Raw genomic sequence first — 57,671 nt, 5'->3', positions numbered from 1 at the left:
CATCAAGATAATCAAATTTACCGTTGCCATTAGTATCTACACCAACTGCGCTACCAGTGCCAGAGGCTTCAATGGCTTCGCGCTGCAACTGACTAATTTGGTAGGGTTGGGTGTTGCCTAAATTGTATGCGCGATCTAGAGCCACAGATAAATCGTTGTAGCTACGTATAATTGCCTTGCTAACTATATAAGCCCCATTAACTTTGAGAAATTCCTTTATTTCCTCTGATTTAAATGTCACTTCTGGATTAGCACCGCCAGTAGTTAGATCGAATAGTTTGTGAGCGGTGATTGATTCGCCATTACTAGCTGTAAGCGTCACTTGCACATCATACTTACCAGCTTCTAACACTTGAATATTTGGAGAAATACCTATCTCATTAAACAACCCATCTCCTTCAGGATCGATACCGCGATTAGTAAAGGAACCGACAAAATGCGCTATATCTGGATTGACTTTAAAGGTAGTATAAGCGTTGCGCCCAAAAGAAGAACCCCTTGATGTTGTTCCAGTGATATCTGCAAAAGCTTGAAACTCGCCTGGAACCGCAGATTTGAATGAGGCTGTAAATAGACCGTCGCCTGCGGTTGCATCGCCGTTAGCGCCGTCATCGTGAAAGTTCACAGTGGCTTCTGGAAAGCTAGAGTCGCCAACTTTTGCTACTGTGGCTTTGATAGATGGATTTTTGAGGATATTTTGACCATCTGCAACAGTTAGAGACAGAAACACATCACTGTTCGCTCGATTGTTGAAGTTTGTACTCATCATTCCAGCACGAACAGGGCTGCTAGAAAACATATCCATCAGTACGCCGCGATTTTTGATTAGAGGTACTGTTTCTGTAATTACATACGTCCACTTTCCAGCTTGAGGTCGAGTCAGCACAAATAGATAATTTGCGCCTTTGGTATTTGGATCTGCGGGGTCCGGAAAAATGCTACTTTTAACTCCTGCACTGTTTATGTTGCCACTAGAAAAGCGTTGACCACTAGGAGAAATTAGTTCTATTTTTAAGGTTTTGGACGGGCTACCAAAACCAAGAGTTACTTCATTGGTATCATCAATATCTATAGTTTGTGTGAGTGTTGGAACTGTAGGTGTCAGTAGATGAAAACGATTGACTTGAGCTATTAAATTAAAATTAACCACCTCTTGTTGTGAGCTTGAAGATGGGCTAGTAGATTGTGCCACTACTGGGACTGCTGCTAGTACAGATAAAGCTAACAGTAATCCTAAACGCTTGAAGTTGTGCATGAATTATTCCTATTTATTTTTGCTCTATTGATTGTGGTTGAATGTTTGGTGAAGTCTCAAAGGGACCGAGGACAAATATGCGGCGGTCTGTGAATAAGTCTGATGCAACGGTGGTTATATCTGGTGCATATACGAAAAACTTTCTTTCCATCACCCATCCACTTGTGCCATCGCCATAATAAGGTGATGAATTCAAAATTAGCCGATCGATTTGTGCCACTGAGCCAGATTTAGGGTCGCGCACTAATACACGGTCCCAACCAAAGTAAGTTTTTTCCCATTGCCAGCCCAGAGGTTGACCATAGGGCCAAGAGAATTGGTAAGTTAAAAATGGCAGGTTAAAGCCAACAAAACTAAAGTCAGCTATCGGCTCCAAATTAGGTGATTCCTTAAAGTTAGGTTTCACAGATTTTGTTTGCTCTAAATCTATTTCAGCTTTTGGTTGCCAATGACTTTTGCGTGCTTCTAAATCAACAACCAAAACATGGTCATTTTCCACGCTATAGGGAAGAGTAGTTACTCGCTCATCAGGGACTAAGAGCAATCGCCCAGAAGCTTCCATCCACCTTACAGAGCCGTAAGTAGGATGACTCAACTTAAATTCTTGTACTAGGTCGCTACCTCTAGCTACATACCAAGGGCTTATCCAGTGAACTTGACGGTATGCCACTACTAATAAAATCAGCCAGCCGATAATTTGATAAATACCAGCCTGTCTCCAAACTAAGTAAATGCCTAACATTAAAGGCAAGATAATCAAAAATAACCACACTAATATTGCCAGTAGCGCTAATCCCATAAGAACTCATCCCTAAAACGAAGACTATACATTTATTGCTAGTGAATATTTATCAAAAAATGCTAGTTCACGGGAAAATCTGTACTGATTGTCTCTAGTATGCTATTCATTACTCCTGGATGCTTAACATCTCTATGGTTTCTATGTAACCATTCATTTTCTAGGGTGGGACCGAAATGTTGGCGCTGGCTGGGGTATTGCGAACTAGTGTCCGTCACCAATAGGTCATTTAGCTGAGGGGAGGTGGTAGGAACTCTTTGCAACTCGTTCTCGAATACCACTCCAGGGAAAGGAATATTTATAGGGCTAGGTAGTGGAATTTCAATAACCCTAATAGTAGAGACATCACGTAAGAGGTGATAAGCTCTAGTACCTTGCTCGCCTGCATCTACAAAAGGAGGAATATGGGGAAGCAAAGGCGCAGCCTCTTCTCTAGTAATATTGCCATCGCGGTTCAAGTCTGCATCAGCACCATAAGTGTACAATCTTACGTTAGTGGGAAAAGGATTATCTCTGTTAAAATCTGCCATGAATTCGGTTTGCAAGTTGGCAAGTCCAGGAAGTTGAGGACCTCTATTAAAAGCTCCCCCAATGCGTTCTAGCCAAAAGTCACTTTCTATATAATCTCGCATTTCACCATCTCCATCCTGTGCCACTGGTCGGGGGTTGAGGGTACGTGCTGCTGTAGAAATATCCGCTAAGACTGAGCCATGATGTGGTGAGGATATAGTGTGAAGAGATAATACCTGAATTTCTTCTGGATGATAAAACTCGTTGAGATAGCCGCGACTGTCTAGTCCGCCCTTGCTGTGTCCCACCAGATGGACTTTTTGGACCCCAAAGCTTTGGGCTACACGGCGGACTTCGCCTTCTATTGCTTGAGCATTACCCGCTTCAACAATCTCGCCTTGTCTATTTCTCAAAGGAAGTATCCTATCATTGGGACCAATGCGAATTCTGTGTTCAAATGGAACTCCTAAGCTGGTCAAGTAATCAGTAACACCAGGTTCTACTTCCCAAGCATCTTGTGGATTTGCCCCGATACCATGAACCAAAATTAGGGGAGCCATAGCCTTGAAATTAAGTTCCGCCCAATCAATCGAAGTACACCAACCTTGACTTCTTGTATCTATATCAACCCGAATTTCATTTTCCGCAGCAACAGGTTTTTCTCCATTTACGCTTCTAGCAGTAGGAAATTTAACCCATTCAATCGGTACTGTAAATGAATTTTCATTCCAAGTACCATTTGAACCTTGCAATGGGGTGTCTAACTTGTGACCGTTAAAATAAACTTCATCTACTTCTCCGTCACTCAAATCAATGTCATAAGCTGGCATCTTTAATTGGGCTGACTTAGAAACCAATCTAAGAGTAATCAGCTTTTGTGGTTCTTTAAGAGTGCCATCGCTGTTAGTCTCTCCTACATATCGGTCGATTTTGACTTTGAATACTAAAGGACCTTCTTCACGAAAAGTGCAACCAGTATCTAGCCCAGAATCAGTATCAATTATAAAATTTTCGTCATCAGGTTTCGATGGGTCAGTTGGTGCTGAACCAGAATGAGCAGCAAGCACTGGCTTAGGTAACAACATCAGTAGCGTTACCAAAGGTAGCCAATATTTAATTGACATGAATATTACTCCATAAAGTACGTATTAAAGCGATCGCAATTTGCCTAAAAACAAAATGAATATTTAGCAAAAATTACAAGTTTGCACAGCAAAGATACGTGCAAAAGAATATATAAATATCAAGTATTTCCAGGCGAAATAGCAGTCCAAATAGATAGCAGATTAAATATAAGAAAGCGATAATTTTTGCTACTACTCAAAAATTTTGACTGCTAACTTCAATTGCAGACATGACACTAATCTACCCCCCCCCTTAGCTATTATTCCAAGGGTAGTTATACGGAGAAACATAAAATAGTAAATATGCGGTTATTTTAGTAGAACTTTATAAATTTCTCTCTTTTCCACTGACAAACCAATGTTGAAGTTATATTAAGAAGTATAGACAAGTAGAATTTGTGGATACATAACCACTCATCCGCGATTAGACGAATTAAAAATAGTTGTTGCGATCGCAAATACCAACTTTTTTGCACTTTCAGCTTCCTACCCCGCGCTTATTAACTAAGATTTGGTGCTTCCTGCCGACATAACAACATGGTCTGTGTGGCAAAATGAAAAGCGGTATCCTGACACATATTTCTTAGGTAAGCGCTTGTGAGTCCATCCCCAACAGCCCGTCGCGTAGTGTTTCCGTTTACGGCGATCGTCGGTCAAGAAGAAATGAAACTGGCTTTAATCCTCAACACGATTGACCCCAAAATTGGCGGTGTCATGATTATGGGCGATCGCATACTGCTAAATTAACAAATACCCATGTATCGGCGATTTTCTGCGATAAATTAGCATTTTAGACGCATATTCAAATTAGGCGATCAAGCGATCGTACAGTCCGCAATCTAGGCAAAATGCTACCTAATTTTTGGCTGCCTTAGAAAAGGCGATGCAGTGCCATTGGCGCTAACAGACACAAAATATCCGAGCGTATCTAACCAAGTGTATCGTCCTCTGACCATTTTTCTAGCCAGTCGCCATCTACATCTTCAACGAACTGACTAATTCCATCTACCCCAAAAACTTTACGACTTTCTCTTAAAGCTCTTGCCCGTTGGAGAGCTTCTTTAGCTTTAGCAATTTTTTGCTTACGAAGTTCTTTCGTTTGAGCGGTCATAACGACCTCACAAATTATCAACACTAGCTTTAAGATAGCATTGCTCAGGCAATAGGTCGCTATTAAGCTGAATAATCAACGTAACTTTAGCATTTACTTGTACTTGACTAGGATTAAAACTTATAAACAATCCGCGCACAATCCCCCAATGTTCTAGAGTTTCCTGCCACTGAACTTGCTTGTCAGTAGATAAATTATCTCTAACACTTGTTACTTGAACGCAAAGTGGACTTTTTTGGGTTCCAGAAGCGATTAAGTCAGTTGCCATCGATAGATCGGCAATAAATGGGTTTAGAGTTTCACAACCACCGTTTTCTAATCCTAAACAGATTTTGTTAATGAAAGCAGCATCATTACCCTGAAAATTTCCTGCCATCAAATTCTTCTTCCAAATGTGGAGCTTAGGATCTTTTTCATTAAACCAAGCTGGAAATAAATCTCTATACCAATACCTCTCTGGTGTTGATAACCCAGCAAGTTCAGTGTTTTTATCTTCTTGAGAAAGTTGTTGAAGACTAAGCCAAACGGATGCGTCTGCTATTAATTCTTCAAGTAATTGCATAACATATCTTTTACGCATCAAAAGACCAGACTTTTTTTGAGCTATCCAACGCCTCATTTCATCTAGTCTATTAGCTAACTGGGGCGATACAGCTTGTGATTCCCGAATTAGTTGAATTAGGTCAGACTTGACATCTTCTGGACTTCGCACGCTACTCCTACAAGCCAGACAATATACTTATAATTAACCAGTTTTAACTATATAGTTAAACCGCCAAAGCATGAGTAAAAATCAGATATATTAATCCGGCTCGCTCAGGTCTAACTTTAGCAAGAGTCAATTTAAGCCAATCATAAAACTGATGCCAGAGCGATCGCCCACCTAGCATTCCCACATATCCACGACATAACAACCTAGTCTGTGTGGCAAAATGAAAAGCGGTATCCTGACACAAATTTCTAGGTAAGCGCTTGTGAGTCCATCCCCAACAGCCCGTCGCGTCGTGTTTCCGTTTACGGCGATCGTCGGTCAAGAAGAAATGAAACTGGCTTTAATCCTCAACACGATCGATCCCAAAATTGGCGGCGTAATGATTATGGGCGATCGCGGTACAGGTAAATCTACTACTATTCGGGCGCTTGCCGACCTACTCCCAGAAATTACTGTTGTTGCTGACGATCCTTTCAATAGCGACCCCAACGACCCCGATTTGATGAGCGATGCTGTGCGTCAGCAGCTAGAACAACAAGTAGAACTTCCTGTAGCCCAAAAAAAAGTAACAATGGTGGATCTGCCTCTTGGTGCTACTGAAGACCGAGTTTGCGGCACTATAGATATTGAAAAAGCTCTCTCTGAAGGTGTTAAAGCCTTTGAACCAGGACTACTCGCTAAAGCTAATCGCGGTATCCTCTACGTTGATGAAGTCAACCTGCTAGACGATCACTTAGTAGATGTCCTCCTAGATTCTGCTGCAAGCGGCTGGAATACTGTCGAACGCGAAGGCATTTCTATTCGCCACCCTGCAAGATTCGTACTCGTTGGTTCTGGCAACCCCGAAGAAGGCGAACTGCGTCCCCAATTGCTAGACCGCTTTGGGATGCACGCGGAGATTCGTACTGTCAAGGAGCCTGCTTTGAGAGTGCAAATTGTGGAACAAAGAACAGAATTTGACCAAAATCCGCCAGAATTTGTCGAACATCACCAATCAGAGCAAGCAGCTTTACAACAGCAGATTGTTAACGCCCAAAATCTCTTACCATCAGTAACAATTGACTACGATTTGAGGGTAAAAATCTCTCAAGTATGTTCGGAACTAGATGTAGATGGTTTGCGGGGCGATATTGTTACCAACCGCGCTGCTAAAGCCTTAACAGCTTTTGAAGGGCGCACAGAAGTTACAGTTGACGACATTCGCCGCGTAATGACTTTGTGCTTGCGCCATCGTTTGCGTAAAGACCCTTTAGAGTCGATTGATTCAGGCTATAAAGTAGAGAAATCCTTTAACCGCGTGTTTGGGATGGAAGCATCAGAAGGCGATGCAGCTACGCAAGCGAACGGTATTGGTCAACGCGCTATCTAATTGAAGCAGGTTTCCTCTAAAATTCACACGTCAATATAAAATAACCGCTCGTTAAACTTCGATTTTCATGAGAATTTGGCATTTTTGGCTAAATGCTTTGATTTGGTCTAGTCAGTATAACCCTCCTGCATTTATAGAGTTAATCATGCTCTTTTTGGCAATGGGTTTGCTGATAATTTGGGCATTTGTCCCTCATTGGTCTTATTTGGTATTGAGCCTTAGCTACGGTATTGGCGCATCGCTTTCTATTTCAGTGCGGGAAACCCTTGCCCGTTCTCCCCAAGCCCATATTGCTCAAGTAACAACAGCCTTATTGATCCTAACTAGCATTTATATTCTGTTTACTTGAACCAATTATTTAGAAAGTTAGATCGCTACTCTTACCTAAAGGTGAATGAACTTTTTGACAAAATAACTGCATAATTGCGATCGCTTACAAATAAAACGAGGCTTTTTGTTGGCTCCAAATTCAGGAGTTATATAAGTTATGAAATTTGTCTCCGATCCGCCAATCGCCGTCAAAATTAGCAAAATGCAAGAACGAGTGCGCTGGCAAGATCCGCTCATTACCCAGCGCGATATCGACCAAACTCGTCTAGTATTAGGAGGCGATCGCACTACTGACGACTCTGAGTTCTCATTTTTGGTCATTGGTGACAGTGGCGCAGGACCTCAAGGCGGACACAATCCCCAAAGGCGAGTAGCCAAACAAATGCTCGACCACGTAGATAGCAGCCGCTTTGTCCTACATACAGGCGATGTCATGTATCTAGTAGGGTCGAGCGAATACTATCACAAAAACTTTATCGATCCCTATCGCGAGTTGATATTAGGCGGCGACTATCCCAAGCGCATCGACTATGACAAAATGGTATTCAACTTGCCATTTCTCCCCGTACCAGGCAATCACGATTATTACGACTTACCATTTATCTACGGTTTAGTCGCCCAAACTACTCTTCCTCTGCGCCGCTTGCTCCAATCTAAACTAGATATAGATATTGGCTGGCATGGCTCAGATAAGGGCAAGGCATACGCTAAAGCATTTTTGGACTATCTTAAAGGTTTTGACGATGAAGGCGACTTGCAGCGCCACCTAGACCGCCACTACAACGCCAAAACTAATAAAGGTCGCGCCCTGTACTACGAACCAGGAAAATTTACTCGTTTACCCAATCGTTATTACACCTTTCGCAGTGGGGGAATTGACTTTTTTGCCCTCGATTCCAATACTTTTAACGCGCCTGTACCTTTGCCCAAAACCAAAGAAGGACAGGATTACCGCCGCCAACTAGAAGAACGGCGAGAACGGCTAGATAATGAAAAATTGTCCTACGTCGAGCAGTGCGCTAGCCTTAACCCTAATAACCCAGAAGAATCCGAACTATTAGACGATCTGCGTACCAAAATCGAACAGCTTGATGAATTAAGAAATGATATTGATAAACAACTATCAGCCGACGAGACAACGGTAACGGATACAGAACAACTTAATTGGTTCAAAGATAAATTAATTGAGTCTTGGCATTCTAACGAAGTACGCGGACGAGTAGTTTATTTTCACCATCCGCCTTACGTTACCGAAGCAACTAAATGGCATCAGGCACAAACCCTAGCAATTCGCTCTCGTTTTCGCGCAGTGCTAAATGCTGTTTCTCAGCAAATCGGCTCCCTAAAAGCAGATCGTCCGGTCGTCGATTTAGTATTAAACGGTCACGCCCACTGTTTAGAATACCTCCGTACAACCAATACTGGACACGCTGATGCTCATACTAATTGGATTGTTTGCGGTGGTAGTGGTTTTAGTTTGCGTCGTCAGCGCACAGAAGGACAGGAATTGAAGGAGACAGAGGGCGGTAAAGTAATTGCTAGAAGTCTTCTATACGTTGGGCGCAACGGAGAGGGGTCGCAAAAACGTCGCCCTTACTCATTTTTACGGATTGATGTTCGGGATGGAACGCCACCCAAGTTTCTGATTCGACCATTTATTAGCGAGCGGTTTCAAGGCAAATGGAGCAATATTGAGCTTGAGCCATTTGAGATTTAGTTTTTGTTATTAAATTGTTTTTAATGGATGAAATAATCATTGTTGAATCCGATCCGCATTGGCAAACTCAATTTGTTGAGGAAGCCACAAACGTGCGAAAAGCTCTAGGCAACGCTCTAACCGTTGCTATAGAACACATCGGTAGTACAGCCATTCCTGGACTTGCAGCAAAACCAATTATTGATTTGCTAGTTGGCGTGCATTCTCTAGAATTGGCACAAAACGCTATTTCGGCATTAGAAGCAATTGAATATGTTTATTGGGCAGAAGATCCTCGCCCAGGAAGAATGTTTTTTGTCAAAGGAATGCCGCCTTTTGGTCGCCAACGTACTCATCACTTGCACATGGTTGAATTAACAAGTGAATTTTGGGAGGAGCGGTTGTTGTTTCGCAACTACTTAAGATCGCATCCTGACCAAGTGCAGCGCTACGAAGTCCTCAAACGCTGTTTAGCAAATCATTTCAAAAGCGATCGCGAGGCTTATACGCAAGGTAAAACCGAGTATGTTCAGTCAATTGTGGCAAAAGCGCGTCAAAGTATAGATTCTTATAAGTTTCTTTAAGCGCGATCGCTTGTCTCTTCGGGCTTGATACCCTAGTAAACAGGCAAAATGCCCATTTCCTCAAATATCTCTTCTCCTCAAGGAGTGGGCGATCCTCCCTGCCCCCTTACTATTCTCGCCAAGTTGGTCTTTAGCGCTATATTTGCCACAATATCAAGAATTGCAGATGGCGCAATATGAATAAGTAGGTAGAGTAGAGATCGCAATGCTTTTGTCCGAGGCACAATAGAAAAATGTTAGTGGAGTTTGGTGTAGATGAACGATCTAGACCGATGCTACAGAATCCTGGGAATTGAGCCAGGAGCATCAAACGAAGAGGTCAATCAAGCTTATAAGGACTTGGCTTTTATATGGCATCCCGATCGCATTCCTCAAGATAACCTGCGACTACTCCAAAAAGCTCAGGAAAAGCTCAAAGAAATCAACTACGCCCGCGAACAACTGCGGTTGATGCGATCGCGCGTTGCTGCTTCTAGTAGGGCTAGGCAAGCGGCTCAGAATGCCTCACCTAGTTACTCGTCATCTTCCTATCAAAAGTCAAGAGATAATTATACTCATGCGTATCAGGAGCAGGCAAGAAAACCGCCCTCCGACTACTATCAGGAGCCAGCACGAAAACCTCCCTCCGATTACTATCAGCAAACGAAAAAACCTGCTTCTGACTACTATCAAACGCAAACAAAGAAACCTGCTTCTGACTACTATCAAACTCAGACAAAGAAACCATCCTCGTCTCCCGACTACTACCAAACTCAGACAAAGAAACCTTCAACCGATCTAAGTGGAGCAGATTTTAGAGGCGCAAACCTGTCAGAAAAAGATTTTTCTTATCGGAATTTGAGCAAGGCTAATTTGAGTAACGCTAATTTGAGCGATGCTTTTTTACATAGAGTCAATCTTGATAGCGCAGATTTACAAGGAGCAAATTTGTTTCGAGCAAATTTACTCCACGCTAGACTCAGCAATGCTAACTTACGCGAAACTAACTTAATTGGTGCAGATTTAAGCGGCTCAGACCTAAGCGGAGCAGATTTGCGCGGCGCAAAAATGGGGGTAAACGATAAAATTATGGTCAGATTGACTGGGGCAAAATTGACCGGAACAATTATGCCTGATGGAAGCATTCACAGCTAAAAAATTAGAGCGATCGCATCTTAACTACTATTATCAATCCTGAGAAGGATGACTGGGTTACGCAGTCATCCTTCATACTTAGAAATAAATTATTTTCTAAGTTCAATTTACTCTACACGTTAATAATTCCAAAGTAGAAACCTGCAAATATGAGCAGACTTACTACAGCTACTAATACTAGAGTAATTCCCCAAGACCAAGGGGGCGTTTGCTCTGGAGTTAAAACGCTATCGCGTTGCTGGGGAGTAGGTTCGCTGTTACTGGGAGTATTGTTTTCGTCGGTCTTCATAAGTTTGAATTGCATTCATCTTTTACCTATATTTGGTTGAAAATTAGTCAATTTCATCAAACTTAAGAAGTAATAAATATCAAGTATAAACAACTACAAGATACAAACTTGGGGGCAAAATTGCAATTAGATAATTCAAAAAATAGTCAAGATTCAGACCAAGCAGAAACAGCCAAAACAAAAGCAGTGGCGGCTGTTGCTAGCGAAAAAGTTGCCGATACAATATCGCCAGAAGAGCATATATTAGATCGATTGCCAAAACCAAATTACCCTCGATACAGGGTAAAACCCAAAGAAGAAGTCGCTTTATCTGACATCAATCCAAATACGTGCGAACAATACAAGAAAAAGAAAGACGTTGAAGAAGAATTACAGTATCAGCGCGATCGCTTAGGACTATTGCAAGAACGTCTTTATGCTGAAAATAAACGTAGTTTGTTAATTGTATTACAGGCGATGGACACGGGGGGAAAAGATGGGACAATCAAGCACGTTTTTAGTGGGATAAATCCTCAAGGCTGTCGTGTTTGGTCGTTCAAACATCCAAGCGTGGAAGAATCAAATCACGACTTTTTGTGGCGCTACCATCAAAAAACGCCACAGCGCGGGATGATTACAATTTTTAATCGTTCTCACTACGAAGATGTATTGATTGTACGCGTGAAAAACTTAGTTGAAGAGGAAATTTGGCGCAAGCGATATCACACAATTAATAATTTCGAGCAAATGCTAACGCTTAGTGGCATTACTATTGTTAAATTTTTCCTCCATATTTCCAAAGACGAGCAAAAACGGCGTTTGGAAAGTCGATTGCAAGATCCAGATAAATTGTGGAAATTTTCTATTAATGACGTGCAAGAACGCTCGTATTGGGATGCTTACCAGCAAGCTTATCAAGATGCATTGAATAATTGCTCGACAAATTATGCACCTTGGTATGTTGTGCCAGCTAATAAAAAATGGTATAGGAATTTGGTAATTGCGCGGGCGATCGCCGATACCCTAGAAGCAATGAATCCCCAATACCCAGAAGCACAAACCAATCCCAAAAATATCAAAATTCCCGATTAATTGTAATTACCGCATGATTTGTGTAGAGACGTTGCACTGCAACGTCTCTACCACGCCCGCAACCCCTAAAATACGCCTACACGCGATGGCGAAATTTCCAAACCCCACTAGAAATAAAATTAGTCAGCGTGTGGGCAATAATTGGAATCAATAAATTCCCTGTAGCTACTGCAATGTAACCAAAAATTCCACCAACAACAGTAGCCCAAACTGCGTACTGCCATTGCTTGCAACTACTCAGGTGTAAAATACCAAAGCAAATACTAGATACAACAATTCCAGTCAAATTTAAGCCAAAAGCAGGCAGCATCACGCCGCGAAATAATAACTCCTCGCTCAACCCTGGCAAAATTCCTACCCAAATCAAATCGGGCAAAACCAAAGGCTTGAGGACAAATTCTAAATAAAAATCTGCACTACTGCGGTAATCCGACCAAAACTGATACATTAAGGAACTAATAGCAGTAATAACTAGCGCGATCGCCACAGACAAAGGCAAAACTGTTGCATCCCAGCGCACAGGTAACAAAGCAACGTCACCAAACTGCAACCAAAGCTTAGTCAATAATCCTAATAAAACAGCAGTCAAACCCATTGCCACAAGTAGCTGAGTGCGTGTCAATGGCTCAATTCGTGGATTTTGTTCAGTCACGGAGCAAGGGTAATAATAGTTTTGAGTTTTGAGTTTTGAGTTATCTAGGATAGGAGCAGAAAAGAGATTCGCTTTACTTAATTTCTTGTCCCTCTAAATCTGAATACTACTCCAAAAATTGTGGGGAAATCATCCCAGAATGAAGAACCCTAGTGCGAAAATAGACTTTTACAATAAGATAAGTGGCTTTACTCAAGAGCGAAAAGCGAAGTTATTAATACCCAATTGCCCTAGAATCTATGCCTTTTTCTTCGATTGTTCGTGCTTTGGGGCGATCGCCTCTAACGACAGAACTTGCAGCTAAACTAGAACGCAACCGAGTCTGTCACCTCAATGGCGCTCCCCGTCTACCTAAAGGATTAGTAGCTTCTGCTCTAGCACAAGACCAAAAACAAAATATATTCGTAGTCTGCGCCACTTTAGAAGAAGCTGGACGCTGGGCGGCTCAACTAGAAGTGATGGGCTGGCATACGGTACATCTTTACCCCACGTCAGAAGCATCCCCCTACGAACCTTTTGACCCCGAAACAGAGACAATTTGGGGGCAAATGCAAGTTTTAGCAGATTTAATTAACAACGACAACGGTAAAGCGATCGCAGTTGTAGCCACTCATGCTGCTTTACAGCCCCATCTGCCACCATTATCAGCATTCTTGCCCTACTGCCTTACGCTCAAACGTGGGATGGAAGTAGACTTAAAAGCTTTTAGCGAACAGTTGGCAAGTCTAGGTTATCAGCGAGTGCCGCTAGTTGAAATTGAAGGGCAATGGAGCAGGCGCGGCGATATTATTGATGTGTTTCCTGTCGCCTCAGAGTTGCCAGTACGCTTAGATTGGTTTGGCGACGAGTTGCAGCAAATTCGAGAATTCGACCCCGCTACTCAACGCAGCAACCCACGCAATAATTCAAATGGCACTGCCTTAGATAAAATCGAGCAAGTTGTCCTCACTCCAACGAGTTTTGGTGGCATTATTAGAGCCGCCTTGAAGAGTGAAGATGCGACATCTCAAGTTAAATCTTATCTTTCCCCTGAAGAACAAGAGCAATTCGATCTCGGTCAATCTCCAGAAGGTAGCAGGCGATTTTTAGGCTTGGCTTTTCCTCAACCAGCTTCTTTACTGGATTATTTACCCAAAAATACTTTAGTCGCCATAGACGAACTCGATCAATGTATAGCACATAGCGATCGCTGGGTAGAAAATGCTCAAGAACAATGGCAGCAAGGAACTAATAGTTCTCTGCCCAAAATTCACCGCGTTTTTGACGACTCCTTGGCTACTGCTGAGGAATTTAATAAACTTTACCTATCAGAATTAGCAGACGAAATAGGATTAAATCTCGCAAGCCGTCCCGTACCAGCTACGCCCCACCAATTTGCCAAACTTGCCGAAACATTACGCCAACAGCGCGATCGCCGTTTCTCTACATGGCTGATTTCCGCCCAGCCTAGCCGTTCTGTATCTTTGTTGCAAGAACACGATTGTCCGGCACAGTTTATTCCCAATCCCCGCGATTATCAAGCAATAGATAGGCTGCAAATTCAACATACACCTGTAGCCCTCAAATATTCAGGATTAGCAGAATTAGAAGGCTTTATTCTGCCGACATTTCGGCTGGTAGTTGTTACAGATCGGGAATTTTACGGACAGCATTCTTTAGCAACTCCTAGCTACGTCCGCAAACGCCGCCGCGCCGCATCCAAACAAGTAGATCCAAATAAGCTAGCGCAAGGCGACTATGTAGTGCATAGAAGTCACGGCTTAGGAAAATTTCTCAGGTTAGAAAGCCTGACTCTCAACAATGAAACCCGCGAATATTTAGTTATTCAGTATGCTGACGGGTTATTAAGAGTTGCAGCAGATCAAGTAGGTTCCTTAAGTCGGTTTCGCGCTACTAGCGACGCACCCCCGCAGCTTAATAGAATGTCGGGCAAATCTTGGTCGAGTACCAAAAATAAAGTCCGTAAAGCCATTAGAAAACTAGCTGTAGACTTACTCAAACTATATGCAGCCAGATCCCAGCAAAGAGGTTTTGCTTACCCGCCAGATATGCCTTGGCAAGAGGAAATGGAAGACTCCTTTCCCTACCAACCTACGCCCGATCAACTTAAGGCTACCGCCGATGTCAAACGCGATATGGAAAGCGATCGCCCAATGGATCGTTTAGTTTGCGGCGATGTCGGTTTTGGTAAAACAGAAGTTGCAATTCGCGCCATCTTTAAAGCCGTGACGGCTGGCAAACAAGTAGCCTTACTTGCGCCGACGACAATTTTGACGCAGCAGCATTACCATACCCTCAAAGAACGGTTTGCTCCTTACCCCATCCAAGTAGGTTTGCTCAATCGCTTCCGCACCCCTGAAGAACGCCGCAATATTCAAGCGCGACTGGAAACAGGCGAACTAGATGTAGTTGTCGGAACGCATCAATTACTAGGCAAAAGTGTCTCTATCCGCAATTTGGGCTTATTGGTAGTCGATGAAGAACAAAGGTTTGGCGTTAACCAAAAAGAAAAAATTAAAGCCCTAAAAACTCAAGTAGATGTACTGACATTGAGCGCTACGCCGATTCCACGAACCTTATATATGTCATTGTCAGGAATTCGGGAAATGAGCTTGATTACTACGCCGCCGCCTTCAAGGCGACCGATCAAAACTCATCTTTCACCTTACGACAAAGAAACAATCCGCAGCGCTATTCGCCAAGAACTAGATCGCGGCGGACAAGTATTTTATGTAGTACCGCGCGTAGAAGGGATAGAAGAAACTGCGGCTAACTTGCGCGAGACAATTCCTGGTGCGAGGCTGGCGATCGCTCACGGGCAAATGGATGAATCGCAATTAGAATCTACTATGCTTACGTTTAATAATGGCGAAGCAGATATTTTAGTCTGTACGACCATTATTGAATCTGGCTTAGATATTCCTAGAGTCAATACAATTTTGATTGAGGACGCACACAAATTTGGACTATCGCAGCTATATCAGTTGCGCGGAAGAGTTGGTAGAGCAGGAATTCAGGCTCATGCATGGTTATTTTATCCCAAGCGCCAAGCTCTATCAGATGCCGCTAGGCAAAGGCTAAGAGCAATTCAAGAATTCGCCACGCTGGGATCTGGCTATCAATTAGCGATGCGCGATATGGAAATTAGAGGTGTGGGCAACTTATTAGGCGCTGAACAATCTGGGCAAATGGAAGCAATTGGCTTTGATTTGTATATGGAAATTTTGGAAGAGTCGATTCGGGAAATTCAAGGATCGGAAATTCCCAAAGTAGACGATACGCAAATTGACCTCAATCTCACAGCATTTATTCCGGCTGATTATATTGCCGATTTAGATCAAAAGATGAGTGCTTATCGCTCTGTCGCCACTGCTAAAACTCAAGAAGAATTAGAAGCAATTGCGGCTGAATGGGGCGATCGCTTTGGTCCGGTTCCGACAGCAGCAAGACAATTACTAAGAGTGATGGAACTCAAACAATTAGCTAAATCTTTGGGCTTTAGCCGGATTAAGCCTGAAGCTACCCAGCATATTGCTTTAGAAACAAAGATGGAAGAACCAGCATGGAAGTTACTTGCCGAGAACTTACCAGAACATCTGCGATCGCGCTACGTATATGCTCCTGGTAAGGTAATTGTCCGCAGCTTAAATAAGCTCAAACCCAACCAACAACTAGATACTTTAATTGATGCCTTGAGCAAAATGCAAGGCGCGATTCCAGAACCAGTATTGGTTTAAAACAGTGACCAGTAACCAGTGACCAGTGACCAGTTAATAGGAAGAAACTGCCTTGTCTGGTAACTGTGTTGAGATTGCAAAGCTAATAAAGGAGTTAATCATGTTATTGCATTTATGTACTTGGTCTGAAGTTGAAGATTATTTACAGCAATCTCAGGGGATTATTCTGCCGATTGGTTCTACCGAACAACACGGACCAACTGGCTTGATTGGTACTGATGCAATTTGTGCTGAAGCGATCGCTCGTGGTGTAGGTGAAGCAACTTCTGCTGTAGTCGCCCCGACAATTAATGTCGGTATGGCACTGCACCATACAGCTTTTCCTGGTACGATTAGCCTGCGCCCTAGCACGATGATCCTACTAATTCGCGACTACGTTAGTTGTTTAGCTAAGGCTGGATTTACTAAGTTTTTCTTTATCAACGGTCATGGCGGTAACATTGCTACTCTTAAAGCCGCCTTTGCAGAAACTTATTCGCATTTAGCTGACCTCAATATCCCTAACGCTCGCCTAGTTCAGTGTCAAGTCGGTAACTGGTTTATGTGCGGTTCGGTTTATACATTAGCAAAAGAGTTGTATGGCGATAAAGAAGGTTCTCACGCTACGCCGAGCGAAGTTGCTGTAACTCAGTATGTTTACCCTGAAGCAATTAAGTCTGCGCCATTATCAGCAGAAGTTGCTACCGGACACAAAATTTATGGTGCAGCCGATTTTCGCCAGCGCTACCCTGACGGGCGGATGGGTTCTCACCCCAATTTAGCCACACCCGAACATGGCAAACAGTTTTACGACTTAGCTGTGAAAGAATTGAGTAATTCTTACTTAGAGTTTCTTGCTATGACTTAACTTTCAAACAGATGCAAGCCAAAACGCTGCGAAAGTTCTTCACAGACTTTCACTCCTCGGACGCTGTTACCGCGTTCGTCTAATAAAGGAGAAAATACAGCAATCCCCATGCGCCTCGGTACGACAACAATTAAGCCGCCGCTGACCCCACTTTTAGCAGGTAAGCCAACTTTGTAAGCCCATTCGCCTGCAAAGTTATACATCCCACAGGTGTACATGACGCTCAAAATATCTCTGATGTAGCAACTAGATACAGCTTGGACTTTATTTAGGGGATTAATGCCGCAATTAGCTAAAGTTGCTGCCATTACTGCCAAATCTAAACAGTTGACCATCAGCGAACATTGCTGAAAGTATAAATCCAGCGCTTCGTCGATTTTCTCGTCAATCATGCCAAAATTGAGCATTAAATGCGCCATTGCGCGGTTGCGGTGTCCGGTGGTGCGTTCGGACATAAATGTAGGCATATCGATAAAGCTTTCGTGTCCGATATAGCGCTCGAACATTGCTAGCATCCGATTGAGACGTTCTGTGGCTCCTTTGCCTTGAATTAGGCTCGTAGTGGCGATCGCCCCCGCATTTACCATTGGATTGTAAGGTCTTTGCGATCGCTCGTCTAAAATAATCGCATTGAAGGCATCTCCCGTCGGCTCTACTCCTACTGTAGCTAATACGCGATCGCGTCCTCGATCTTCTAGCGCCAGTCCATAGACAAATACCTTAGAAATCGACTGAATCGTAAATAGTTGCTGAGAATCTCCAACGCTAAAGCATTGACCGTCTGCCGTCACAACGCAGATACTAAACCAGTCTGGATTCATTTTCGCAAGTTCTGGGATGTAGTTAGCGATCGCTCCTACTTGCAAACAACGATATTTATGATGCAACTCTTCTATAGCAGTTTGGATTTCTCCAGGCTCAAAAGTAAGCTGAATATTAGGGATGATACTGGCGCAATCAGGCTGTGCTGTCATAGCTAGGGAGAATGTTGAACTCTAATCGTAACGGCTCTAAAGGCATATCCCACAGTGTATTCCACTGCATCCCAAATAAGGGACGCGCCTGTTTGCCCGCCAACCAACCCCAAGTTATAGCATCTAAACGTTCCTCAGTTAGCTCTACCTCGTCAATTGCAGTTTTTAATATATTTTTAGCCAGCATAGTTAAGGAAAAGCGCGAAAACCTAAGCTGTGCAGTAACAAATGCCTGTAGTTTAATCTCGCCTACCATAGTGGTATCAAACCCTGTAATGATATGCCAAATATCGTGAGTTTCCGTCAGGTGCGCGATTATATAGTTGCCATCATCTCCACTTACTGGCAGTTTAATCGGTTGTAATCCATTACCGAGCAGATGTTCTGCATAGGCATAACCAAAAGTATGCGGGCTGAGGCGATGCAGTGCTTGCAGATCGATATCTCCCATTGTTACCCGGTTTTGCAGGGCATATTGAGCTTGGGGATATTGCGAAAGCCACCGTACAACTTGCTGCAAATTTTCAACATCGCTAGCTGCTGCGACTAAGCCTCCAATGGCTGCAAAGTCACCATATGGAGCTTTAACAGTTTCTCCAAATGTTTCTAATAGACAATCTTCCCAATGGCTAGAGTGCTTGTTCATCTAACTTCTCTCCTAATTTTCGAGTAAGATTTGCAATTACTAAAAAAATCTTACTTGCTCAATAAATGGCGATCGCAGCGAAGCACCCAGTAAATTTAAGCTAACACAAGCACTTATCTAGATAGAAAGGTTGTAAACATTTATAAATAATCTCAACTATTTGTAGCATCATGCGAGCAAGGCAAAATCCCGCAAATCTTAGTAGCAGAATTTACGGGATTTGAGATGGATAGTTTATTTAGTACCTACTTAAACCAGCGACCAGGCGTTTGCTAGGGGACACCGAACCACTCATAAAATGAAACTAATAACTGGTCACTGATTACTGGTCACTGTAAAACTGGTCACTGTTAAAGGGCTTAACTGCTGATTAAGGAGTTAGGCTGAGAACCATAAATTTGTCAGTTACGTTGACACTAACTGTCTTGTTTTGAACTGCGGTAGCGGCTGTTGTAGTCATTTTACCTGTATCATCTACAGTAGAAATACTGACAGTTTTGATTGGCGTATTTAAAGTTACCTTAGTTGGCATCGCTGGCGGCATAATTTCTCTAATCGGAGTGCTATAGTGATCGCCGTTAGAAATCTCGTGCCACAACACTAAGTAAAACTTACCATGACCCTTTTGCAACAATAGACTATGGACGTACTGGGTGCGATTGTATCCTGTTGGTGGTGTAACAGTCAGCGTGTAGTCTAATGCTGACGGTGTAAAAGTGGCTGCATTGGTAGTAGTATCCTTTAAACGTCCCATCAAGTTTTTCAAGGCTGTGTAAGCTGGTTTGGCGCTAAAATCGTTGCGAAGCAAGCCAAAATTAGCTTCTGCATTGCCTGGATCGTTCCACTCATCGAGCAATTCATAAGAGCAAGTGCGGACAATACCTTTGCGGAAGTATTCCAAGAATAAACGTGGCATATATTTACCATGTATCCTTTCGGAAAGACCTTTGCTCTTAGTAGTGGTAAAGTAACCAGTTTCCGTTGCTGACATTGGTTTTTTACCAAATGGTGGGGCATAAATATTGAATATATAGGGATGTTCGTCAAGGTTGACTGATGGGAAGCTGGACTGATAGTAGTATTTTGCGATCGTGTTGTAAGCAAATGGTTCGTTATAAGAATTGCCCCCAAAAGGATAGGAGTGGACATTGCCCCAATCTACAACGGTACTCAAGTCGCCTAAAGGCGGTCTGCGGTCGTGATCGTAGGTACGCCCTAGAGATGGACCAATTACTTTGATACCTGCTGTGGCTGGATCTTTTTTGATTGCATCCCATGTATCTTTGGTCAAGCTGCGAATATAGGTAGCCCAGTATAACGAGGATTTGGGGTCGTCATTTAATTTGGAAGTATCGCCTTTACGCCAGTAGTATCTGTGATAGTTAAGGTCGATTTCGTTGGCTACTTCTACTGCATCAATTGCATTTGTGCCTACTTTCTTAACAAAGTCAGTAATCATGTAACCTGGCTCTTTCATCCAGTAGGATGAATTGGGTGCAGTACCATCAACAGGATTCATGATGAAGGTAGTCTTAATTCCAACTTTGGCTAAGTCTTGGAATTTGCTAACAATATCGTCTCTCATGCCACCATCGCGGATGTGACGAACGCCCAATTCTAGTAGTTTTTGTTTGACAGTATCGTACTTCCCGTAAGGCGTATCGAGATAGCCCAAGTGAGTATTGACACAAACACTGCCAGTAAAATCATTAGCACGTCTAGCAGTTACAGGCACAGCTTGAGCAGCAGGCATCAATCCAGCTAACAATGGTACTATAGTAGATGTAGTTAGTGTGGTTGCGACCAATGCTAATTGCTTGAATTTTTTGATTTGCGTGCGTAATTGCATTTTGTTTGTACCTAAATATAAGAGTGATAAGTGTATTTGGGGTCATGAAAAGTCAGGCTATTGCTTTGTTCAGGCAGGTCCAGTGCCATGAATTTGAAGTCAATAGTCTTGATGTTTTTTTCTAGCCAGGCTGAAGCAAACAACGTTGAAGTTGTTAGCTGTGCAAAAAAGCGATCGCGGTGCTAAGAAGTGGTTAGAATTTACTTTTCCAGCGAGTGGAAATAAATCTAATTAATGTTGTGTAATAAAAGTAGGTATAAAAAGTTCGTGTGAGGAACTAAAACACTAATAATCATAGATTCATGTCCCATTTACTGGGCGCTCTATGAAAGCTTTACACAACCAAGCTACAAAATAAAGATAAAACAAATATTCCTAAGTAACCAAGCGAAATTATACTGATTTATTTGCTAGCGAAATTCACTGTTGCCGCTATAAGTGTCGCAGAAACACCAAAAGTATATATACGGTAATTGCGTAAATACTGCCTAAAAATTACTGAGATAGCTGAGAAATAATCATCTTTACCTGAATAAAACTAGGTTAAAACTACTTAAATAAGCTGATATATGCTGGCAAAACTGAGTATTAGCGGTACTTATGTACAAAAAAGTAGTTCTTTAAATACCTACGTATATCCATAAAAAAACGGAGGAAAGCAGCAAACTTTCTCCGGTATTAAACTGATAAATATGGTTTAAGGGCAAAGGATTTAATGTAATTACTTCTATCCTTTACATTTTAATAACCGCGACTTTCTAAGTCCAGTGGACGCTACGCAGCCAGGGCCAAATGCCTGTGTGTCTCCTGACTTCTATCCCTTGGCTGTAATCGTGAATTACATTTTGCAGTTCTTCGGTTGTGAAATTGTAGCCTAGTTGTTGAGCAATGCTTAAAAATTCATCTGAGCTAGTTGCCACTTGAAATTTTTCTCGTAAAGCTCTGTCTTGTGCAGCATCGGCAAGAAATTGAGTTACATTTTGCTTTGACATCTGAGTACCCTTTTGATAGTCTGCTGAGTTTTGTCCTAATAAACAGTGCATCTGAGCTTAGAGTACCCAAAATATCTAATGCGATCGCTATCGCCTCTATCTAAGTACAAACACCGTAATACACTAAATGGCAGTATTTAATGACACCAAAAATTGAGGCGATCGCCCTCTTAACAAATTTTCGTGGAGAAAGTGCTGCTCTCGGTGCGGCTTGCTTGTGGGCAATCTCTTCAGCAATTTACGGTAGACTAGGGCAGCAAATCGCGCCTCTCTATCTCAACTTACTCAAAGGTGCGATCGCGATCGCGCTAATTATCGTTACTTTATTAGTACGCGGCGAACTACTGCCCGAAATCTCTACTAACAACCTCTGCTTATTACTACTGAGCGGTGCTGTAGGCATTGGACTTGGCGATACAGCATTTTTTGCCGCCCTCAACTGCTTGGGAGCGCGTCGTGCTTTACTAATGGAAACTTTAGCACCGCCGATAACAGCAATTATTGCCCTAATTTTTCTCCAGGAATCGCCCAGTGCTGGTGCTTGGCTGGGGATTATATTAACTGTGCTTGGTGTTGCTTGGGTAGTTACCGAAAGAGTCAGTGACATCGCCAATTACCCCTTACGTTTAAAAGCCGGAATTATCTACGGAGCGATCGCTGCTTTTGCTTTAGCAATTGGTGGGGTTTTAGCTAGGGCTGCGCTTGTTGATACCAGTATTTCCCCGTTATGGGCGGCGCTGTTACGGATAATTGCTGGAGTGCTAAGTTTAGTATTGTGGATATTACTGAAAAGACCTGCAAATAACTTTGCGCCTAAGCCTTTTTCTTTTTCATTCCTTGCTGGATTAAGCTTTGCGGCTTTTGCTGGCACTTATTTAGGTATCTGGTTGCAACAAAGCGCCATTAAATTTACGGCTGTAGGTATTGCCCTAACGCTGACTAATACTGCCCCCTTATTTGTCCTGCCGATCGCGGCTTGGAGTGGCGAAAAACTGAGCCAAAGAGCGATTTATGGGGCAATAATTGCGATCGCTGGAATTAGCACCATATTTTATCTAAGATAATTAAATGTTTTGCTACTTTTGTTACTTTTTTCTTTAGTAGAATCTCCCTAGTCACTCGGCAAAGTCAGCGATTATGGTTGTTGGTTGTCGTTGCTCCCATAGGACAAGCGACAAAAAAATACAACAGTGAAATCAACGATTTTTGGGATCTACCAGCATGGATATTCAAGGCACAGCTAATATTGACTTTTTATTTGGCGATGTAACTAGCGATCGCATATTTGCAGCAGCTGGAAATGATTATGCCTTTGGTGGTGGAGGTAACGATCGCATCTACGGACAAGATGGCAACGATAGCTTGTTCGGTCAGGCAGGTAGCGATCGCTTGTATGGTGGTAATGGTAGCGATAGCTTGTATGGATATACGGGCAACGATATTTTAGTTGGTGGTGCTGGCGACGATGTAATTAATGGTGCAGGATTTGCGTACGATGACTCTACCAGTCCGCAAAGCTTCGGTGATGGAGACTTCGATATTTTGACGGGCGGTATAGGTAGAGATACCTTTGAACTGTGGGGCGGTTCGGCGCGTAGTGGCGTAAATGTTTATTACGATTCAGGCTCTACATCTGACTACGCATTAATTACTGACTTTAATACCAATGAAGATTCTATTTCGCTAGCAGCCGGATTTAACTACTCATTGGGCGCATCGCCTAGCAATTTACCGTCAGGAACAGCAATATATCTAGATAATGGCGGCACAAACGAATTAATTGCCATTTTACAAAATATTGCTCCTGATACTATCAGCCTTAATAATACTGATTACTTCACCTACGGTTAAATCAAAAACTTACTAGCTCTAACTTTGAGATTGAGTTAGAGCTAATCTACGGCAAAATTGTAGAGCTTAGATAATTAAGTTGCTTAAAAAAACCTAAAATAGAGATTCCGCGTGAAATGCGATCGCTGCGGTAGTCTAGATCGAGAGCGAATTTTTTTAAAAGCTGCTATTAATATGTCTTCTACTGTTTCTAGTCCTCCTCGCACAATTCGGATTGGTTCGCGCAAAAGTCAGCTAGCTTTGGTGCAAACTTACTGGGTGCAAGAACAACTGCAAAAAGCATTTCCCGATCGCACGTTTGAAGTATATACCATGTCCACTCAAGGCGACAAAATTTTGGATGTTGCCTTAGCCAAAATTGGCGACAAAGGTTTATTTACCAAAGAACTCGAAGTAGGAATGCTGCAACAAGAAATTGATTTTGCCGTACATTCTCTCAAAGATTTGCCGACAAACTTACCCAATGGCTTAATGTTGGGTGTTGTAACCGAACGCGAAAATCCTGCCGATGCTTTGGTAGTACACGAAAAGCACTCTGGTAAACAGATCGATACTTTGCCACCTGGCGCTATCGTTGGCACATCTTCCTTGCGAAGATTAGCGCAGTTGCGTCACCATTTTCCGCATTTGACATTTAAAGATATTCGCGGCAATCTGATTACTCGCCTAGAAAAACTAGATTCTGGCGAATTTGATGCCATTATTCTTGCTGTAGCAGGATTGCAGAGATTGGGAATGGGCGATCGCATCCACCAAGTTTTGCCCCCAGAAATTTCCCTGCACGCTGTCGGACAAGGGGCTTTAGGAATAGAATGTCGTACTGACGATACTGAGGTACTGTCATTACTCAAAGCGATCGAACACGTACCAACACGCGATCGCGCTTTAGCCGAACGGGCTTTTTTACGCGCACTCGAAGGCGGCTGCCAAGTTCCAATCGGCGTTAATACTGTCCTAGATGGCGATAATTTGACGCTAACAGGCATAGTAGCTAGCGTTGACGGGCAACAGATCGTTAAAGATACAGTTACAGGTAAAACTGACGATGCCGAAAATATTGGCATCGAACTAGCCGAGAAAATGCGATCGCAAGGAGCGCAAGAAATTCTAGCAGCAATATTTGAGGCTGTTCAACGCAGCTAATGAAACGGTAATCAAAAATACTTCAAGACCTGTTATTTTCTGCCTTCTATCAAAAACGGTCAAATCAAAATATGATGACCGAAGCAAGGGAGTAAAGATGCAAGTTATGTTGCCTGCATCTTTTTTTCTTTCATCCTTCAGTTGCAAACGCCAAAATCAAGATGCGAATTTTATTTGTTGCTGCCGAAGCCGCACCCATCGCCAAAGTAGGCGGGATGGGAGATGTAGTCGGGGCTTTACCAAAGATATTAAGAGCAATGGGGCATGATGTTCGGATATTCATGCCTTATTACGGTTTTTTGTCGGAAAAAATGCATATTCCGCTAGAACCAGTCTGGTACGGATATGCCATGTTCCAGTCTTTTGCTGTTTGCGAATCTGTCTTGCCTGGAACAGACGTTCCCTTATATTTATTTGCTCATCCGGCTTTTTCACCTCGGCGGATTTATTCTGGAGATGATGAAGACTGGCGGTTTACGTTGTTTGCCAACGGTGCGGCGGAATTTTGCTGGAATTATTGGAAACCAGAAATTATTCACTGTCACGACTGGCACACGGGCATGATTCCAGTATGGATGAATCAATCACCGGACATTACTACTGTTTTTACAATTCATAATCTTGCTTATCAAGGTCCTTGGCGCTGGTTCCTCGAAAAAATTACTTGGTGTCCTTGGTATATGCAAGGGCATAATACAATGGCGGCAGCGGTACAGTTTGCCGATCGCGTCAATACTGTTTCGCCTACTTACGCCCAGCAAATTCAAACGCTTGAGTATGGCGAGAAGCTAGAAGGCTTAATGTCTTTTATTAGCGGCAAGCTATCGGGGATTGTCAATGGCATCGATACTGAAGTTTACAATCCGGCTGACGATAAGTACATCGCGCAAACTTATAATGCCGATACTTTAGATAAACGCAAGGCAAATAAAATTGCCCTACAAGAAGAAGTAGGCTTAGAACTAAATAGCGATCGCTTTTTGGTGGGGATGGTAACGCGCGTAGTCGAACAAAAAGGCATCGATCTCGTATTGCAAACTTTAGATCGGTTCTTGGCTTATACTGATGCTCAATTCGTGTTATTAGGAACAGGCGACCGCTACTACGAAACTCAATTATGGCAACTTGCCTCGCGCTATCCTGGACGCATGGCGACATACTTACTATATAGCGATGCGATCGCAAGAAGGATCTACGCGGGTAGCGATGCTTTCTTAATGCCTAGTCGTTTTGAACCTTGCGGTATTAGTCAAATGCTAGCTTTGCGTTACGGCTGCGTGCCAATTGTCCGGCGCACTGGTGGATTGGTAGATACTGTATCTCATCACGATCCGATCCATAATGCAGGTACGGGCTACTGCTTCGATCGCTACGAACCATTAGATTTATATACTTGCATGGTACGTGCTTGGGAAGGGTTCCACTACAAACCTCAATGGCAGGCATTGCAGCAACGTGGAATGCAGCAGAACTTTAGCTGGGAATCTTCTGCCGAGGAGTACGTAAAACTGTACAAATCTACGCTAGGACTGCCAATTGAAGAAGTACCACCACAACCTGAATTAGTAACAAAATAAGAGTTTCTGGCAAAATTTAGCAGTAATCCCTTCCGTTAGGGAGGGCAAAATGCTCGGTCACTTAATGAAAATGCCCTCCTTTACTATAATTAGGAGGGCATTGCCGTCAAATTGTGGTGTGAGGAGCAATTAATGCTCGTAATTAAACTATAAGCATTAAGTGTGACAGCGCTGTGACAACTAACTGACAATTTTGTGACTTTTGTCAATTTGGGTATTTATCTTTTTAAGCTTTACCTCATCCCAACTTTTTTGCCCTGCAAGTTCCTTAACTATGCCTATAGGATGTGTTAATTACAACAGTAGTTAGTAAAATAAAGATCGCAATTATACGTAAGTTTAATTTAAAACCTAACAAAAATATATCTTTACTAATGCTGGAAACCCTCGCTACCACTCAATAGGAAGAAATGGCTGGTCTGTACGCAATAATTGGCGATCGCGATAGTTCTTACCTCAAAGTAGCAGCAAAACAGTTGCAGTTCTTTGACGAAGAAATTCAGATAGTCAATGAACATGGCTTTGGTTGTAGTTGGGTTAGTCAGAATAATCTGGAATTATTTGCACCTGCTTTAGACTTACAAACAGGCGTAAGAGTTATTTGTGGAGGGCGGATCGCCTGGGACGAACCAGAGTGGCAAAAAGCAACTAAATTAGACCGTTACGAAGGTGGGTTAAGCAACCGCTTACTATTAGATAATTATTTGCGATCGGGCGTTGCAGGTATCGAAAAATCCCTCAATGGTGCTGCTGTGGTTTTAATTTGGGACCCTAGAAACCAGCAAGTTCATCTTTTGACAGATAGGTTCGGTTATTATCCAGTTTTTCTCTATCAGCCAGAGCAAGTTAATAACTGTGTAATTGCTAGTTTTCCCGATGCGATCGCTGACGATCCAGCGACAGAGACATCATGGGACTATGTTTCAATGGCGGAATTTCTGTGGCAGGGTAAAGCAACGCCCCCCCACACCTATTATCAGGAAATTAAATATGCTGGCGTAGCTACTCATTGCCAGTGGGATTTACAGCAACAAACTTTTCAGCGCCGCGAATACTGGCAACCGTTTCAAGCAGGTTTTTTTGCCAATCTCTCCCAAGCTGCCGAACAATTAACTGCTGCTGTCAGCCACAGCATTTATATCCGGACTTTGCCTCGGTTGCAACCAACTGTTAGCTATACCAGTGGTGGTTTAGATTCTAGAGTAATTTTGTTTGCCAGTGCCGAACGCGATCGCTTATCTGGGTTAAATTTGTACGACACTCCCAACCAAGAATCAGCCGCAGCACAGCAGTTATGTCAGCAAGCAGGAGTTGAATACATAGGTTTTCCTAGGGATGAAGACTACTATCCTCGGTGGCTGCATTTGGGGGCAAAGTATTCTGGGGGTATGTGGTCTGCCTTTGACAATCACTTTTTGGGAACTAGAGAGGTAGTATGTGGCAAATTGGCAGCCAATACGGTATTAAGTGCTTGTTCTACTGATTTTTTATTTAAATTTGCTAATTTAGAGCGACGTAGTGCCAAGTTTTTAGGACAGCATTTACCTTGGATGACGTTTGGTTCTAAATGGAATGGCGGTTTTATAGACCCGCCTATGTCTTACAATCATGCGCTACCGCCAATGTATGGCGAATCAATCCGCCAGCGCTTGCACGAGTGGTTTGGCGATGTTCCTGTATATTTCCGTAACGACCTCGAACGCTTGCAAGTAGAAGACAAACGCAATCGTCCTATGTGTTATGCTGCTGGTTTGTCTTTTCCTTTGCTGTTTAACTGCTTTCCTTACGATACTTTTATGGCAGATATAGCGATCGCCGAGTGTTACAGTCAAACCCCTGTCAAGTGGAAACTAAATGCTAGTTTGTGGAGTTTAGTATCGGCAAGAATTGGTGGTGAAGGAATTGTTGATGCTAACTATGGCTGGCGACCTGGTGCTAGCAAATCCGAACAACTATTAAAGGCAGCAATCAATAAAGTCAAGCGCCTGCAATCGCCACCACCGTCAAATGCCGAAGGTTTAGCCACACAGGGTTCTTGGCCCAACATGGGTTGGTACGTGCTGCACAGCCCGACGGTTCGGCAAATATGGGAAACAACTAAGGCAAGCGATCGCCAATTAATAACGGATTTGTTAGGTAGAGATCCTTGGCAAGTACCTGCAGAACATTGGGCAGATCGTTTCAATACACGTTGTTTTTTCAATATTTTGACTTTATTAAGTCATCAGGCTGGACGCGCTAGCAGCAAATTGGACAATAAAGAAGCATATTAGTTAAGCGTGAACCTTTAAACGTGGAATTTTTGACTATTTTCCTATCTAGCTGGTTGGGGATAATATCGCCTGCTGGCTTAGTTGTCGAAACTGCGGCTGCCAAAGCAGTGCGATCGCAATTTGCCCGCGCAGACAAGCTGCAAGTGCGCCTTGACAATGCTCCTACTCACCAACTACTCAATGGCAAAGTTCAACGCATACGCATAGCAGGCAGAGGTTTAGAGCTAAAACAGCCAAGTTTGCGCCTAGCTGTGTTGGAATTAGAAAGCGATCCGATTGACATTAATCTCCGCCCGCAAAAACAGCTACAACTAGAGCAACCTTTGCAAGCTGGTGTGCGTCTGGTCGTGCAGCAGCAAGATATCAATCGAGCCTTGCGATCGCCCCAGATTGCGGCTAAATTGGGTAGTTTGAGTATTAATTTCCTCAAACCGCAATCAAGGCAAGCACCGCCTGCGTACAACCTAGTCAATCCTCGCCTAGAATTGTTGGCAAATAATCGCCTGCGCTTCCAGGTAGAATTGACAGAAGCTAATACCAAACTAGCAATTAGGGTAGAGACAGGCATAAACTTAATAGCCAGCAAACAAATTCAACTATTGGAGCCAGTAATATATGTCAATCAGGAGGAAGTCCCACAGCAGCTAGTTCGCGCGATCGCCAATAACTTAGGCACGCAACTCAATCTTGCTAATTTAGAAGCCTACGGCATCACAGCCAGAATTCTCAAATTGCAAATTAGTCCAGATCAAATAGAAATTGCTGCTTTCTTGCGAGTAGACCCCTCTGTTTCAGTGACCAGTAACCAGTGACCAGTGACCAGTTAAATCTTCCAGCAATTTGCCAAAGCTGTTCGCTGTTCGCCCATTAAAGCTCTTTTTAACCAATATTTAGGAGTTTTCCATGACACGAGAACAAAGAGTTAACCGCCTTCCTAATGGTGCGATCGCTGCTGCCATCATCGCGGCTGTAGCAGCAGGCGGTGGCGCAGCTTGGTGGGGGTTTCATGCTACCAATCCGCCAACTAACCCGTCGACTACAGTTCCTAACGTAGTTCAGCAGCCAACACCGTCCCAGGCAGCGCAATCGACGACGGCGCAAATTTATTTACTTAGAGACACAGGTACAAACCTAGAACTCGTCCCTAAGCCGATAGAAGTAAATACGAAACAGCCCAATGCTGTACTAGAGGCAGCTTTTCAAGGCTTACTTGCGGGTTCTGCAGATGCTAAAGTTAGCAGCACTATTCCCGCAGGGACAAAACTCCGCAGTTTAGAAGTAAAAGAAGACGGCATACACGTCGATCTGTCGCCAGAATTTACGACAGGAGGTGGCAGTGCCTCAATGAGCGGTCGTTTGGCACAAGTTATATACACTGCCACAACATTAGATGCAAATGCGAATGTGTGGATCGAAGTGGAGGGCAAACCGTTAGAAGTGTTAGGCGGTGAAGGCTTAGAAGTAAGTCAGCCGATGACGCGCCAAAGTTTTCAGGAAAACTTTACACTCTAGTTTAGGGTAGCGGTAAGCCGCGTGCGTGCCTGCCGATCCTTGCATCTTGCCGCTTGCCGTTGATTACGCGAAACTGATGAGCTTGCTGTTCGATGCGATTGGCTAGGCGATCGCATACTTGGTTGCATAGCTCAAAAATCATGTCGTCTTCTACGCGGTAGTAAGCCGAAGTTCCTTCGCTTCGACGACTGAGGATACCTGCTTGCCACATGATTTTTAGGTGCTTGGAAACGTTTGCCTGACTTGTTTGCGTTGCTTCTACCAACTCTTGGACGCATTTTTCGCGATCTCGAAGTAGAGTCAAAAGACGCAAGCGCATCGGTTCGCTGAGTAGGCTGAAGTATTCAGCTACTTGTTGCACAACTTCTGATGGTACAGACATTGCTGATTTCATTAGATCACCCAGAAAGTCACTGATCCAAAATTCTAGCAATTAATCGTTAATTAATTGTTAATTTAAAACTTAGTAATTATTAATTAGGATTAATTCGCATTAATGGCTGCCCGTATTCTACAGGTTCGCCGTTTTCGACTAGGATATCTACAACCTGCCCAGAGACTTCAGTTTCAATCTCATTCATCAGCTTCATTGCCTCAATAATACACACAGTTTGACCGAGACGAATGCGATCGCCAACTTCAACAAAAGCTGATTCTCCTGGAGCCGGAGCGCGATAAAATGTGCCTACCATTGGTGAAATTACCTCTAACAATTTGGGATCGAGTGGCGTATTAGCAGGCGCTTGGTTGCTAGCAGGAGTAGTTAAAGCATCTCCCTGACGGTTAACTCGTCCGATGTCTGTGGTGGCGGGAATTGTCGTACTGGCAGGCAATCCTACATCGATACTACTAGAATTGGCTCCGCTCTCAGATACTAAGCGATCGCCCCCACTAATACCTTTGCGTACAGTTAGCTCAAAATCGTCGCTTTTGAGACTAAGTTCGACAATATCAGTTTGAGAGATCGTAACTATAAGTTGACGTATTTCGTTAAAGTCGAGTGGCACAGCAAATGACCTGATTTATTTAGCAATGGGCACTTTTTGCACTTTTTGCACTTCAGCGAGTCTAAACGCGGATTGAAAATGTGGAAATAAACCAATTTAAAATCTAAAGTTAGCTGACGTTGAATGCTCAAAGCGATCGCGTAGAATTTATTCTCGACCCTGATAGGAGTCGTTACGGGTATCAATTTTAATTCTCTCCCCAGTCGTAATAAATAAGGGAACCATAACCATCGCCCCAGTTTCCAAAGTAGCTGGTTTAGTGCCGCCAGTAGCAGTATCGCCTTTCACGCCAGGGTCAGTTTGCGTTACTTCCAAAACTACAGAATTGGGCAATTCTACCTCAATTACTTGCTCGTCCCAACGTACGACATTGACTTCCATGCCATCTTTAAGATACTTAACGCGATCGCCAATTTGATTAGCGCTGAGGCGGCTTTCTTCGTACGTTTCCATATCCATAAACACGTAATCGTCAGCATCCTTATAGGTATGCTGCATCGTGCTTTTTTCTAAGTTAGCTTGAGGTACAGTTTCCCCTGCCCGAAATGTACGTTCGACAACGCTACCATTTTGAGCATTTTTCAGCTTCGTACGCACGAAAGCAGAACCCTTTCCAGGCTTGACGTGGAGAAATTCTACTACCCGCCAAACCGAACCATCTAATACAATCGTTACCCCAGGGCGAAAGTCATTACTAGAAATCATGTGGCAATTAACGTTTATGTAATTTGTGTAAGGCAATCGGCATTTAATTGTACCGCCTGAAGGGGACAAGGGGTATTGGGGTATGTAGAGACGTAGCAGTGCTACGTCTCTACGGCTGGCGGGATGATGCGTTTTTGGTTATGTGGCAATACGATCGGTAAATAATGTTCAATCAACAGTTAACAGTGCTGTAAACTGGCACTGATGCCGCATTTAATAAGCGATCCGATGACAAAATTGTGGAAACGCTGGCTCCAGACCAGCTTGATAACAACGCTGCTTGTAATTCTATTTTTAGGAACTAGCGCGATCTGCTGGACTTCCCCTAGTATGGCAGCCCTGCCTGCTGGCAATGCAATCACCGACGGCAAAGCATTACTGCGCTACTCGCTGCCAATTGAAAACCCCACCGTACGCGAACTGCAAGCAAGTTTGGAAGATATTGCCAATCAACTACGGGCAAATCGTCGTTGGCGAGCAATTTCTAGCGACTTGAGTAAAGCTAGCAAAATCGCTAACAATCGCGCTGACAAAATTTTGGCAAGCATCCCTGAAGATCGTAAACCTGAAGCGATCGCCTTAATAGATCGCTTGCAAGCAGGTTTAGAAACTCTCGAACCTGCTGTTGAAGCTAAAGAAAAAAACCAAATTTGGGAAGGTAGGGCGCAACTACTCGATGTAGTAGGACAGTTAGAAAGCCTAATGGTAGAAGGATTTCCCTTTGAAGTTCCAGCCGAGTACAGCAATTTGCCTCAGCTTAAAGGTCGTGCCACAGTTGCCATGACAACTAATAAAGGCGATTTAAAAATTGTTGTCGATGGTTATAGCGCTCCAGTTACAGCCGGAAACTTTGTAGACTTAGTGCAGCGAGGTTTTTACAACGGCTTAGAATTTATCCGCGCCGAAGACTCCTACGTTTTGCAAGCAGGAGATCCGCCAGGTAAAGAACAAGGTTTTATCGACCCTGATACTGGCAAATACCGCGCTGTACCTTTAGAAGTGCTAGCCGAGAACGATAAAGTACCAACTTATGGCATCACCCTCGAAGATGCTGGACGTTATCGCGATCAAGTAGTATTGCCTTTTTCTGCTTTTGGTACAGTAGCGATGGCTAGACCAGAAAGCGAACCCAATGGCGGTTCATCGCAATTTTTCTTCTTTTTATTTGAACCAGAACTAACCCCTGCAGGACGAAATTTATTAGATGGTCGTTACTCGGTGTTTGGTTATGTTACCGAAGGTAAAGAAGTTTTGGAAGAGCTAAAAGCAGGCGACAAAATTGAGTCAGCTAAGGTTGTAGATGGCTTAGAAAACTTAGTAGAACCTCAAGCTGCATAAATAAAAGCTGAAGTAAGAAGTATGGAAACAGCAAAATCTATGTGCTTGTAGATATAGTATTTTCATACTTCTTTCCTGCAAAATTTAAATGACCCGTTTAGCAAGCAAAATTGAAGCCATCCTTTACTTAAAAGGTCAGCCGTTGACGATCGCCGAAATCGCTGAATATGCAGCTTGCGATCGCTCTTGTGTTGAAGAAGGGTTAATCGAACTCATCGACGACTTTGCCCACCGCGATAGCGCTCTAGAAGTCGTAGAAACAAATTCTGGCTACAGCCTACAACTGCGCTCTAACTTTCAAGAATTAGTCCATTCTATTATTCCTGTAGAATTGGGCGTAGGTGCATTGCGGACTTTAGCCGCGATCGCGCTAAATACTCCTATCACCCAAACAGATTTAATTGAATTGCGCGGTTCAGGGGCTTATCAGCACGTTCAAGAACTCGTCGAACAGGGATTTATCCGCAAACGCCGCCAAGCTGATTGCCGCTCTTTTATGCTCTCGGTAACGCCGAAATTCTATCAGTATTTTCAGATGGAACAGTTACCCCAATTACTGCCAGCTTGCGAACAATTAGAGTTAGATACTACTGTGCCGCTCTACGCAACCGAGCCTGTTTGAGTAAAATTAGCAAAAAATTATACATTGCTAAATTGTAATAGTTGATATAATTTAGTTACGCTTGATGAAAAAGCATGACTCTATCCTGTCAACTCAAAGACTTGAGTAAGTCACATTAATTATTTTGTTGGCACTGAGAAAACATCCTTTGTAAAGAAAGGTTGCTGTTTTGGGTCAGGATAGGTCACATTAGAAATCTACAAATTAGCCAGACACATCTGCTTATGGTTTTTCCTTCTGACTTTCTAAGTGACAACGCCCAAGAAGATCGCATCAATCCACTATTGCAGTATCTTCAAAATCAATCCCCCGAAATTTTATCTCACGTTGCCAAATCTGCTAGCCCAGAAATTAAGCAAATTATTTCTCACAACGTTCAAGGGTTAGTGGGAATGTTGCCCTCAGAAAGTTTTAACGTCAAGATTACTACTGATAGAGACAACCTAGCAGGGCTTTTAGCTTCAGCAATGATGACAGGGTACTTTCTGCGCCAAATGGAGCAGAGAATGCAATTAGAAGATTTAGCTGACTCAGTAACCCCGCCGCAAAACCCCAACATTTAGGAGGAATTGGGCAGTTTGAATACTTAATTATCTCGCCCGTCCTAAAGTAGTAATGTAAAGTGCAGCCTCATCAACAGGGATGCCTAACACTTCGTTAACGCGGTCGTCAAAGAAACCAGCAATGCCACTTACACCCAAATTCAGGTAAATGGCAGCCAAATTTAACCTTTGTCCCAAATGTCCTGCATCCATGTGCAGATAGCGATAAACGCGATCGCCATATTGGGCTATAGCAGTTTTGAGATCGGCGGTATGAAATAGCACTGCGGCTGCATCGCGTCCCAAATTCTGCCCCAAACAGAGAAAGTGTAACTCGCGGCGAAAGTTTTTGAACCGAATTTGTCTTAATTCCTGTGCTTTGGGGGCGTAATAATAACAACCTTCTTCCAACCCATCTACCCCAGAAACAGCGATAAATGTCTCAATTAAGTTGAGATCGAAGTAATCGGGAGTTTTATCTAGATTTTGCTCGATGTAGTGGTGGGGTTGGTAGGTAAAATCGAGTAATGCTTTAAGTTCGCTTAAAGTTAAATTTTCGCCCGTGTAAGCGCGAGTAGATCGGCGCTTGAAGATAGTATTTTCTAAGCCTTCTAAGTTTGCACCCCAATCTATGGGTAGTGTACTTGTCGGAACCTTAAGGCAAAAGGGAAAATTATATTTATCGCTTTTAGGTAGCAAGTCAATTTTTTGGCGACTTCTAGTAATTTCTTCGTCTATTTGTGTAGCCTGGTGAAAATAGTTTAATAACTGCCCGTCAGGAACATCAGCACGAAAATCGGTGCAGATAGCAGAAGGCAATGCAGTTAAACCTGTGGGCAAATTTTGTTTGATATCTAATAAATCTGCTAGCCCAATTACAGCAATTGCTCCTTCGGTTTTAGCATCTAGATACAGTAGGCGATTTAAAGCTTCATCTTGAAAGCCGCCGATTAAGTGCGGGCGAAAATCATTCAGAGCGCTAGCTAGTTCGATATTGCCTAACAAATGTCCTGTATCTAAAAATATCCGTCGATAAGCTCGATCCTGGTAGCGCCAAGCCGAACGATAGAATACAGCAGAGATAACAATTGCTAATTGCGTATTTTCTAAAATAGGATGCCAAAAACAAGCCGATTGCAAACTTTGCCAGACTTCGCTCTCCCAAAACTGCAATAAAGAGTGAGTTTGCGGTTGGTAGTTGTACAATCCAGGGCTAAGAAAAGGCGTACCGCGAGAAATTAGATATACTTCCGCAGGATACAAGCCTCCAGCAGAAGGTGCAGCCCGTAAGTAAGTCGGCGTTTCCGTCATCGTAGCAATTCTCGCCGTCAAGCCATAACTGCTCAATAGCAAGCGCGATAAGCGCCGCCACCACAAAGTTGCACTTTCATCGGCAAAAGTTTCGGATTCTACTTGAAAATACTGCTTTAAGTCAAAAGTAGTGCCAAGTTTGTAGTCTTTAAACGGCACAGGTTGATTATCCCAATCTAACCCCTGGCTTTTCGAGGCGATCGTGTCTGGGTCGTATTTAGTGCGATCGTGGTAATGTTGAGCGATAGATAGGGGTAGTTCTGACATAGAAGTTTTAATATCTTCTAATTAAAATATTGACACTTTTATTCTTGAGTGGCGAAGATTAACCTTTGAGGAACGCAGATGCACGCAGATAAACGCAGATGAGCAATGCATTCAAATTGCTCTTGCAAGCGATCGCTTTTGCTAGTTGAAGATGATTTTCTTTAAAGTTGACTAATTAGGTAAACTCAGGCTTTGACTTATACATGAGCAGTTAATACAAATGGCGCTTTCGGTAAAACAAGTTCTCAGTCGTCGCGCCGCAGTTGGGCAAGCTTGTTGCGAGTCATCCTCCACATCTAACCAGCAAAAAACGCGCCGATTATGGCTGTCTTTAGTAATGTTAGGCAGTTTCTTCGTTGCTGAATTAGTTACTGGGTTGTGGAGCGGTAGTTTAGCCTTGCAAGCAGAGGCGGGGCATATACTAGCCGATCTAAGCGCTTTAGGACTAACACTATTAGCCACGCATTTTGCTACTCAACCTGCCGATAAAAAAGCAACTTTCGGGCATCAGCGAGTAGAAATATTAGCAGCTTTAGCAAATAGTATTGCTTTAATAGCGATCGCTACATTTATCGGTTGGGAAGCTCTAACTCACCTGAAGTCGCCAGAACCAGTTATGGGGCTACCAATGCTGATTGTATCTACAGTTGGTTTGGTTATCAATGGCATCAACATTGCTCTATTACACGAACACAGCCATCACGATTTGAATGTACGGGGAGTTTTTCTGCACATGGTAGCAGATGCAGCAAGTTCGGTAGGGGCGATGCTCGCTGCTTTAGTAATATACCTTTGGGGTTGGATGTGGGTAGATGGGGCGATCGCGTTGTTAATTGCCTGTTTTGTCATTTACAGTGCTTTGCCTATAGTGCAACAAAGTTGGGAAATTTTGATGGAGTACGCACCTAGCTGGATCGATCCCGTAGAGGTGGAAGCTGCTTTGACATCTTTTAACGGCGTTGAGAGTGTAGATAAGTTGAATATTTGGACAATTAGCACCAATAAAATAGCGCTCGCGGCTCGTTTGACAGTTAACAGCGATACAGGGCGCGATCGCTTAGTGGAAAAGCTAGAGGCGCATTTAAGACAAGAGTTTGGCACCTCTGAATGTACGCTGCAACTTACCAGTGCGAAAAAAGCAGATTTACACCCTTTATTAAATAGCAATTTAATAGATTTAGTTGCCCCTAGGAACAGTAACTAGAGTGGTAGGGTGCGTTGCAATGCAACGCACCCTGCAATGTTTTTGAGCTTAACAAAAAAGGAGATGCGATCGCACCTCCTTTGCTTAAGTAACAACTAATTTGACTTACTTCGATTCAGTAAAATCAGCGTCAATCACATCATCGCCACCAGGAGTAGATGTAGAACCGCCACCATCGTCGCTAGGACCGCCTGGGGCTGCACCACCACCACCTTGCTGATACAAGTTAGCACCGATGCTGTAAAGAGTTTGTTGTAGTTCGGGCATCAAAGTCTTGATCCGGTCATCGTTATCTTGAGAAATCGCATCGCGCAGATCCTTAACTAACCCTTCTACTTTAGTTTTCTCGCCTGCAGGTACTTTGTCGCCCAAGTCAGTCATTTGCTTTTCAGCTTGGTAAGCTAGCGAATCTGCTTGGTTTTTGCGATCGATTTTCTCGCGGCGTTCTTTATCAGTTGAAGCATTTTGTTCGGCTTGGTTGACCATGCGCTCGACTTCAGACTTGTCTAGAGTAGAAGCACCTGTGATGCTGATCGATTGCTCTTTACCGCTGCCTTTATCTTTAGCGGTAACGTTAAGAATCCCGTTAGCATCGATGTCAAAGATAACCTCGATCTGCGGTACGCCGCGCGGTGCTGGAGGAATACCATCTAAGCGGAAAGTACCCAAGCTCTTGTTGTCATTAGACATTTCCCGTTCGCCTTGGAGAACGTGAATTTCTACGTTGCTTTGCCCGTCAACTGCTGTAGAAAATACTTCCGACTTCTTGGTGGGAATTGTGGTGTTGCGAGGAATGATTTTGGTCATTACGCCGCCCAAGGTTTCTACACCCAAAGATAGCGGGCTTACGTCTAAAAGCAAGATACCTGTAACGTCACCAGCTAGTACGCCTGCTTGAATGGCAGCCCCTACAGCTACTACTTCATCAGGGTTCACAGTTTGGTTAGGATCTTTGCCCAAAATCCGCTTAACTAAGTCTTGAACTGCGGGAATCCGAGTAGAACCACCAACTAATACGATTTCGTTGATCGCGCTCTTGTCCAATTTAGCGTCACGCATTGCATTTTCTACAGGAATGCGACAGCGATCGATGAGGTCAGAACAAAGTTCTTCAAATTTAGCGCGTGTGAGCGTCATATCCAGGTGCTTAGGACCGTCCTGGGTTGCGGTAATGAAGGGAAGGTTAATTTCCGCTTGAGTAACGCTAGAAAGCTCGATTTTTGCCTTCTCAGCAGCTTCAGTTAGACGCTGCAAAGCTTGTCTATCTTTGCGAAGATCGATGCCTTCAGACCGTCTAAATTCGTCAGCTAAGTAATCAACGATCTTTTTGTCGAAGTCGTCACCGCCTAAGTGGGTATCGCCAGAAGTAGCTAATACTTCAAATACACCGTCACCTACTTCCAAAACTGATACGTCAAAAGTACCGCCACCAAGGTCAAATACTAAGATCGTTTCGTTGCTCTTTTTGTCGAAACCGTAAGCCAAAGAAGCGGCTGTAGGTTCGTTGATAATTCGCAATACTTCCACACCAGCGATTTTACCTGCATCTTTGGTTGCTTGACGCTGGGAGTCGTTGAAGTAAGCAGGAACGGTAATTACTGCTTGAGTAACAGTTTCACCTAAATATTTGCTGGCATCTTCTACTAGCTTCCGCAATACTTGCGCCGAGATTTCTTCGGGAGCAAATTGCTTGCCAGCACCAGGACAATCTAGCTTGACGTTGCCGTTGCTATCGCGGACTACTTTGTAAGAAACTTCTGTAGCTTCGTGAGTTACCTCATCGTATCTGCGCCCAATAAAACGCTTGACCGAATAGAAGGTATTTTCTGGGTTCATTACCGCTTGACGCTTGGCAATTTGACCGACCAAGCGATCGCCATTTTTTGCAAAGGCAACGACTGATGGCGTTGTCCGAAAACCCTCAGCGTTAGCGATTACGGTGGGCTTACCACCTTCCATTACTGCTACGCAGGAGTTCGTTGTACCTAAGTCAATTCCAACTACTTTTGCCATTGGAGATTATTGGCTCCCTATAACTACTAAAATTTTCAGAATCAATACAAACTAAAATTGCACTCAGTACCGTGACTTGTGTACTATTTTCTATACTGAGCTTGGCTAGCCATTTGTTCCTATTGTGGTTTTCCGAACCTGGGGAAGTGCGGTCGACTTTTTAGGGATCTAGCTAGGAAGGCTTTGTTAATTACTTCACTCTTGCTCTAATGTACGGAAATTCTGAGTTTAAGTAATTAGGGCGAACCGTAATGGAATAGTTGTGTTTGCCGTCTTACAGAGGATTTTTCGCTAATTTGGCGAGCTTTTGGCTGCAAAGGTTGTACTTTGTCCAACTCCAGCACTTTGAGTCCGGAGCGTGCCATTGTGGAGTTCGACTAGGTTGCGGGCTAAAGCTAGCCCTAGCCCCAATCCCTTCGCGGCTCATTCTCTTGGGCTAGACGCGAACGCGACTTGCTTGAATGCACTCCGACGGAAGGTGAGCAGTGCCGAAGGGCAGCTTATCCCCAGTAAACCATACATGATTATTTGCCAGGGATATTTCTTCATTGCTATCCTCGCCCAAGATTTAGTTTCTACTCAATCACCGTACTAGCCCCAAGCACGATAGAATGTGCTGTCCTGCCAAATTTTGGCTGTGCGGTTTTCAATGGCGACTAATTGATTATTGCTTAATTGCTCAAAAGCACGAGCTACTCGGACATTTTCTTCTAACTGCTGCACGTCGTCTGTAGAAACTATGCAACAATGCACGCCACTTTGAGATAATGCATAACTCATTGCTTGCTGCATTCCTGTCAAACCATCAGATTGAAATAACTTCCCGTAAGCAGGTACTTTCATCGCAATTACACCTACATTTTGTTGCCGAGCTAATGGTAAAACTGAGGGAATGTACGGTCGTGGATGGTGTTTGTCTGCGGCATTTACCGGAATTAGGGTTGTATGGAAGGGATAGCGCCGCATAGCTTCAATTATGACATCCGGTTCGTGGTGTCCTGTAATTCCCACATACCGGACAATTTTTTGCTCTTTCGCTTCTTCTAAAGCTTTAATTGCGCCATTAGCACCAAAGATTGTCTCTACGTGTTCTGGTACGGCAACACTATGTAACTGCCACAAGTTGAGATAGTCTGTATTCAGGCGTTTGAGAGAACGTTCTAATTCGCGCCACGCACCATCTCGCTCTTTTTCATAAGTCTTACTAGCTAAAAATATGTTTGAGCGGTGGGCTGGCAGCACTTTTCCTAAATAAATCTCATTAGTTCCATAGCTGGCGGCAGTGTCAAAATAGCGAATGCCAAGTTCCAAGGCTCTTTGAATAATTGCTAAAGCATCACCTTCTCTATCTTCCTTATCGAGTGGTGTTTTCGTACCCGCACCTCCTAGACCTAAGATTGGAACTTTGACCCCTGTGCGTCCCAACACTCGCTCTGGGATTGTTGTGATTGATTTAGCAGCGTTGGAAGTTTCTTTTTGCAAGCTACTTGCTCCCACAACACCCCCAGCTACAGCCACACTGGTAATTAAAAAATTGCGTCGCGTTGTTTTTTCTACCATGTTTCTATTAATTATCTACGCAACAGAATTTGACATTTACAAAGCGATTTCTACTTGCTACCCTGCTAACTGCGCCTTAATTGTAGCTTCGTCCCAGTAAGATTGAATTTTCGCAATTTTCCCCTGCTCGTTAAATTCAAATACACTTATTCCCTCAGTCTTAGCTGTACGCTCGTTTTTGGCTACAACTTGCATTGTCCATTTGACCGCAGCTTCTTGACCGATGATAAATACACAGTCCTGGACGATCGCAAATTGCTTGTAGAACTTCTCCAACAAGTCAAAAAACTTGGGTGAATCTTCTCGAACTCTTAAGGGGGGCTTGCCAACTGGGTCGTAAATTACCGCATCAACAGCTAAAATTTCTAACCAGCCTTCTCTATTCATAGCAGATAGGTTGGCGTAGTATTGAGCGATCGCTGCTTTTTGCATTTCTGTTGACATAGTTACAACTAATTGCTCTATTTTCCATCATTCTACTGGTATCTAAACTAAGACCCCATCTCAAAATGCAACAATCAGAACAAAGAATAATTAGTGCAGATATGTGGCAATAGATAGGCTTTTTGCTAAAGGTCAGGGCGATCGCTACTCTTGTAGGGTGCGTACTGCAGTACGCACCCTACTGCTGATTTAGTTAGTTGAGAAGCAAAACACAGACAACGAAGCCAACTTTTGCGAACAATTTCCGACCCTTCGCCCGAAGAAGTTGGGAATTTTTTTTCAAGAGTCTCATTATATAGTTGGAGGTGCTGTACTCGATTGCAATTAAAGTAATGCGATGATGCGTTCGTCAGGCATCTTCCTATTTAAATTTGCCTGCGTGGATTTTCGCTCAATCCTACAGGTGGCGGATGGCGATAACTGGACAACAATCTGGAGAGCGCATACTTTTGCAACAAGTCTAGTCTATTGAGAATGCATTTAGCTCAGAAAAAATAAACTTATATGCAAGCAAGCTTTTTTACCTCTGTTCTTTTACCGATAGGTCTAGCGCTCGTGATGCTAGGTATGGGACTAACCCTCATGCCAGAAGACTTTCAACGAGTAACTCGCTATCCTAAAGCAGTTGCCATTGGTCTAGTTAGTCAATTGCTTTTTCTCCCTATGGTTGGCTTTCTTGTCGCCGAGATCGTGCCGATGCAACCAGAAATTGCAGTGGGGTTAATAATCTTAGCTCTTTGTCCTGGCGGACCTTCTTCAAATATGATTACTTATTTAGCAAAAGGAGATGTCGCCCTTTCTGTGACTTTAACGGCATTGAGTAGCGCTATTACTGTATTTACGATTCCCATATTTGCAAATCTGTCTTTGCAATATTTCGTAGGACAAAATGCGGCGATCGCTCTGCTAGTCGGACAAACCATGTTGCAAATTTTCGCGATCGCTATAGTGCCAATTGTGCTGGGAATGTTAATTCGGCAAAAGTTTCCCGACTTAGCCCGCCGTCTAGAAAAAACCGCGAACCGTCTGGCAATTGGGTTTTTGGCTTTAATTATCTTGGCGATTATCATGCGCGAATGGAGCCGCCTACCTACTTTCATCGCTCAAGTAGGAATTGGAGTAGTATTGCTTAATACAATCTCAATGGCGATCGGATTTTGGTTTGGTAAGCTGTTTAAGTTAAACTTTGCTCAACGGATCTGTATTGCCATCGAGGTAGGAATTCAAAATGCTACCCTGGCGATCGCTATTACTGCTGGATTGTTAAATAATCCTGATATGGCTATTCCTGCTGCTATTTACAGCTTATTTGCTTACGCCACTGCTATTGGTGCTATTTTCTATGGCAGAACATCTGTCCAAAAGATCGATCGGCAAGAGAGTACAAGCAAACTAACCTATTGGCAGTAAGGACATTAGATTTGGCTGGAAGTTGCAAGTTATGACTGTAAAAACCCGCTTTCCCGATGGCTCACCAGCACCTCGATGGTTGCAAAAAATTCAGTATACACAAAACGCGATCGCCTACCTGGAATCTGCGGCACAGCGCTCTGGAGACATTTTTAACGCTCCTGTAATTGGCGATCGCTCTGTTGTTCTATTTGTCAGTAATCCCCAAGCGCTACAGCAGATTTTTACTAATGAAGCCAAGCAATTTATTGCCCCACCTAATCAACTGCTTCAACCGCTAGTTGGCGATCGCTCGATTTTTACGTTAGCAGGTTCTCGCCATCGTCGAGAACGTCGGCTGTTAATGCCGCCGTTTCATGGCGAACGGATGCGAACTTACGGACAATTAATCTGTGAATTAACAGACAAAGCAATGAGTTCGCAAGCGATTGAAACTCCCTTTTCTGCACATCGTTTGGCACAGCAAATTTCTTTAGCAGTCATGCTAAGGGTTGTTTTTGGGGTCGAGCAAGAAGAACGGTTTAGTTGTCTCAAGTCACTGATGTTCGATTTGACAAATGCACTTAAATCTCCTTTGATGGGTGGATTGCTCTTTTTCCCGTCTTGGCAAAAAGATTGGGGAGTACGAAGTCCTTGGGGCTACTTTCGGCATCTGCAACGACAGATAGGCGAACTTATATACTCTGAAATTAGCGATCGCCGCCAGCAAAATTGTCTGGGTGCAGACATCCTGAGTTTACTGATGTCAGCCCGCGATGAAATGGGTCAGCCCATGACTGATGCCCAATTGCACGATGAATTAATTACGTTACTAATTGCAGGTCACGAAACAACTGCTAGCGCGATCGCTTGGGCGCTGTACTGGATTGGTCATCATCCCCAGGTAAGCGAGAAACTGCTGATGGAACTGCATGGCTTGGGAGACTCGCCCGATCCCACAACTTTTGCCCAGTTGCCTTATCTTACAGCCGTTTGTCATGAAACCTTACGCCTCTCTCCCATTGCTATTCTCACCGTTCCTAGAGACGTTGAAGCACCTGGAGAACTCATGGGTTATCAACTAGAGCCTGGAATGAGAGTATATGGTTGTATTTATTTAACTCATCAGCGCCCAGACCTATATCCAGAACCGAAATTATTTAAGCCGGAACGCTTTTTAGCACGACAGTTTTCTGCTTACGAATTTTTTCCTTTTGGTGGCGGGGTGCGGCGTTGCATTGGGGAAGCCTTAGCCCTGTTTGAGATGAAATTGGTTTTAGCGACAATGCTTGCTCGTTATCGACTAGCGCTAGTTGAGCGATCGCCCGAACAGCCTCAACGCCGAGGTGTGATTTTTGCTCCTGCAAGAGGAGTGCAGATGGTAGTAGAAGCAAAAGTTTGAGTGCAAATATTATCTACTGGTAGTGCTAAACAAGTAAGGATAGTGCGATCGCCACTCTTGTAGAGTGCGTTCTGTAGAATGCACCCTACTACTTAGCCAGCTTTGGGGATGTCCAGCCCATAAAACATGAGATTGGCAGCCGCCGTTATAGTCGATACTCCGACTTAACGGCGGGAGTTGTCACGAGAGCGAGTAAAACCCAATTAGAACCGCCCAGCCGCCTCTGTGGGGGCAAGTTCTCCTGCTGGCATCCGCAAGTCTTCGACCATCTCTTGAATCTCCACAGGTGGGGGCGCAGTCAGGCGCGATACAACGAAGGTGACGCTTAGGTTGAGGAGCATCCCTAGCGTGCCAATTCCCTCTGCAGATACGCCAAAAAACCAAGCAGGCATTCCCGCAAACTTGACCCCAATGATATAGAAGAGAGTAAAGATAAGACCGACAACCATACCGGAAATTGCTCCTTCCTTGTTGGTACGTTTATCGAAAATTCCCAACAGAATCGCTGGAAAGAAACTAGCTGCTGCTAAACCAAAAGCAAAAGCAACTACCTGCGCTACAAATCCAGGTGGGTTAACGCCAAAGTAGCCAGCAACTACTACTGCCACACCCACCATAATGCGTCCGACAAACACTCGCCGACGCTCGGATGCACCAGGATTAACGATGCGGTAATAAACATCATGGGCGATCGAACTGGAAATTACCAACAGCAAGCCCGATGCCGTAGATAAGGCAGCAGCTAGTCCGCCAGCCGCAACTAAAGCAATCACCCAAGGAGCCAGCCTAGCAACTTCTGGCGTTGACAGGACAATAATATCGTTATCGATAGTAATTTCATTGCTTGCCTGTTCGGGAGTTAGCTGCAATCGTCCATCGCCATTTTTGTCATCAAACTTCAGTAGCCCAGTATTTTCCCACTTCGATACCCAATCTAGTTGCTGCACGCTGGTAATGGTTTGATTGTGCAGCGAGTTAATCAGATTGTAACGAGCAAACATGGAGAGGGCTGGAGCGGTAGTATAGAGAATTGCAATCAACAGCAATGCCCAGCCAGCCGAATATCGCGCAGAACGGACATCAGGTACGGTGTAAAAGCGGACGATTACATGGGGTAAACCTGCTGTTCCCACCATCAACGCGATCGTGATAAATAGCACGTCCAACATGGATTTGTTGGCAAAGGGTTGAGTATATTCAGCAAAGCCTAGATCGACTTGGAGTTGATTGAGCTTGACACCAATATCGCTAAAGGTAAAGGCTAGCTGTGGAATTGGATTGCCTGTAAGGATATAAGCTAGAGCGATCGCTGGGATCAAATAAGCAATAATTAAGATGCAATACTGCGCTACTTGCGTCCAAGTAATGCCTTTCATGCCGCCGATGACAGCGAAAAATCCCACAATCGCCATGCCAATAATTACCCCTGTATTGATGTCTACCTGGAGAAAGCGGCTAAAGACAATTCCCACACCGCGCATTTGTCCAGCAACATAAGTTAGAGAGATAAAGATTGCTGCGACCACAGCAACCAAACGAGCAACGTTAGAGTAGTAGCGATCGCCAACAAAATCTGGCACTGTATATTTGCCAAATTTACGCAGGTAGGGAGCCAAGAGCAGGGCTAGCAGCACGTACCCTCCAGTCCATCCCATCAGGTAGATAGAACCGTCGTAGCCCAAAAAGGAGATTAGTCCTGCCATCGAAATAAAAGAAGCCGCAGACATCCAATCTGCGGCTGTTGCTGCCCCATTTGCTAGCGAGGGAACGCCTTGCCCTGCAACGAAAAAGCCAGAACTATCATGAACGCGCGATCGCCAACCAATGTAAATGTAGAGAAGAAAGGATAATCCAACAATAATTATTGTCCAAAGTTCGACTGACATACTTTTTCCTCACTTCATCCCGTTGCGGCGATCGAGTTTATCCATCGAGATAGCATAGATGAAAATCAACACCACAAAGGTCAAAATTGCGCCTTGCTGTGCCATCCAAAAGCCGAGCGGCAAACTGCCAATGTGAAGGGCATTCAAAGGCTGAACCAGTAAAATGCTACATCCCAGCGATACTACTGCCCAAACAATTAAAAGATTGCGAATTAATGTAGTGTTTGCCCGCCAGTAGGCGCGACGTTTATCAAAATCCATAATATCTTCCTCGTACAACACAAGTGGCTTTTAGCTCGTACTTAAACGCTTCTGCTCTGTTTGCTACTCTTGTCGCTAGACCAAGTCTCATTTACAAGTATCCGCTTGAGCGGTATTGTTCCAAGCGCTATTTTGCTGCAAATTTGCAGGGTGACACGTATCTCGCGCTCTAAATTGATGATTGGTTGTTCATAACATACGCAACCATCCACTTGTTGTCAACTTCTGCAAAAAACTATTAAGTTGTGGTGGTTGAGAATGTATTTCTTCCTCTTGCCAACATCAAGGCTAAATTTTGCCCCGTTTTTAACTGCTGCGTTCTCTTTGAACCAGAAAAATAAGTCAAGCTCAAAAGCTTAATTGCGACCAAAAAACTTTTGTATTATTCGTGCAATGCTATTAACACCCTAAATTTTGCCTTTTGACTTGCGAACTGTTTTTCGGGATCTTCTGCCGTCCAACCTAGCCCAGATGCATAACGCAGTTCAAAATGCAGATGCGCTTGACTAGAACTAGGGCTTCCTTTTGCAACTGCGCGTAGCGGTTTTGCATTACCACCTTGAGGATTACCACCAAATTGCCATAACTTCCTTGTTCGCTAGCAAAGGCAACTTGCACTAAGCGAACCTCTAATTCATTGGGTAATCCTTACTTGCTCAGGATTACTTGTTAACCATTGTTTAAATAAAGGTTAAGCAGCGGTTAATGAATGGATATTGATATGAATATAATTTGATATCAATTCCAAATTTGAGCAATTAAGCAAAGATGGCTAAAATTTTGCGATCGCAATCCGCGTGCGCCCATCAGCTAAAAATTCTCTCTGACTCAACACGTCTAGCGGTTTTAGAACTACTGTGGAGCGGACCTAAGCACGTTGGCGAGATGAATACAATCCTGGGATTGGAGCAGAGCTTGCTATCTCATCATTTAAAAGTTCTGCGCGATGAGGGCTTTATTAGAGCGACGCGAGATGGTAAAGCGGTGCTGTATCAGTTGGAAACAGCCATTTTTGATAACAATGCTGGCAGAATAATCGATCTGGGATGTTGTCGCCTCATATTTGCATGACGCATTTAGCAGGTTTTTAGTAAAAACACTATATATTCACGACTAATGCAGAACTTACATAATTTGGCTCCTTTTTCTATTGGTATAGCTACTGTCTTATTGTTGCAATCTTGTAGCAAGCCCCCAGAAGCGGCAAACAAGCAAAATGATGAATTGCAAGGCAAGCTAGTTTTAACTGGTTCTAGCACTGTAGCGCCGCTTGTTTCTGAGATAGCAAAGCGCTACGAGTCTCAGCATTCGGGAGTACGTATTGACGTGCAAACAGGTGGTTCTTCACGCGGAATTGCCGATGCTCGTCAGGGAGTAGCAGATATTGGCATGGTATCGCGATCGCTCAAAGATAACGAGAAAGAACTGCAAGCTTACACTATTGCCAAAGATGGCATTTCATTAATAATCAATCAGAAAAACCCAGTTCAAAAACTCACTGACAAGCAAATTGTAGATATCTACACCGATAAAATTAACAACTGGAAACAAGTAGGCGGTTCAGATGCTCCGATTACAGTAGTTAACAAAGCTGAAGGGCGTTCTACCCTAGAACTATTTGCCGATCATTTCCAAATCAAAACCAAAGATATCAAAGCTGATGTAGTAATTGGTGATAACGAGCAAGGCATCAAAACAGTAGCAGGAAATCCCCACGCGATAGGTTACGTGTCTATAGGTTCTGGTGAATATGCGGCAACTCACCAAACTCCGATCGAATTGCTGCCAGTTGAAGGAGTAACAGCCTCCATCGCCAACGTTAGCAAAGGCACTTTTCCCATTTCTCGCCCTCTCAATTTGGTTACAAAAACAACTCCAACAGGGTTGCAAAAAGACTTTATTGATTTTGCCCGTTCCTCGCAAGTGCAGGACATAGTGAAGGAGCAATATTTTGTCCCAGTCGCGCAGTGAAGCAATCCTAGTATGGATATTGCAAGCAATGGCACTTTTGGCAGCAACGGTTGTGCTTTTAATCGTGCTATTTCTAATTGGCGAAACCTTGCCCATTCTGCGAACAATAGGTATAAATCGATTCTTCAACGACCCTGACTGGCATCCAACTAGCGCAGAGTTTAACTTGCTACCAATGTTATGGGGAACGCTATTTGTCACAGCAGGATCGGTTCTGATCGCAACGCCGTTAGGTATTGCTAGCGCGATTTTTTGCCATTATTATGCCCCAGTTGCGATCGCTCTTTTGTATCGACGTTTGATTGAATTATTGGCAGGCATTCCTTCTGTAGTTTATGGCTTTTGGGGTTTAGTCGTGCTAGTACCAATTATTGGACGCATTCATCCACCTGGAGCAAGTTTACTAACAGGAATTTTAATTTTGACGTTGATGATTCTACCCACAATTGCCTTATTAGCAGACGCTAGCTTGGCAAATGTGCCACCAGAGTATTTACGCGGTTGTGCAGCAGTAGGACTAGGACGCTGGGCAACGGTGCGCGGTGTTGTGTTTCCAGCAGCTTCGTCAGGTTTAATAACAGGTGTAATCTTAGGAACAGGACGGGCAATTGGTGAAACTATGGCAGTGCTAATGGTTTGCGGTAATGTGGTACAGATTCCTACGAGTGTATTTGAACCAGTGCGGACTTTGACGGCAAATATTGCTCTAGAGATGGCTTATGCAGTAGGAAATCACCGCGCTGCCTTATTTGTTAGTGGCTTAGTTTTGATGGCAATGGTTGTCGCTTTAGTTATTGTTGCCGAACTGCTGAACAAGGGACAGATTTATGACTAAAAATTCAGCCCTCAAAGATAGACAAGATCGAATCGACTCTAATTCTGGGCTGACAAAATCCCAAAGTCTATCTTTAAACTTAAGCAAACAGCTAGAAGAACTGTTTTGGAGTGCAATAATTTGGTCTGTTGTTGTTTTAGTTACAGGAGCGCTGCTATGGCTATTGAGCGATGTATTCTGGCATGGTATCGGTCAGGTATCTTGGGAGTTTCTGACTGCAGAGCCAAGAAATGCAGGTCGAGATGGAGGTATTGCGCCAATTATAGTTTCAACAGCCCTAATTATCGGAGTTTGTCTAGCTGTTTCAATTCCGATATCAATTGGCACTGGCATACTGCTGGCTGAATTTGCATCGCATTCAAGTGGATTGGGTTTATTGGTGCGCTTGAGCTTGGACATATTAGCTGGCGTTCCTTCTATTGTCTTTGGACTATTTGGTAATGCTTTTTTTTGTAAGACATTGGGGATGGGCTTTTCTATTCTCTCTGGTGGATTGACGCTAGCTTGTATGGTGCTGCCGATTTTGATTCGCTCCACGCAAGAAGGATTTGTTGCTGTACCAGACGACTATAGGCGCTCGGCTGCGGCGTTGGGAATTTCCCGTATAGCAATTTTGTGGGAGCTATTGCTACCTGCTGCCATGCCTGGAGTAGCGGTAGGGCTATTATTGGGTTTAGGACGAGCGATCGCCGAAACAGCAGCTTTAATTTTTACTAGCGGTTATGTAGATAGAATGCCAGAGTCACTATTTGATTCAGGGCGATCGCTTTGCGTCCATATCTACGATCTTGCCATGAATGTCTCAGGAGGAGAACCTAATGCTTATGCCTCTGCTCTGGTATTGGTAGTATTTTTGGTGCTAATTAATGGCGCTATATCGTGGTTAGCAGAGCATTTTCGGCAATCTAAAATTTTTGTGGTATGAATAGCGCAAGTCAACCTCCGTCAATGCAAACAGAGCGGTTAAGCCTAAATTACGGGAAAAAACCTGCTTTTACAGATGTGTCATTAGCGATCGCATCTGGTAGCATCACAGCACTAATCGGTCCTTCCGGCTGCGGCAAAACTAGCTTTTTAACTTGTCTAAACCGCCTAGCCGAGCTAACACCAAGTTATCAAATCTCAGGGCGCATCTTACTAGGAGAGCAAGACGTGCAAGCTCTCGACACAATTTCACTGCGCCGTCGCGTCGGAATGCTGTTTCAAAAACCTAACCCATTCCCGCTCTCAATTATCAGAAATATCGAATTTCCTTTGCGAGAACATGGAGTAAAAAAACGAGACGAAATCGATCGCCGAGTTGAAGATGTGTTGCGAGATGTGGGACTCTGGGATGAAGTCAAAGACAGGCTTTCGGCTTCTGCTTTTTCCCTTTCTGGTGGGCAACAACAACGTTTGTGTCTAGCTAGGGCATTAGCGCTAAAACCAGAGGTGCTGCTTATGGATGAGCCTTGCAGCGCTCTCGATCCGATTTCTAGCGAAGCTGTAGAAGATTTGATTACCAGTATGCGTGGTAGATATACGCTGCTTGTTGTTACCCACAACTTAGCACAGGCGAAGCGGATTGCCGATGATGTAGCGCTATTTTGGGTAGCTGAGGGATCTGGTCAACTAATTGAGTCTGGTTCAGTTAACCAAGTTTTTGAAGCGCCACAGCACCCCTTAACTGCAGCTTATGTTAATGGTAGGAGGGGTTGACTATTAGGTCTTTTGCATAAGTTTTTAATTTTGACGGACAAGGAGACAAGGAGACAAGGGATTGGATTGCCTGCTTTTGTACGAAGTCTATTGATTAATAAACTGTTTTGTGGGATCTTCTGCAGTCCAACCTAGTTTAGATGCATAACGCAGTTCAAAGTGCAGATGCGCTTGACTAGAACTAGGGCTTCCTGTTGTCCCGACTTTGCCAATTAAGTCGCCTGGTTTTACTACTTGTCCAGTCTTTACTGCTATAGTTTGCAACTGCGCGTAGCGGCTTTGATTGCCACCTTGATGATTGATTACCACCAAATTGCCGTAACTTCCTTGTTCGCCAGCAAAGGCAACTGTCCCCGTTGCTACAGCGTCTACAGGCGTTCCTACTGGTGCGACTAAATCTAACCCGCTATGAAAAAACACTTTACCCGTACTCGGATTTAGCTGCCAACCATAGCCTAAAGCTACTTCTGCTTTTTGCGCCAAAGGATAGTCTATCGCAGCTCGACTAGAACTTGTAACTACAGGTGGCGGCGACCAATTTACTCCAGGAATAAATACAACTTTTGGCTTAGTTTGACAGCCATTAATTTCAAAAAGTACATCAGCGCGAACTTTGTATTTTGCTGCTAGCTGTTGCCAAGTTTGACCTTTTGGCACGTTGAGGCGAATCCCATTGTAAGGAGGAATAACAATTTCGCTCCCAACAGCGACTTGTCCGGTTTGCAGCGCTGGATTCATGCCGATTAAAGTCGCGGGGATAAGATTGTATTTTTGGGCAATGCTGGCTAAAGTCTCCCCAGGTGCTACTTGATGGCGAACTAATTTAGATAATGCTGGCTGGGAACATGACGGTTGGCTAGGTGCAGCCAGAACATTTCTATTTGCTACTAACGAACTAAGAAGTATTGAAAACAACATTAGCCAGTAACGTTCGGTCATAGGATTAAATAAATAATTAATTAGGATTGTTGTCAGCAAGCAAATACCCGTGTTAGCTTTGTCTCGCCTCGGCATTATTTCAGGTGAGGGTGGCGATCGTTCTCAAGTTTGTAAATTCATATCTGCATGGCTGTCATTAGGCAGAAATACTAAATAATATGGGTGTCTCTTTAAAACAATTAGCTGTTTCTTTTACTTTACTGGCTATAGGTGGCGGTGTGGGCTATTTAGGTAGCCGATATCTACCCGTACCAAGGCAACCATTTCAGCAACTTAGAACAGTACCAGTAATTCAGCCGCCCCTTGCACCATCACAAAATCCCAGTAGCGTAACTGGTGGCATCATCCCACCTAGTGACGATCGCAATTTTATCGCTACAGCAGTAGAACAAGTAGGTCCAGCGGTAGTGAGAATCAACGCTACGCGCAAAGTCGCAAATCAAATCCCCGAAGCTCTCAATAATCCGCTATTTCGCCGCTTTTTTGGCGAAGAACAACCAATTCCTGATGAGAGAGTAGAGCGCGGTACAGGTTCGGGCTTTATTTTAAGCTCTGACGGACGCTTGCTCACCAACGCTCACGTTGTTGCCGATACAGATACCGTCCAAGTTACCCTCAAAGATGGGCGCAGTTTTGAAGGCAAAGTAATCGGTGTAGACGATGTGACTGATGTTGCAGTAGTGAAAATTAATGCCAATAACTTGCCGCAAGTGAGAATTGGTAACTCCAATAGCTTGATACCCGGACAATGGGCGATCGCCATTGGCAATCCTTTAGGCTTAGATAATACTGTTACTATTGGCATCATTAGCGCCACAAACCGCTCTAGCGCTCAAGTTGGCGTTCCCGATAAGCGAGTTAGTTTCATTCAAACAGACGCAGCCATCAATCCTGGTAATTCTGGCGGACCTTTGTTAAATGCCCAAGGTGAAGTAATTGGCGTAAATACAGCTATTCGTTCCGACGCGCAAGGGTTAGGTTTTGCCATTCCCATTCAAACAGCCGCCCGCGTTGCTAATCAGCTATTTAGTCAAGGACGGGTGGAGCATCCTTTTTTGGGAATTAAAATGGTAGACCTGACCAGTGCTAATAAAGAAGATATCAACAAAGAAACCAATTTAGATATCAAACAAGACTCTGGCGTTCTCATCGTCCAGGTAATGAGAAAATCGCCTTCAGAGGAAGCAGGCTTACGTGCAGGTGATGTAATTCAAAAAATCAATAATACACCTGTCAAAAAGTCTTCTGAAGTGCAGCAGTACGTTGAATCTACTACTATAGGAACTGTGCTAAATTTGGAAATTAACCGTGAGGGGAAAAAGCAGGTAATTGCGGTGAAACCTGGGGCGTTCCCTGATAATTAGGGGACGAGGGAGATAAAAGATAAGCTGATAGACATTCAAATTACAACCTCAGAACACTTAAAGCATGGGCGTTTAGCTCGTTCCTCGGGCAAATTAAGTCTGTTTTAGCTTATCAATAAATTGAGAGCCAATTGTGAAGTTGTGTGGCAGCAAAAACCGTTGAACTATTAAGATCGCCCACTGCCTCAAACAAGCGGGAGTAGGGGATTGTCCAGTCGCCGAGTAGACGACTTTATTTTATCCACTATGGGAATAGGAAAATCATCTATCCTCCAGAATACTTAAGCGATCGCTACTCGATAAAGTCGTCAATGTTTTCGTTTCTGGCGACAACCTTCACACCTGGATAGCCCTCGACACTTCCACTAAAGACAGCCGTTGCAAAGTCAATCGATGCTGCAAGTGCCATTCTGCTGGCGCAGTGCAACTTAACCTCATCATTGACATTGGGATATGCTTTGTCAATGTATTTGAAACATACATCTAGATATTCCATAGCAGTCATGCCTGCCTGTCTCATAGCACCGTCTGGATTCATCATGGCTTGATTCTCCGGTTTGATAATGTTAGAGCCTTTACGTATCAGCTAACTGAAGCGCCGCCTATTCCTATTTGGCACAGTTTACGCAGCGTACCAGTAGATTGCAACCTCAGGCGAATTAATAGCGCTTTTAGTCCAATTAAATCTGGATTAAACTTTAATTTTTTGGCTTTGGTGAACTCTATAGTCATTCCAATGCAGACATTGTTAAATGTATAGTGAAGTTGGATTTAGGCGATCGCATTATCACCTTTTTTCGCCGCCTGTATTAGCACCCACCCAACTAGAACTAAAATTGCGCCAAGGACAATAAATCCAATATCCCAAATTAACTCATTTGCTCCTGGCTTGACGTGATGAATGCCTAGAATTTGATGATCGATGATGCCTTCAATAACATTAAATGAGCCTGCACCGATAAGTATGGAACCAAACAAAGTATTTGAGGAACGCGGTACGTCATCGCGCTGCACTGCTTGCCAAAGTAAATAGATACCTAATACAGTAAAAATCCAGGTAGCAGCATCAAATAAGCCATCCCAGACCATATTTACCTTCATTTGCGCGATCGTTGTTGGCGGTCGGACGCTGCTTAACATATGATGCCACTGGAGGATTTGATGTAGGACAATGCCATCTACAAATCCTCCTAATCCTATCCCAAGCACAACACCAGCAGTAATTAAAGGACGAAGTACAGATTTACTGTTGGCTTCCATAAAACACCTCGCGTTAAAGGGTAGCGTGAGCAAATAAACGGAACTGAGCAACAGCTAGATTGCCGAGCAATTGTGTATTCTGCCTACTTTCTACCATTGCCTACTCTTTCTAGGTAATGCGCTGAAGATAGAGAAGTGCGATCGCAATTGGTACGCTATCAACCCAATTTTTCGCAGTGTTTTCCCTAATTAGGTTTGCCGATTGAAAAGCATTGAACCTGCTTGATCTGTAGGCATCAACAAGACTTCGCTAACATTGACATGAAGTGGACGAGTCACGCAAAACAGGATGACATCTGCGACATCAGCAGGCGTTAAAGGTGTAAGTCCTTGATATACTTTCTTAGCGCGATCGCCATCGCCACGAAAGCGCACTTGACTAAATTCTGTTTCTACTAACCCAGGATCTACCGAACTTACTCTTACAGGCGTTCCTAATAAGTCTTGTTTTAAACCTTCGGAAATTACTCTAACAGCGGCTTTAGTTGCACAGTAGACATTGCCATTAGGATAAGTATAATGTCCAGCAGTTGAGCCAAGATTGACGATATGACCTTTACCTCGGCTAATCATTCCAGGGACAATATAACGCGTCAGGTAAAGTAAGCCTTTGAGATTAGTGTCAATCATTTCTTCCCAATCTTGAAAATCGCCCTCTTGAAACTTATTCAAACCGCGACTTAAACCAGCATTATTAATCAAAATATCGATAGCTGACCAGGGTTCTGGTAGTTTCTCAAGTGTAGATTCTACCGCAGAGCGATCGCACACATCCAACGCTAATAGGTGTACTGAACTATGACCTAATTCCTCGGCTATTTGTTCTAAACGTTCTTGCCGTCTAGCTACCAATATCAATTTTGCCCCAGCTTGAGCAAATACCCTAGCACAAGCTGCGCCAATGCCACTACTAGCACCAGTAATTAAAACGATTTGGTCTTGAATCGAAATCATAGTTTATTTATAAGAGACAAGGGGACTTTTACAGTGACCAGTGACCAGTGACCAGTGACCAGTTGATAAACTGTAAAATATCCCCCTGCTTTCCCTACTCCCCTCTCTATCTAATATTCAACACTCTACCGCCAGCGCGAGGGCGAGTTCCACCTAGTACGTTGAGGCGTTGCGTGATTTGGGTTAAACCATCTCCCCGAATTACGACTGCTGATAACCAGCGATCGCCTGTACCCGCCGGAACTCTACCAACTTTGAATAATCCGCCTGCTGGCAGCAATTCTAACTGTACTGGTGTGGGATTGAAATACTGATTTACCTGTACGGGTTCCTCAACTGCTGCGCCGAGTAAATAGTCTTCTTTTAAAGGCTCTTGGACGATCGCATCGAAGTTGTATTGTTGTCCAGGTCTGACGCTAGCTGGTAATTTTACATTTAGTGTTGGTGGCTTGGTTCCGGCGCTCAGTTGGCTGCGTTCTGACAAAACCTCTTGACTGACCATTTTTTGATTTTCGTAGCGCTGGCGCGTTCTGATTGTGGCTTTGAGAGCCAAATTGCGGTTGTCAGCTACTTGAGAACCTGTGATATTTGTCACTGTTTCGGCAACAATTGCATTACCCTGTGCTTGCCAAGATTGCAGTTGAGTTTGATATGTTAGCTGTGGGTAGCGCTGCCACAATTGAGTTAGCGCTTTTTCTAGCGTCTGGTAAGTTAATCCGTCTGTATGTGTGAAGTTGGGACTGTAAAATTGCATTACTGCTTTTACATCCTTTTTGTTGGCTGCTGCATCGATTTGCACCAACAGATTTTTCAACTGCGGCGGTGCTGTGGCTGGTGGTGCCGCAAAAACGCGATCGCTTGCTGCAACTACGGCGATCGCGACCAAAAATCCCAGCCAATTACTATAACGATTTTTCTTAGCAAATAACGAAAAGGTAAGAAAGTTACGCATAAGTGATAGTTTGGTTAGTTAATTGTTCGATCTTAAGGCAACTTGGGCGCTAACTAGGGAAAATATAGATGTCAACTCCAACAAAATTACTAATTGCTGCTAGCGGTACTGGCGGACATTTATTTCCGGCGCTTGCTGTTGCCGAACAATTGTCAGATTATCAAATTGAGTGGCTAGGTGTCCCCAATCGTCTTGAAACTCAATTAGTGCCTTCTGCGTATCCCTTACACGCGATCGCTGTCGAAGGGTTTCAGCAGCGTTTGGGTTTAGGTACTTTCAAAATTGTAACTCAACTTGTCGGTGCGATTTTTCAAGTTCGCAAGCTGTTAAAACAAGGTAATTTTCAAGGTGTATTTACTACAGGCGGCTATATTTCGGCTCCTGCTGTACTTGCCGCGCGATCGCTCGGTTTACCTATAATTTTCCACGAATCCAACGCTTTACCTGGCAAAGTTACGCGTACGTTTAGCCGTTTTTGCAGCGTAGTCGCAATTGGCTTTGAAGCTGCGGCTAAATATTTGCCTGGTGTAAAAACAATTTACACTGGTACGCCTGTGCGATCGCAGTTTCGCTCTAGTAATGTCCCCTTAGAACTACCAATTCCTGCCAATGTGCCGTTAATTGTAGTTTTTGGCGGCTCTCAAGGTGCGGTAGCAGTCAATAAGTTAGTGCGCGAGTGCGTTCCTAGTTGGTGCGATGCTGGTGCTTGGGTTGTTCATCTTACTGGCGATAAAGATCCTGATGCTGGTAGTTTGCAACAGGAGCAGTATTTGACTTTGCCTTTTTATGACAACATGGCAGGGTTGTTAAATAGAGCCAATTTAGCTATTAGTCGCGCTGGTGCTGCTAGTTTAACTGAGTTGGCGGTAACGGGAACGCCAGCAATTTTAATTCCTTACCCTTTCGCTGCGGAAGATCATCAAGCTTATAATGCCGAAGTATTTACATCTGCGGGTGCAGCGTTAGCTTTCAAGCAGTCAGAACTTACAAAGCCGTTACTGGAAAGCAAAGTTTTGAGCTTGTTAAATTCACCCCAATTAGAGGAAATGGCGAAAAAAGCCAAAGAAATTGCAGTTGTTGATAGTGCAGAGCAATTAGCAGCTTTGATTAGGAAGTTAATTGAACGCAGATGAACGCAGATAAACAAGGCAGTACGCCCAAAGCGGCTTTGCCGACTTGAAGCACCTGCCGCGCAGATGTAGGTGCAGTCTTGCTGTAGGTTGCGTAGATGTATGTGGGAGGAGTCAAATATTGTTTGTACAAGCGGTTTAAGTTTTGGGCGCAATTCCTGACGATTCTCTGATTGCTAGTTCTGTAGGCAGAATTTGACAAATGGTTTGCCCAACATTTTCTAGCAGAAATCTGGCTGCAATTGCTCCTTTTTCAACTAAGGGCTGGCGTATAGTAGTTAATCTAGGTCGAATCTGAGTAGCTAAAGGAATATCATCAAAGCCGACAATCGATAAATCTGTCGGTACATCTAAACCCAGTGTCTCTGCTGCGCGTAATGCTCCAATTGCTAGGCGATCGCTCATTGCTAAAATACCAGTTGGTCTAGGTGTACGATTAAGTAATGCTAGTGCTGCTGTAAAGCCACCATCTTCTCTATTTAATCGTTCTTCTATGGGTATAACATCGGGATTAATCCCTGCCTCCCGTATTGCATCTTGATATCCTTGCAAACGAGCTAACAGATGGGGAAATGTTGCT

The 57,671-nt window shown here is 43.7% G+C and carries 57 protein-coding genes and 1 pseudogene (2 of these 58 running past the window's edge); 29 read left to right on the top strand and 29 right to left on the bottom strand.

Annotated features, from left to right (window positions below; genetic code table 11):
* From UH38_RS03305 to UH38_RS03295, 3 genes are all read right to left on the bottom strand, one after another.
* Positions 1–1,255, bottom strand: partial view of a choice-of-anchor X domain-containing protein gene (locus tag UH38_RS03305; protein ID WP_045053196.1) — the 5' portion only. Its footprint begins 641 nt before the window's first position; 1,255 of the gene's 1,896 nt are visible here — the first part of the coding sequence; its start codon is at positions 1,253–1,255; its stop codon lies off the left edge, out of view.
* Positions 1,256–1,268: 13 nt separating this feature from the next.
* Entirely contained in the window at positions 1,269–2,054 is a 786-nt protein-coding gene (locus UH38_RS03300; RefSeq protein ID WP_045053195.1) for a hypothetical protein, read from the bottom strand.
* 62 nt (positions 2,055–2,116) lie between these two features.
* Complete coding sequence (locus UH38_RS03295) at positions 2,117–3,688, bottom strand: esterase/lipase family protein (RefSeq protein WP_045053194.1); 1,572 nt, start codon at positions 3,686–3,688, stop codon at positions 2,117–2,119.
* 597 nt (positions 3,689–4,285) lie between these two features.
* Here UH38_RS03295 and UH38_RS26160 point away from each other — a divergent pair.
* Positions 4,286–4,420 (top strand): annotated as a pseudogene (locus UH38_RS26160) (magnesium chelatase ATPase subunit I); the annotation flags it as partial.
* Positions 4,421–4,616: 196 nt separating this feature from the next.
* On the opposite strand, the gene UH38_RS03290 reads toward UH38_RS26160, so the two are convergent.
* Both UH38_RS03290 and UH38_RS03285 read right to left on the bottom strand, forming a co-directional pair.
* Positions 4,617–4,799 carry a hypothetical protein gene (locus UH38_RS03290; protein ID WP_045053193.1) on the bottom strand — a complete coding sequence of 61 codons (183 nt, stop codon included), beginning with the start codon at positions 4,797–4,799 and terminating at the stop codon, positions 4,617–4,619.
* Between the two features lie 7 nt (positions 4,800–4,806).
* Positions 4,807–5,511 (bottom strand): hypothetical protein, encoded by a 705-nt coding sequence (locus tag UH38_RS03285; RefSeq protein WP_045053192.1) that lies wholly within the window; start codon positions 5,509–5,511, stop codon positions 4,807–4,809.
* Positions 5,512–5,773: 262 nt separating this feature from the next.
* On the opposite strand from UH38_RS03285, the gene bchI reads away from it, so the two are divergent.
* From bchI to UH38_RS03260, 5 genes are all read left to right on the top strand, one after another.
* Positions 5,774–6,880 (top strand): magnesium chelatase ATPase subunit I, encoded by a 1,107-nt coding sequence (bchI, locus tag UH38_RS03280; protein ID WP_045053191.1) that lies wholly within the window; start codon positions 5,774–5,776, stop codon positions 6,878–6,880.
* 67 nt (positions 6,881–6,947) lie between these two features.
* Complete coding sequence (locus tag UH38_RS03275; protein ID WP_045053190.1) at positions 6,948–7,229, top strand: hypothetical protein; 282 nt, start codon at positions 6,948–6,950, stop codon at positions 7,227–7,229.
* 138 nt (positions 7,230–7,367) lie between these two features.
* Positions 7,368–8,927 carry a metallophosphoesterase family protein gene (locus UH38_RS03270; protein WP_045053189.1) on the top strand — a complete coding sequence of 520 codons (1,560 nt, stop codon included), beginning with the start codon at positions 7,368–7,370 and terminating at the stop codon, positions 8,925–8,927.
* Between the two features lie 23 nt (positions 8,928–8,950).
* Positions 8,951–9,490, top strand: coding sequence for a GrpB family protein (locus tag UH38_RS03265; RefSeq protein WP_045053188.1), 540 nt, complete (start codon positions 8,951–8,953; stop codon positions 9,488–9,490).
* A gap of 255 nt (positions 9,491–9,745) precedes the next feature.
* A complete protein-coding gene (locus UH38_RS03260) occupies positions 9,746–10,624 on the top strand; it encodes a pentapeptide repeat-containing protein (protein WP_045053187.1) in 879 nt (292 codons plus the stop codon).
* Between the two features lie 112 nt (positions 10,625–10,736).
* Here UH38_RS03260 and UH38_RS26630 read toward each other — a convergent pair whose 3' ends face one another.
* Positions 10,737–10,913 carry a hypothetical protein gene (locus tag UH38_RS26630; protein ID WP_235355033.1) on the bottom strand — a complete coding sequence of 59 codons (177 nt, stop codon included), beginning with the start codon at positions 10,911–10,913 and terminating at the stop codon, positions 10,737–10,739.
* A 120-nt stretch (positions 10,914–11,033) separates the two neighbouring features.
* Between UH38_RS26630 and UH38_RS03250 the strand changes: the two genes are divergently transcribed.
* A complete protein-coding gene (locus tag UH38_RS03250; RefSeq protein WP_144405619.1) occupies positions 11,034–11,984 on the top strand; it encodes a polyphosphate kinase 2 family protein in 951 nt (316 codons plus the stop codon).
* Positions 11,985–12,060: 76 nt separating this feature from the next.
* Here UH38_RS03250 and UH38_RS03245 read toward each other — a convergent pair whose 3' ends face one another.
* The gene (locus tag UH38_RS03245; RefSeq protein ID WP_045053184.1) at positions 12,061–12,636 is read right to left on the bottom strand and encodes a CPBP family intramembrane glutamic endopeptidase; all 576 of its coding nucleotides are present in this window, start codon (positions 12,634–12,636) and stop codon (positions 12,061–12,063) included.
* A gap of 239 nt (positions 12,637–12,875) precedes the next feature.
* On the opposite strand from UH38_RS03245, the gene mfd reads away from it, so the two are divergent.
* Positions 12,876–16,373 (top strand): transcription-repair coupling factor, encoded by a 3,498-nt coding sequence (mfd, locus tag UH38_RS03240; protein WP_045053183.1) that lies wholly within the window; start codon positions 12,876–12,878, stop codon positions 16,371–16,373.
* A 100-nt stretch (positions 16,374–16,473) separates the two neighbouring features.
* On the top strand, positions 16,474–17,220 hold the full coding sequence (locus tag UH38_RS03235) for a creatininase family protein (RefSeq protein WP_045053182.1): 747 nt from the start codon (positions 16,474–16,476) through the stop codon (positions 17,218–17,220).
* Here the strand turns inward: UH38_RS03235 and glsA are convergent.
* The 4 genes from glsA to UH38_RS03215 form a co-directional block, all read right to left on the bottom strand.
* Positions 17,217–18,194 carry a glutaminase A gene (gene glsA, locus UH38_RS03230; protein WP_082065292.1) on the bottom strand — a complete coding sequence of 326 codons (978 nt, stop codon included), beginning with the start codon at positions 18,192–18,194 and terminating at the stop codon, positions 17,217–17,219. The two genes, UH38_RS03235 and glsA, sit on opposite strands and share 4 nt — an antisense overlap.
* The gene (locus UH38_RS03225) at positions 18,178–18,840 is read right to left on the bottom strand and encodes a Coq4 family protein (RefSeq protein WP_045053181.1); all 663 of its coding nucleotides are present in this window, start codon (positions 18,838–18,840) and stop codon (positions 18,178–18,180) included. Before UH38_RS03225 ends, glsA begins: the two co-directional genes overlap by 17 nt.
* A 370-nt stretch (positions 18,841–19,210) precedes the next feature.
* Positions 19,211–20,689 carry a hypothetical protein gene (locus UH38_RS03220; protein ID WP_045053180.1) on the bottom strand — a complete coding sequence of 493 codons (1,479 nt, stop codon included), beginning with the start codon at positions 20,687–20,689 and terminating at the stop codon, positions 19,211–19,213.
* A gap of 758 nt (positions 20,690–21,447) precedes the next feature.
* Positions 21,448–21,681, bottom strand: a complete 234-nt coding sequence (locus tag UH38_RS03215; RefSeq protein ID WP_045053330.1) for a Nif11-like leader peptide family natural product precursor — start codon at positions 21,679–21,681, stop codon at positions 21,448–21,450.
* 140 nt (positions 21,682–21,821) lie between these two features.
* Between UH38_RS03215 and UH38_RS03210 the strand changes: the two genes are divergently transcribed.
* The 7 genes from UH38_RS03210 to UH38_RS03180 all read left to right on the top strand — a co-directional run bounded on the left by UH38_RS03210 (position 21,822) and on the right by UH38_RS03180 (position 30,037).
* Complete coding sequence (locus UH38_RS03210) at positions 21,822–22,745, top strand: DMT family transporter (protein WP_045053179.1); 924 nt, start codon at positions 21,822–21,824, stop codon at positions 22,743–22,745.
* A gap of 157 nt (positions 22,746–22,902) precedes the next feature.
* On the top strand, positions 22,903–23,532 hold the full coding sequence (locus tag UH38_RS03205) for a calcium-binding protein (protein ID WP_052672236.1): 630 nt from the start codon (positions 22,903–22,905) through the stop codon (positions 23,530–23,532).
* Positions 23,533–23,706: 174 nt separating this feature from the next.
* Positions 23,707–24,675, top strand: coding sequence for a hydroxymethylbilane synthase (gene hemC, locus UH38_RS03200; protein ID WP_045053328.1), 969 nt, complete (start codon positions 23,707–23,709; stop codon positions 24,673–24,675).
* 161 nt (positions 24,676–24,836) lie between these two features.
* Positions 24,837–26,252, top strand: coding sequence for a glycogen synthase GlgA (gene glgA / locus UH38_RS03195; RefSeq protein WP_045053178.1), 1,416 nt, complete (start codon positions 24,837–24,839; stop codon positions 26,250–26,252).
* A 410-nt stretch (positions 26,253–26,662) separates the two neighbouring features.
* Positions 26,663–28,525, top strand: a complete 1,863-nt coding sequence (locus tag UH38_RS03190) for an asparagine synthetase B family protein (protein WP_045053177.1) — start codon at positions 26,663–26,665, stop codon at positions 28,523–28,525.
* Positions 28,526–28,545: 20 nt separating this feature from the next.
* Positions 28,546–29,337 carry an LmeA family phospholipid-binding protein gene (locus UH38_RS03185; RefSeq protein ID WP_045053176.1) on the top strand — a complete coding sequence of 264 codons (792 nt, stop codon included), beginning with the start codon at positions 28,546–28,548 and terminating at the stop codon, positions 29,335–29,337.
* Between the two features lie 91 nt (positions 29,338–29,428).
* A complete protein-coding gene (locus tag UH38_RS03180; RefSeq protein WP_045053175.1) occupies positions 29,429–30,037 on the top strand; it encodes a GerMN domain-containing protein in 609 nt (202 codons plus the stop codon).
* Position 30,038: 1 nt separating this feature from the next.
* Here the strand turns inward: UH38_RS03180 and UH38_RS03175 are convergent, their stop codons facing one another.
* From UH38_RS03175 to efp, 3 genes are all read right to left on the bottom strand, one after another.
* A complete protein-coding gene (locus UH38_RS03175; RefSeq protein ID WP_045053174.1) occupies positions 30,039–30,431 on the bottom strand; it encodes an ArsR/SmtB family transcription factor in 393 nt (130 codons plus the stop codon).
* 79 nt (positions 30,432–30,510) lie between these two features.
* The gene (accB, locus tag UH38_RS03170) at positions 30,511–31,044 is read right to left on the bottom strand and encodes an acetyl-CoA carboxylase biotin carboxyl carrier protein (protein WP_045053173.1); all 534 of its coding nucleotides are present in this window, start codon (positions 31,042–31,044) and stop codon (positions 30,511–30,513) included.
* 147 nt (positions 31,045–31,191) lie between these two features.
* Positions 31,192–31,749 (bottom strand): elongation factor P, encoded by a 558-nt coding sequence (gene efp / locus UH38_RS03165; protein WP_045053172.1) that lies wholly within the window; start codon positions 31,747–31,749, stop codon positions 31,192–31,194.
* Positions 31,750–31,977: 228 nt separating this feature from the next.
* On the opposite strand from efp, the gene UH38_RS03160 reads away from it, so the two are divergent.
* From UH38_RS03160 to UH38_RS03150, 3 genes are all read left to right on the top strand, one after another.
* Positions 31,978–33,087, top strand: a complete 1,110-nt coding sequence (locus tag UH38_RS03160; RefSeq protein WP_045053327.1) for a peptidylprolyl isomerase — start codon at positions 31,978–31,980, stop codon at positions 33,085–33,087.
* Between the two features lie 88 nt (positions 33,088–33,175).
* Complete coding sequence (gene scpB / locus UH38_RS03155; RefSeq protein ID WP_045053171.1) at positions 33,176–33,709, top strand: SMC-Scp complex subunit ScpB; 534 nt, start codon at positions 33,176–33,178, stop codon at positions 33,707–33,709.
* 224 nt (positions 33,710–33,933) lie between these two features.
* Positions 33,934–34,272 (top strand): DUF760 domain-containing protein, encoded by a 339-nt coding sequence (locus UH38_RS03150; RefSeq protein WP_045053170.1) that lies wholly within the window; start codon positions 33,934–33,936, stop codon positions 34,270–34,272.
* Positions 34,273–34,299: 27 nt separating this feature from the next.
* Here the strand turns inward: UH38_RS03150 and UH38_RS03145 are convergent, their stop codons facing one another.
* Positions 34,300–35,829: a SagB/ThcOx family dehydrogenase gene (locus UH38_RS03145; protein WP_045053169.1), complete on the bottom strand. Its 1,530-nt coding sequence runs from the start codon at positions 35,827–35,829 to the stop codon at positions 34,300–34,302.
* Between the two features lie 220 nt (positions 35,830–36,049).
* Between UH38_RS03145 and UH38_RS03140 the strand changes: the two genes are divergently transcribed.
* Positions 36,050–37,033 carry a cation diffusion facilitator family transporter gene (locus UH38_RS03140; protein ID WP_045053168.1) on the top strand — a complete coding sequence of 328 codons (984 nt, stop codon included), beginning with the start codon at positions 36,050–36,052 and terminating at the stop codon, positions 37,031–37,033.
* Positions 37,034–37,138: 105 nt separating this feature from the next.
* Here the strand turns inward: UH38_RS03140 and dnaK are convergent, their stop codons facing one another.
* From dnaK to UH38_RS03125, 4 genes are all read right to left on the bottom strand, one after another.
* Positions 37,139–39,046: a molecular chaperone DnaK gene (dnaK, locus tag UH38_RS03135; protein WP_045053167.1), complete on the bottom strand. Its 1,908-nt coding sequence runs from the start codon at positions 39,044–39,046 to the stop codon at positions 37,139–37,141.
* A 236-nt stretch (positions 39,047–39,282) separates the two neighbouring features.
* Positions 39,283–39,411, bottom strand: a complete 129-nt coding sequence (locus UH38_RS27835; protein WP_268748859.1) for a hypothetical protein — start codon at positions 39,409–39,411, stop codon at positions 39,283–39,285.
* 226 nt (positions 39,412–39,637) lie between these two features.
* Positions 39,638–40,606 (bottom strand): aldo/keto reductase, encoded by a 969-nt coding sequence (locus tag UH38_RS03130; RefSeq protein WP_045053166.1) that lies wholly within the window; start codon positions 40,604–40,606, stop codon positions 39,638–39,640.
* 57 nt (positions 40,607–40,663) lie between these two features.
* A complete protein-coding gene (locus UH38_RS03125; protein ID WP_045053165.1) occupies positions 40,664–41,050 on the bottom strand; it encodes a nuclear transport factor 2 family protein in 387 nt (128 codons plus the stop codon).
* 504 nt (positions 41,051–41,554) lie between these two features.
* Here UH38_RS03125 and UH38_RS03120 point away from each other — a divergent pair.
* Together UH38_RS03120 and UH38_RS03115 are read left to right on the top strand one after the other, a co-directional pair.
* Positions 41,555–42,460 (top strand): bile acid:sodium symporter family protein, encoded by a 906-nt coding sequence (locus tag UH38_RS03120; protein ID WP_045053164.1) that lies wholly within the window; start codon positions 41,555–41,557, stop codon positions 42,458–42,460.
* A gap of 31 nt (positions 42,461–42,491) precedes the next feature.
* Positions 42,492–43,841, top strand: a complete 1,350-nt coding sequence (locus tag UH38_RS03115; protein WP_045053163.1) for a cytochrome P450 — start codon at positions 42,492–42,494, stop codon at positions 43,839–43,841.
* A gap of 203 nt (positions 43,842–44,044) precedes the next feature.
* Here UH38_RS03115 and UH38_RS03110 read toward each other — a convergent pair whose 3' ends face one another.
* The 3 genes from UH38_RS03110 to UH38_RS26155 all read right to left on the bottom strand — a co-directional run bounded on the left by UH38_RS03110 (position 44,045) and on the right by UH38_RS26155 (position 46,606).
* Positions 44,045–45,727 carry a sodium:solute symporter family protein gene (locus tag UH38_RS03110; RefSeq protein WP_045053162.1) on the bottom strand — a complete coding sequence of 561 codons (1,683 nt, stop codon included), beginning with the start codon at positions 45,725–45,727 and terminating at the stop codon, positions 44,045–44,047.
* Between the two features lie 9 nt (positions 45,728–45,736).
* Positions 45,737–45,988, bottom strand: a complete 252-nt coding sequence (locus UH38_RS03105) for a DUF4212 domain-containing protein (RefSeq protein ID WP_045053161.1) — start codon at positions 45,986–45,988, stop codon at positions 45,737–45,739.
* Positions 45,989–46,450: 462 nt separating this feature from the next.
* The gene (locus tag UH38_RS26155) at positions 46,451–46,606 is read right to left on the bottom strand and encodes a hypothetical protein (RefSeq protein WP_200892263.1); all 156 of its coding nucleotides are present in this window, start codon (positions 46,604–46,606) and stop codon (positions 46,451–46,453) included.
* Positions 46,607–46,756: 150 nt separating this feature from the next.
* Between UH38_RS26155 and UH38_RS03100 the strand changes: the two genes are divergently transcribed.
* The 5 genes from UH38_RS03100 to UH38_RS03080 are packed head-to-tail and all read left to right on the top strand — an operon-like array spanning position 46,757 to position 50,492.
* On the top strand, positions 46,757–47,059 hold the full coding sequence (locus tag UH38_RS03100; protein WP_045053160.1) for an ArsR/SmtB family transcription factor: 303 nt from the start codon (positions 46,757–46,759) through the stop codon (positions 47,057–47,059).
* A gap of 45 nt (positions 47,060–47,104) precedes the next feature.
* On the top strand, positions 47,105–47,959 hold the full coding sequence (locus tag UH38_RS03095; protein ID WP_052672235.1) for a phosphate ABC transporter substrate-binding protein: 855 nt from the start codon (positions 47,105–47,107) through the stop codon (positions 47,957–47,959).
* Positions 47,940–48,794, top strand: coding sequence for a phosphate ABC transporter permease subunit PstC (pstC, locus tag UH38_RS03090; protein WP_045053159.1), 855 nt, complete (start codon positions 47,940–47,942; stop codon positions 48,792–48,794). Before UH38_RS03095 ends, pstC begins: the two co-directional genes overlap by 20 nt.
* Complete coding sequence (pstA, locus tag UH38_RS03085; protein ID WP_082065291.1) at positions 48,787–49,719, top strand: phosphate ABC transporter permease PstA; 933 nt, start codon at positions 48,787–48,789, stop codon at positions 49,717–49,719. The genes pstC and pstA overlap by 8 nt, the downstream gene beginning before the upstream one ends.
* Positions 49,716–50,492 (top strand): phosphate ABC transporter ATP-binding protein, encoded by a 777-nt coding sequence (locus UH38_RS03080; protein ID WP_045053158.1) that lies wholly within the window; start codon positions 49,716–49,718, stop codon positions 50,490–50,492. The genes pstA and UH38_RS03080 overlap by 4 nt, the downstream gene beginning before the upstream one ends.
* 87 nt (positions 50,493–50,579) lie before the next feature.
* Here UH38_RS03080 and UH38_RS03075 read toward each other — a convergent pair whose 3' ends face one another.
* Positions 50,580–51,431 (bottom strand): LysM peptidoglycan-binding domain-containing M23 family metallopeptidase, encoded by an 852-nt coding sequence (locus UH38_RS03075; protein WP_045053157.1) that lies wholly within the window; start codon positions 51,429–51,431, stop codon positions 50,580–50,582.
* A gap of 158 nt (positions 51,432–51,589) precedes the next feature.
* Between UH38_RS03075 and UH38_RS03070 the strand changes: the two genes are divergently transcribed.
* The gene (locus UH38_RS03070) at positions 51,590–52,795 is read left to right on the top strand and encodes an HhoA/HhoB/HtrA family serine endopeptidase (protein ID WP_045053156.1); all 1,206 of its coding nucleotides are present in this window, start codon (positions 51,590–51,592) and stop codon (positions 52,793–52,795) included.
* 292 nt (positions 52,796–53,087) lie between these two features.
* Here the strand turns inward: UH38_RS03070 and UH38_RS03065 are convergent, their stop codons facing one another.
* From UH38_RS03065 to UH38_RS03050, 5 genes are all read right to left on the bottom strand, one after another.
* Positions 53,088–53,336, bottom strand: coding sequence for a hypothetical protein (locus UH38_RS03065; protein ID WP_045053155.1), 249 nt, complete (start codon positions 53,334–53,336; stop codon positions 53,088–53,090).
* Positions 53,337–53,377: 41 nt separating this feature from the next.
* Positions 53,378–53,527, bottom strand: coding sequence for a hypothetical protein (locus tag UH38_RS26625; protein WP_160295925.1), 150 nt, complete (start codon positions 53,525–53,527; stop codon positions 53,378–53,380).
* A 39-nt stretch (positions 53,528–53,566) separates the two neighbouring features.
* On the bottom strand, positions 53,567–54,055 hold the full coding sequence (locus UH38_RS03060; RefSeq protein WP_045053154.1) for a DUF2243 domain-containing protein: 489 nt from the start codon (positions 54,053–54,055) through the stop codon (positions 53,567–53,569).
* A gap of 189 nt (positions 54,056–54,244) precedes the next feature.
* The gene (locus tag UH38_RS03055) at positions 54,245–55,009 is read right to left on the bottom strand and encodes an SDR family oxidoreductase (RefSeq protein WP_045053153.1); all 765 of its coding nucleotides are present in this window, start codon (positions 55,007–55,009) and stop codon (positions 54,245–54,247) included.
* A 106-nt stretch (positions 55,010–55,115) separates the two neighbouring features.
* Positions 55,116–55,961, bottom strand: a complete 846-nt coding sequence (locus UH38_RS03050) for a Cif family virulence factor (RefSeq protein ID WP_045053152.1) — start codon at positions 55,959–55,961, stop codon at positions 55,116–55,118.
* A gap of 68 nt (positions 55,962–56,029) precedes the next feature.
* Here UH38_RS03050 and murG point away from each other — a divergent pair, with 68 nt between their 5' ends.
* A complete protein-coding gene (gene murG, locus UH38_RS03045) occupies positions 56,030–57,094 on the top strand; it encodes an undecaprenyldiphospho-muramoylpentapeptide beta-N-acetylglucosaminyltransferase (RefSeq protein WP_045053151.1) in 1,065 nt (354 codons plus the stop codon).
* Between the two features lie 135 nt (positions 57,095–57,229).
* Here murG and UH38_RS03040 read toward each other — a convergent pair whose 3' ends face one another.
* A protein-coding gene (locus tag UH38_RS03040) for a LacI family DNA-binding transcriptional regulator (RefSeq protein ID WP_045053150.1) crosses the window boundary here: on the bottom strand, positions 57,230–57,671 show its 3' end. Its footprint extends 632 nt past the window's final position; the window shows 442 of its 1,074 coding nt (coding positions 633–1,074); its start codon lies beyond the right edge, outside the window; its stop codon occupies positions 57,230–57,232.

The sequence above is a fragment of the Aliterella atlantica CENA595 genome, assembly GCF_000952155.1.
GTDB lineage: Bacteria > Cyanobacteriota > Cyanobacteriia > Cyanobacteriales > Chroococcidiopsidaceae > Aliterella > Aliterella atlantica.
Note: the sequence above shows the minus strand (reverse complement) of the source record. Positions and strands in the feature narration are given on the sequence as shown.

Excerpts from the sequence above, each read along its gene's own strand:
- UH38_RS03125 (WP_045053165.1), bottom strand. The coding sequence starts at position 41,050 with ATGTCAACAGAAATGCAAAAAGCAGCGATCGCTCAATACTACGCCAAC.
- UH38_RS03300 (WP_045053195.1), bottom strand. The coding sequence starts at position 2,054 with ATGGGATTAGCGCTACTGGCAATATTAGTGTGGTTATTTTTGATTATC.
- UH38_RS03095 (WP_052672235.1), top strand. The coding sequence starts at position 47,105 with ATGCAGAACTTACATAATTTGGCTCCTTTTTCTATTGGTATAGCTACT.
- UH38_RS03050 (WP_045053152.1), bottom strand. The coding sequence starts at position 55,961 with ATGCGTAACTTTCTTACCTTTTCGTTATTTGCTAAGAAAAATCGTTAT.
- UH38_RS03120 (WP_045053164.1), top strand. The coding sequence starts at position 41,555 with ATGCAAGCAAGCTTTTTTACCTCTGTTCTTTTACCGATAGGTCTAGCG.
- UH38_RS03055 (WP_045053153.1), bottom strand. The coding sequence starts at position 55,009 with ATGATTTCGATTCAAGACCAAATCGTTTTAATTACTGGTGCTAGTAGT.
- UH38_RS03190 (WP_045053177.1), top strand. The coding sequence starts at position 26,663 with ATGGCTGGTCTGTACGCAATAATTGGCGATCGCGATAGTTCTTACCTC.
- UH38_RS03220 (WP_045053180.1), bottom strand. The coding sequence starts at position 20,689 with ATGCAATTACGCACGCAAATCAAAAAATTCAAGCAATTAGCATTGGTC.
- hemC (WP_045053328.1), top strand. The coding sequence starts at position 23,707 with ATGTCTTCTACTGTTTCTAGTCCTCCTCGCACAATTCGGATTGGTTCG.
- murG (WP_045053151.1), top strand. The coding sequence starts at position 56,030 with ATGTCAACTCCAACAAAATTACTAATTGCTGCTAGCGGTACTGGCGGA.
- UH38_RS03105 (WP_045053161.1), bottom strand. The coding sequence starts at position 45,988 with ATGGATTTTGATAAACGTCGCGCCTACTGGCGGGCAAACACTACATTA.
- UH38_RS03270 (WP_045053189.1), top strand. The coding sequence starts at position 7,368 with ATGAAATTTGTCTCCGATCCGCCAATCGCCGTCAAAATTAGCAAAATG.
- UH38_RS03175 (WP_045053174.1), bottom strand. The coding sequence starts at position 30,431 with ATGAAATCAGCAATGTCTGTACCATCAGAAGTTGTGCAACAAGTAGCT.
- UH38_RS03075 (WP_045053157.1), bottom strand. The coding sequence starts at position 51,431 with ATGACCGAACGTTACTGGCTAATGTTGTTTTCAATACTTCTTAGTTCG.
- mfd (WP_045053183.1), top strand. The coding sequence starts at position 12,876 with ATGCCTTTTTCTTCGATTGTTCGTGCTTTGGGGCGATCGCCTCTAACG.
- efp (WP_045053172.1), bottom strand. The coding sequence starts at position 31,749 with ATGATTTCTAGTAATGACTTTCGCCCTGGGGTAACGATTGTATTAGAT.
- UH38_RS26630 (WP_235355033.1), bottom strand. The coding sequence starts at position 10,913 with ATGAAGACCGACGAAAACAATACTCCCAGTAACAGCGAACCTACTCCC.
- UH38_RS03130 (WP_045053166.1), bottom strand. The coding sequence starts at position 40,606 with ATGGTAGAAAAAACAACGCGACGCAATTTTTTAATTACCAGTGTGGCT.
- UH38_RS03295 (WP_045053194.1), bottom strand. The coding sequence starts at position 3,688 with ATGTCAATTAAATATTGGCTACCTTTGGTAACGCTACTGATGTTGTTA.
- glgA (WP_045053178.1), top strand. The coding sequence starts at position 24,837 with ATGCGAATTTTATTTGTTGCTGCCGAAGCCGCACCCATCGCCAAAGTA.
- UH38_RS03235 (WP_045053182.1), top strand. The coding sequence starts at position 16,474 with ATGTTATTGCATTTATGTACTTGGTCTGAAGTTGAAGATTATTTACAG.
- UH38_RS03225 (WP_045053181.1), bottom strand. The coding sequence starts at position 18,840 with ATGAACAAGCACTCTAGCCATTGGGAAGATTGTCTATTAGAAACATTT.
- UH38_RS03070 (WP_045053156.1), top strand. The coding sequence starts at position 51,590 with ATGGGTGTCTCTTTAAAACAATTAGCTGTTTCTTTTACTTTACTGGCT.
- UH38_RS03115 (WP_045053163.1), top strand. The coding sequence starts at position 42,492 with ATGACTGTAAAAACCCGCTTTCCCGATGGCTCACCAGCACCTCGATGG.
- scpB (WP_045053171.1), top strand. The coding sequence starts at position 33,176 with ATGACCCGTTTAGCAAGCAAAATTGAAGCCATCCTTTACTTAAAAGGT.
- UH38_RS03215 (WP_045053330.1), bottom strand. The coding sequence starts at position 21,681 with ATGTCAAAGCAAAATGTAACTCAATTTCTTGCCGATGCTGCACAAGAC.
- UH38_RS03210 (WP_045053179.1), top strand. The coding sequence starts at position 21,822 with ATGACACCAAAAATTGAGGCGATCGCCCTCTTAACAAATTTTCGTGGA.
- UH38_RS03260 (WP_045053187.1), top strand. The coding sequence starts at position 9,746 with ATGAACGATCTAGACCGATGCTACAGAATCCTGGGAATTGAGCCAGGA.
- UH38_RS03080 (WP_045053158.1), top strand. The coding sequence starts at position 49,716 with ATGAATAGCGCAAGTCAACCTCCGTCAATGCAAACAGAGCGGTTAAGC.
- dnaK (WP_045053167.1), bottom strand. The coding sequence starts at position 39,046 with ATGGCAAAAGTAGTTGGAATTGACTTAGGTACAACGAACTCCTGCGTA.
- UH38_RS03160 (WP_045053327.1), top strand. The coding sequence starts at position 31,978 with ATGACAAAATTGTGGAAACGCTGGCTCCAGACCAGCTTGATAACAACG.
- UH38_RS03290 (WP_045053193.1), bottom strand. The coding sequence starts at position 4,799 with ATGACCGCTCAAACGAAAGAACTTCGTAAGCAAAAAATTGCTAAAGCT.
- UH38_RS03140 (WP_045053168.1), top strand. The coding sequence starts at position 36,050 with ATGGCGCTTTCGGTAAAACAAGTTCTCAGTCGTCGCGCCGCAGTTGGG.
- UH38_RS03100 (WP_045053160.1), top strand. The coding sequence starts at position 46,757 with ATGGCTAAAATTTTGCGATCGCAATCCGCGTGCGCCCATCAGCTAAAA.
- UH38_RS26625 (WP_160295925.1), bottom strand. The coding sequence starts at position 53,527 with ATGACTATAGAGTTCACCAAAGCCAAAAAATTAAAGTTTAATCCAGAT.
- glsA (WP_082065292.1), bottom strand. The coding sequence starts at position 18,194 with ATGACAGCACAGCCTGATTGCGCCAGTATCATCCCTAATATTCAGCTT.
- pstA (WP_082065291.1), top strand. The coding sequence starts at position 48,787 with ATGACTAAAAATTCAGCCCTCAAAGATAGACAAGATCGAATCGACTCT.
- UH38_RS03060 (WP_045053154.1), bottom strand. The coding sequence starts at position 54,055 with ATGGAAGCCAACAGTAAATCTGTACTTCGTCCTTTAATTACTGCTGGT.
- UH38_RS03205 (WP_052672236.1), top strand. The coding sequence starts at position 22,903 with ATGGATATTCAAGGCACAGCTAATATTGACTTTTTATTTGGCGATGTA.
- UH38_RS03275 (WP_045053190.1), top strand. The coding sequence starts at position 6,948 with ATGAGAATTTGGCATTTTTGGCTAAATGCTTTGATTTGGTCTAGTCAG.
- UH38_RS03065 (WP_045053155.1), bottom strand. The coding sequence starts at position 53,336 with ATGATGAATCCAGACGGTGCTATGAGACAGGCAGGCATGACTGCTATG.
- UH38_RS03180 (WP_045053175.1), top strand. The coding sequence starts at position 29,429 with ATGACACGAGAACAAAGAGTTAACCGCCTTCCTAATGGTGCGATCGCT.
- UH38_RS27835 (WP_268748859.1), bottom strand. The coding sequence starts at position 39,411 with ATGGCACGCTCCGGACTCAAAGTGCTGGAGTTGGACAAAGTACAACCT.
- UH38_RS03150 (WP_045053170.1), top strand. The coding sequence starts at position 33,934 with ATGGTTTTTCCTTCTGACTTTCTAAGTGACAACGCCCAAGAAGATCGC.
- UH38_RS03265 (WP_045053188.1), top strand. The coding sequence starts at position 8,951 with ATGGATGAAATAATCATTGTTGAATCCGATCCGCATTGGCAAACTCAA.
- UH38_RS03110 (WP_045053162.1), bottom strand. The coding sequence starts at position 45,727 with ATGTCAGTCGAACTTTGGACAATAATTATTGTTGGATTATCCTTTCTT.
- UH38_RS03145 (WP_045053169.1), bottom strand. The coding sequence starts at position 35,829 with ATGTCAGAACTACCCCTATCTATCGCTCAACATTACCACGATCGCACT.